Origin of the sequence: Nostoc sp. FACHB-888 (assembly GCF_014696655.1) — a bacterium.
GTDB lineage: Bacteria > Cyanobacteriota > Cyanobacteriia > Cyanobacteriales > Nostocaceae > Nostoc.
Map to the genome: position 1 here is coordinate 1 of NZ_JACJQM010000047.1, position 48053 is coordinate 48053.

Genomic DNA, 48053 nt, shown 5'->3' on the forward strand with positions numbered 1-48053 from the left:
TTTGAAACCTTCTATACCAAAAACATTTTGCTGAACGAGGGTATCCGCGCTTGGATGGCTCCTCAAGATCAACCCCACGAACAATTTGTATTCCCTGAGGAGGTATTACCACGTGGTAACGCTCTCTAATAGACCAAATATATTAGGCGGCACTGGACGCGACCAAGAATCTACTGGCTTTGCCTGGTGGTCTGGTAACGCGCGTTTAATCAATCTATCTGGCAAACTACTGGGTGCTCACGTTGCCCATTCTGGTTTGATTGTATTCTGGGCTGGAGCGATGACTTTGTTTGAAGTCGCTCACTTCATTCCTGAAAAGCCCATGTACGAGCAGGGCTTGATCCTGTTACCTCACCTCGCCAGTCAGGGTTGGGGTGTTGGTGCTGGTGGTGAAGTTATCGACACCTTCCCTTACTTTGTTGTCGGTGTACTCCACCTAATTTCCTCAGCCGTCCTTGGCTTTGGCGGTATCTATCATGCCGTCCGTGGCCCAGAAACCTTAGAAGAATACTCTTCTTTCTTTGGTTACGACTGGAAAGATAAGAACAAGATGACCAACATCATCGGGTTCCACCTGATTATTTTGGGATGCGGTGCGCTGCTGTTGGTACTAAAGGCAATGTTCTTTGGTGGTTTGTATGACACCTGGGCACCAGGCGGTGGTGACGTTCGGATTATTACCAATCCGACACTGAACCCAGCAGTCATCTTCGGCTATGTACTCAAGTCTCCCTTCGGTGGCGAAGGTTGGATTGTCAGCGTCGATAACTTGGAAGATGTGGTCGGTGGTCACATCTGGGTTGCCTTTATCTGTATTGCTGGCGGTATTTTTCACATTCTTACCAAGCCTTTTGCTTGGTCACGTCGTGCATCCATCTGGTCTGGTGAGGCTTACCTCTCCTACAGCTTGGGCGCTCTGTCGTTGATGGGCTTCATTGCCTCAATCTTTGTTTGGTTTAACAACACCGTTTATCCCAGCGAATTCTACGGTCCTACCGGCCCAGAAGCTTCTCAAGCTCAAGCTTTGACCTTCTTGATTCGTGACCAACGCTTGGGTGCTAACGTCGGTTCTGCCCAAGGCCCCACAGGATTGGGTAAATACCTGATGCGCTCTCCAACTGGTGAAATCATCTTCGGTGGTGAAACCATGCGCTTTTGGGATTTCCGTGGCCCTTGGTTGGAGCCTCTACGTGGCCCTAATGGTCTTGACTTGGAAAAAATCAAGAACGATATTCAGCCTTGGCAAGCTCGTCGCGCTGCTGAATACATGACCCACGCTCCTCTGGGTTCTCTGAACTCCGTGGGTGGTGTGGCTACCGAGATTAACTCCTTCAACTACGTATCTCCTCGCGCTTGGTTGGCGACTTCTCACTTCGTATTAGGATTCTTCTTCTTAGTTGGTCACTTGTGGCACGCTGGTCGCGCACGGGCTGCGGCTGGTGGTTTTGAGAAAGGAATTAACCGTGAGACTGAGCCAGTGATGTTTATGGACGACCTAGATTAGGTTGTAAGATTTATTTCATCGTTGACAACTAAATAATTTAAAAGCTCTTGCGTAAAAGCAAGGGCTTTTTTTATAGGAAAATTAGTCATCTATTGATTAAAGTGAGTGACTTACCAAGGTAGTTAATACTATGAGCGACTCTAATTTTATTGATGCTTTGCGATGGACATCTGAAGCTAAAGAAAAATTACAAAATATTCCCTTTTTTGTCCGCTCTCAAGCTAAAGCCAGAATTGAACAGCTGGCTCGTGAAGCAGGACAAGAGATTGTGACAGCAGATTTGGTAGAACAGGCTAGGCTTGAGTTTGGACAATAAAACATTGTGGAGTTTGCAACAATGATAGTCGCCAAAAATCGAGCAGACCGAGTAATGCTTTACGATATTAGCTAGCAACAGTTTGAAAATCTTCTAAAAGACTTGGGACATCGGGCGGCAAAGTAGTGCGATCGCACTACTTTGGAAATTATCAGACCTTTACCTGAACGTAAAGATTACATTACAAAGAGATAATAGATTAATAGGTGAGTTGAAAAAAAGTAGTCATCGCCGTCAAAAGGCAGAGCCAAGCGACAACTCAAATGAGCGAACTGACCATACTAATCTAAATTTAGAGAATTTTAATTATGTCTAGACTTACGGTTCCACCCAATTTCACAGGCACTGCTGGTTCCGACACTTTAATTGGGGAAGATTTAAATAAATTTCCAGCAATTGGGATTGATATTTTAACTAAAGGTTTCATTGATACAGGCTTAGGAAAGGACACCATTAAAGGCAACGGCACTGGCAGTGAAGGCGGTGCTGGAATCGGCATCAGCAATAATGGCAATCTGAATGCTGGGTCGGGCGATGACGCTATTATAAGTAAGGGCATTGGGGGTAGTGGAGGCGACGGCGCAGCAAATAATTCTGACCCTTTTGGCGCCGCCAATTCTGGCTTTAATGGCGGCAGTGGCGGTGTAGGGACAGGCATCAGTAACATTGGTATCCTTAATACTTGGTTGGGCAATGACACTATCATCGGCAATGGCACTGGCGGCAACGGCGGAAACGAGGGCGGTCGATACGCCGGTGGCGACGGTGGATTTGGGAATGGCATCAGCAACACTGGACAACTGGATACTGGAAACGGAAATGGCAGTCTGAATGCAGGGGATGGCAATGACACTATAAGTGGCACTGGTCAGGGCGGTAATGGTAGTAATAGCGTTTACGTTGATAAGGGCAATGGTGGTAATGGAACAGGTATTAGTAACAGTGACAATCTGAATGCAGGGGATGGGAATGACACTATCATCGGCACTGGTCAGGGCGGTAAAGGCCGTGATGGTGCTATCAATAAGAACATCAATGGCAGCAAAGGCGGTAATGGTGGCACTGGAACAGGCATTAGTAACAGTGGCAATCTGAATGCAGGGCATGGGAATGACATTATCATCGGCACTGGCCAGGGCGGTAGAGGTGGTACTGGCAAAATATCAGGCACAAATGCCACTGCATACGGCATTTTCAACGACGGAGTAATTGATACTGGGAATGGTGTTGATATTCTTACCGGACAGGCTACAGCAACAATTGGTGGTGCTGCATACGGCATTTATGGAAAAGGAATGATTAAAACTGGCGATGGCGATGATAAAATTACATCCACCAGTACTATCAATGAAGTTCAACAAAAAGTTACTATTGGTGGCGGTATCGATATTGATCTAGGCACTAGAAATGACTACTTCAAAGGGTTTGGTGCTGGGACTGTGGATGGTGGAAAAGGTTTTGATACCTTAGACCTCAGTGCTTTCAAGCGCTCTGAACTCACTTTTTCTGGTGTAATTTCCGGCAATGCCCTAAACCCAGCTAATATCAACTTCAATAACAATGGAAATGTTATTACACTCTCCACAGCAGGCTTTGAGAATTTTATCTTTGCAGATGGCTCTTTATGTTACAGCACTTTGACCTGAAACTAAAATTACAACAATCTCACGAAAAATAATTGCGAATTACGAATTAGTATCAACTCGCTCCCACATTCATTGCTGCTAAAAAAGCCTTTTGACTTACATCTCTGTAAACTGTATTCAAATACTTCATTACCACATCACTCGAAGTTGAATTTACTGCATTTTCCTCTTCCTTTGCAAGGGGGATTGCTCCTAATACATCTAATACCATCTCGCTAGTGGACGGCGCAATCACTACCAATGATGATTCTAGTGGCTGATTATATTGCCAGAAAGAGTCAATTTTTACCGAGTATTTGTTATTAGGAATTGACTGTTGAATATCGGGCGTTTCTGTGGTATTATGTTGAATCTTGGCACTACGTAATTGACGTAAATCGCTGATAATTTGCTCTTTGGTGCGTCCGCGCAATTGAAATAGTACAAAGGGGTCTTCACTAAAGCGATCGCCTAGCTGATAGTACAGCGCACCAATATGTTTACAGGGATTTGCTTTATCAGGACAAGAGCATTTACTCTGGACATCACCAAGGGTAAAAGGAAATATCGAAAGACCATTAGCCGTAAACACTTCTTCTATATTTTGTGGCATTTCTCCTGCTAGTAGCTTGGCAGCAAAAATTGCCCTTTGGGACATGGTTTCAATTACATAACCCCACTGTTCATCGCTAAAAGGTTCAAGAGAAAGGGAAACTTTATAAGGTTGTACTTCACTACCTTGCACCCTAGCTAATACTTTTGCACCTTTAAATTCGATGCTCAAAACGTTTCCTTGACGGGCATAATTTCTTGCACGTTCTAAACGCTTTTTAAAGCGATAAGAATCTAGTAAATCTAACCATTGTTGTGACCACCATTCTCGGCTTGCTTGTAATGTGTAATTAGTCATAATATCAATTCAAAAACTTTAGTCGTATTTTGGCGAATTCGTAGTGAGAGCAAATTAATAACTTTAGTCCTTACTACGAATTTATTCTGCATCATCATCAATTACTGCACTGCGGTCGAGTATTAGTAAGTTGCGAAGTTGGTCTGTATCTAGTTCAGTCAACCATTCTTCACCAGCGCCTACAACTTGTTCAGCTAGTTGTTTCTTACTTTCAATCATGTCATGAATTTTTTCTTCTAAAGTGCCTGTACAAACAAATTTATGTACTTGCACATTCCGGGTTTGGCCAATCCGAAATACTCTATCTGTGGCTTGATTTTCCACGGCTGGGTTCCACCATCTATCAAAGTGGAATACATGATTTGCTCGTGTTAAATTCAGTCCTACTCCACCCGCTTTCAGAGAAAGAATCATAATTGGTGGCCCTTGAGGGTCGTGTTGGAAACGGTCGATCATTTCCTCACGTTGTTTTTTGCTGGTGCTTCCATATAAAAAGAATATTTCTCGCCCAAGCTGCTTTTCTAAATAGGGTTTAAGTAATTTACCCCACTCTGCAAATTGTGTGAAGATTAAAGCTCTATCACCTTCTGCTAAAACTTCTTCTAACATTTCTTCTAGCCGCAGAAGTTTAGCTGAATTATGTTGCTCTAATGTTGCCTGTTTCAAATATTGGGCTGGGTGATTGCAGATTTGTTTGAGTTTAATTAACAAAGCTAAAATCATCCCCCGGCGTTGCAATCCTTCAGCAGATTCTATCTCTACTAAAGATTGTTCTACAACTTGTTGATAAAGTGCGGCTTGTTCACCAGTCAGACCACAAAATACGGTCATTTCTTGCTTATCTGGTAAGTCTTGAATGATGTCGCGATCGCTTTTCAATCGCCGCAGTATAAATGGCTGAACTAATGAACGTAATTGAGTCAAAGAAGCGGTATCGCCATACTTTTCAATTGGCATGGCAAACCGACGCTGGAAAAATTGCTTGTTACCTAAATACCCTGGATTCAGAAAATCTAAAATAGACCATAGTTCTTGCAGCCTATTTTCTACTGGTGTTCCCGTCAATGCAATCCGAAATGTCGCTTCTAATTCTCGCACTGCTTTTGACTGCTTCGCCTCTGGATTTTTCACATTCTGGGCTTCGTCTAAAACAATTATCTGCCAAGAGACACTTTGCAATGACTTGATATCTCGATGAAGCAGTGAGTAGCTGGTAACAATTAAATCGTGCTTTTTCACTGCTTCTAAAAACGCTTTTCCTTTTGGGCGTTTATCACCATGATATTGCAAAATTTTCAGGCTTGGTGCAAATTTATTGACTTCCCTTTCCCAGTTACCTAAAACAGAAGTTGGACAAACTAATAGTGTTGGATTTTCTAGTGCATCTTGTTCTTTGAGATGTAGAATAAAAGCGATGAACTGCACGGTTTTACCGAGTCCCATATCGTCGGCGAGACACGCGCCTAAGCCCCAACGTTCCAAGAATGACAGCCAAGCAGCACCACGCTCTTGATAAGGTCGCAACTGTCCTTTAAAGCCTGCTGGTGTCGGTAAAGGTGCGATCGCTTGATTATTACTTAACGCCCCAATCAACTCTTGCAATGCCCCAGATGCCTCAAAGCTGACCACTGGTAACTTTTCAATTACTTGGGTATCCCCTGTACTGAAACGCAAAGCATCTTCCAAGGAAAGCGCCATTTGGTCTTTGCGAGTGGTAAAAAAAGTTTGGGCTGTCTTAATATCTTGAGGGCGCAATTCCACCCACTCGCCATTAATTTCTACTAGCGGACTATTTAAAGCCACAAGTTTATCAAACTCAGCTTTAGAAATAGTTTGTCCACCAATTGCCAATTGCCATTGGAAATTCAGTAAACTTTGTAAGCCTAAACGTCCCTGCTTTTTCTTTGGGGTTTCGGCAGTAATTTTCAAACCCAAACGATTCGCCCATCCTTCGCGGTTCGCTAAACTAGGAGGCAAAATTACTCCCAAACCACTGTCTTCTAACCTCCAAGCTACAGCCTTGATAAACTCATAAGCTTGCATGGGGGTGATACGAGAAAATTGGGGATATTCGGTTTCAAAACTGGGTGCGATCGCTGGATATAATCGGGAAGCTACCCCTAAACCTCGCAAAAATGTTTCTTGTGGTTGCTCAATTATCCGATTTTCATAAACCAATCGTTCAACTGGATTGTTCCAAATAGTTGCTGCATCCACCAAAAACTCAGGCTCATCAGCCGCTTGCAAAAAATACGCCAATGTCCACTCTGTTTCGCTAGACTCTGGAGAACGCAGTTGAAAACAGGTGCGAAATAGAGTTTTAAGAGTTAATTGGTATTGTAGCGGCATAGTCCAAGCCTTCAGTGCCGCTTCCAGTCGTTCTACTTCAATGGCATCTGCATTCACTGTATGAGATGCACTGGTTAAAGCTTGCAACCACTGTCGCACCCCACCTGGTAAAGATGCCATCGCCTTTTCAGTTGGAGGTTGAGAACCCGCCATCCCGCGCACTTGGGCATCTATCGTACTGTTTAGAAATCCCAGCAACAATTCTTGAGGTTCAGTAGGGAAGTTTACATAGATTGGGCATTGGGCATTGGGCATTGGGAAGAGGACTTGGGGACAAGGAAAATTGGGGACAAGGGGAAAGACTTGTTTCAAGTTCTCATCTCTTGTCCCCTTGCCCCCTTGTCCCCAAGTCCCCCCTGCCTCCCCTACTCCCCCTGCTCCCTGCTCCCCTGCTTCTTCCCCACTCCCCACTCCCTCTTGATAAGTCCGACAAACCAACGGCATATTCGCAGAAAATTTTTCTAAGCGAGTTCCATCTACAGCACTATCTAAAAGTACTTGCCATTTAGCAGCAACACCATCTGATTGTCGGTTAATTGTTGGTAAAAACTTACACCGTGAGATTAAATCTAAACTCCACCGGGAAACTTGCGACCAAAAACGTAAATCTCCTCCTAAAAAGGCATCTTCCCCTTTAGCAGCATTTAAGGGAACAGCTGCCAGAAATTTTACCGCCTCGCTGGGGTTGAGACAAAAACCTTCAACTCGCCACGGTTGCAAATATTGCGGGGAGTCTGTATCTAGCCCCAAGCTGGCAGAATGTACCGGGAAAATCCCTGCTGTTCCATCGCTACTGCCTTCTGGGATATAAGTTGGCACGGCAATTATCTGCGAATGCGTTGGCAAACTTATCTCAGTAAGACTGCCGGCTTTACGTGTTCGCCCAGTAGTAGCGATGGCTTTGCCCGCCGCAGGCATCGCTACTTGAGGTTTTTGGATGAAGTTGGTAATCGCCATGTTCTGAGAAACCAACCACTCACTTAACTCAACTGATGTCATTGCCAATGGATGTATTGCTATCTCTCCAGATCCACTAGACTCTAAATTCACTCGTGGCGATCGCCAAGTTTCCCCCCAAATAAATAAACAACCATTTTGATTTTTTAGTAACCAATTACAGTGTAAAATCGCCATTTGCTAATTACTCAGATTCTCGTAAAATTCAATAGTGAAAATTGCAATTATTCTACTTTTTACATCTTCACGAAAAGATTTTTTAGCTCAAACTTGCATATAATTAATATTTAAACAAATATTTTATTTAAAGATTCTTCATAATGATTTTCCCCCTAATTAAAGTTTTAAAAAGTGGGATATTAGTGGAACTAGATTATATGCATCCTCAAGAACAGGAGGTTGTAAGAGCATTACTCAATGTTTTATTGATTGAAGGTAAAACTTATCCCCAAAAGGAACCTCTATCTCAGGCAGAATTTTTAGCTTACTGGTTGAGTAAAGATGCCTTTGTTGTCAGAACATCTGGTCAGGATGGTACACACAAGCCAAAAGAAATATTAGGGGCGTTTTATTTAAAACCAAACTTTCCCGGTCGGTGTTGCCATATTTGCAACGCTGGTTTTATTGTACAACCTGCCTTACGCGGTAAGGGGATTGGGCGGTTCATGGGGGAGGCAATGCTCTTGATAGCAGCAAACCTGGGCTACGAAGCAGTAATGTTCAATTTGGTCTTTGAAACTAATATACCTTCAATTACCCTTTGGCAGTCGTTAGGATTTGAGATTATTGGGCGCATTGAGCGTGCGGCGAAGCTAGAGGATGAAGTAGTAGACGCACTGATGATGTATCGCACCTTGGATTTATTAACTGTTGACGGTTAACCGTCAACAGCCATGAGTCAACAGTTATCTTTGTATGTACCAGAAGCCAGTCATAGTACATAAATGTTAGGATTGCCACAGAAAGAGAATAGCGAAAGAGAAGGAAAAAAAACTGAATGGCAGAAGTTGATAAGTCAATATCCTTCGATGGAAGGGATATTCGGCTGAAAGTAGGCTTACTAGCTCCCCAGGCAGGTGGGTCGGTTTTGATAGAATCAGGGGATACATCCGTTTTAGTGACAGCTACGCGATCGCAAGCCAGAGAAGGCATTGATTTTCTTCCACTCACAGTAGATTACGAAGAAAGGCTGTATGCCGCCGGTAGAATTCCCGGAGGGATTATGCGGCGCGAAGGTCGTCCACCAGAAAAAACAATTCTCACCAGTCGTCTTATAGACCGTCCCATGCGTCCCCTGTTCCCTTCATGGCTAAGGGATGACCTGCAAATTATTGCTTTAACGCTGTCGATGGACGAGTTAGTTCCACCCGATGTGCTAGCAGTTACAGGTGCTTCAATCGCTACCCTGATTGCCCAGATTCCTTTTAATGGGCCAATGGCAGCAGTGCGGGTTGGTTTAGTGGGAGATGATTTCATTATTAACCCCACTTATGCAGAAACTGAAGCTGGCGACTTGGATCTGATAGTAGCAGGTTCACCACATGGCGTGATCATGGTGGAGGCGGGAGCCAATCAGTTGCCAGAGCGAGATATTCTCGAGGCAATTGACTTTGGTTATGAAGCAGTGCGGGACTTAATTAAAGCGCAGCAAGATTTAATCGCAGAACTGGGTTTGGTAATAGTGCAAGAAGCACCACCAGAAGTAGACCAGACTCTGGAAAATTATATCCGCGATCGCGCCAACGGTCAGATTAAGAAAATCCTCGCTCAATTTAGTTTCACCAAACCCGAACGCGATGCAGCTTTAGATGTCGTCAAGGATGAAATTGCCGCGACGATTAGCGAACTCCCAGAAGAAGACCCAATTCGAGTTGCCGCAACTGCAAATAAGAAGGCACTTGGTAACACTTTTAAAGATATTACCAAACACTTCATGCGGCGACAAATCATTGAAGATAACGTCCGCGTTGATGGTCGTAAACTCGATGAAGTGCGTCGTGTTTCTTGTTTAGTTGATGTCTTACCAAAGCGAGTCCACGGTAGCGGTTTATTTAACCGGGAACTAACTCAGGTATTATCCACTTGTACTCTAGGTACACCTGGGGATGCTCAAAACCTTAACGATGATATGCAGCTAGATCAGCACAAGCGTTACCTGCATCATTACAACTTCCCGCCGTTCTCAGTCGGGGAAACCAAACCAATGCGGGCCCCAGGAAGGCGCGAAATTGGTCACGGTGCATTAGCAGAACGAGCGCTACTACCTGTGCTACCGTCAAAAGAAGAATTTCCCTACGTGATTCGCATCGTATCGGAAGTACTTTCCTCCAACGGTTCCACTTCAATGGGTTCAGTCTGCGGTTCCACCCTCGCTTTGATGGATGCTGGTGTACCAATTCTCAAACCCGTCAGTGGCGCAGCAATGGGTCTGATTAAGGATGGGGACGAAGTGCGAATCCTCACCGATATTCAGGGCATTGAAGACTTTTTGGGCGACATGGACTTTAAAGTTGCCGGGACGGATACCGGGATTACCGCCTTGCAAATGGATATGAAAATCTCCGGTTTGTCGTTGGAGGTTATTTCCCAAGCCGTTCACCAAGCTAAAGCAGCCCGGTTGCACATTCTGGAGAAAATGCTTGCCTGCATTGACACGCCACGGACTGAAACCTCACCTTATGCCCCACGTCTGCTAACAATTAAGATTGATTCAGACATGATTGGTCTGATCATTGGCCCTGGAGGCAAGACTATTAAGGGTATTACAGAGGAAACTGGTGCAAAAATTGACATCGAAGATGATGGCACCGTGACGATTTCCGCTGTGGATGAGAATAAGGCCAAGAGAGCCAAAAACATCATCCAAGGCATGACTCGCAAGCTGCATGAAGGGGATGTTTATGCAGGGCGCATCACTCGGATTATACCGATAGGTGCATTTGTGGAATTTCTGCCTGGAAAAGAAGGGATGATCCACATCTCACAACTAGCTGACTATCGCGTTGGCAAAGTTGAGGATGAAGTAGCGGTGGGCGATGAAGTGATTATCAAAGTGCGCGAAATTGATAACAAAGGTCGCATTAATCTCACCCGCTTAGGTATCCACCCAGATCAAGCAGCAGCAGCAAGAGAAGCTGCGGCGGTGAATCGGTAACTCGATTTGGGATTTTAGATATAAATCTAAAATCCGCGATGCCTACTGTGAAGGCATCGCCGTATGCTTCTCTAATTGGTTACAAAACTATTAATTTGATACCACTAAGATAGTTAATAAATATTTAAACCTCGCCTGTACTTGTTCAACGTAAATACCATTATTTATATTATTTTGACAACTCGTAATTTGAGTATTTTTAACTACACCTTTTATCTATTTACAAATTTAGCAGATTGTCTGATTATAACGACATAAGAAAAAATCTGATAAACAACACTTTTTTGTAGAAAGTGGTAGTTTATGTAATTTGTCCCATGAATGTTATATCAAAAATCTCATGGCTTTAGTTCAAACGATAAATAAACTGACGTCAACTCAGGTCCCCAGACTTAATGATTGCAGTTCACAAAGCCTGCTTAACTACTTTGAGACTTCTTGGCGACTTGAAGAAACACTCATGAAAAGTTTGGTCGGGGAAGAAACTTTTTATCTTAACCCCGATCCTTTAAGAAACCGTTTAATTTTTTATCTTGGTCATTCAGCCGTTTTTTTTATCAACAAGTTAATTGCCGTTGGTTTAATTAAAGCTCGAATTAATTCAGAATACGAAACCCTATTTGAAATCGGAGTTGATCCACAAACACCGACAGAACTCGAAGCAGCTATGCAAGGGGTTAGCTGGCCTGATGTAGAAAAAGTTTGGCAATATCGGGATAAGGCACAAGAGGCGATCGCAAAAGTAATTCAAAATACTCCCCTGAATCTGCCGATTCATCAACAGCATCCCTTCTGGGCTTTGCTGATGGGGATGGAACATAGTCGCATTCACTTTGAAACCTCTTCGATGCTGGTGCGTCAATTGCCTACCGATCGCTTAAAACGTCCCCAAGGCTGGGATTATGCACCTAGCAACGCGAACATTCCCAACAATGAAATGCGCCCGGTTCCGGGTGGTGTGGTGAAACTAGGAAAACCCAAGGATGATCTTACATTTGGTTGGGATAGCGAATATGGCGATCGCACTGTTGAAGTTAAACCGTTTTTAGCTAGTCAATATCTCATCACTAACGGAGAATATCTGAAATTTGTTCAGGCTGGTGGTTACAACAATCCCGATTACTGGAATGCTGAATCTTGGGATTGGAAGCAACTCTACAACGTCCAACATCCCAAATTCTGGATACCTTTCGAGGATGGCTACCGCTATCGAGCTACATTCGACGAAATAGACTTACCCCTAGACTGGCCTGTAGAAGTCAATTACTACGAAGCGATCGCATTTTGTCGTTCTCAAGGCTCAGAAATTCGCTTAATGACTGAAGGCGAATGGAATCAAGCCTTACTTATTTCTGAGGATAACCAGTTATCAAGTAACTATAATCTCAATTTACAATTCATTTCCCCCAGCCCGGTGGGAATGTTCAAACCAGCTAATAGTGCTTCTGGGCTTTACGATCTCAGAGGAAATCTCTGGGAATGGCTGGGAGATACATTCAACGCCCTACCAGGATTTCAACCTCATCCGCTTTACGAAGATCAAGCAGCACCCTTTTTTGATGATAAACATCAGATGATGCTCGGCGGTTCTTGGGCTACTAATGGTTCAATGGCATTACCAACCTATCGCAACTGGTTTCGTCCCTACTTTTATCAACACTCTGGTTTTAGAATTGCCCAAGACATTTGAAAGGAGATTACAGAGAATGAGACCAAATGCAATCCCACCAAAACCCGGTCAAGAATCAGTTTGGGATTATCCCCGTCCGGCTCGTTTAGAAGATAGCAACAAATCAATTCGGATAATTTGTAATGGTACTGTTTTAGCAGAAACAACTAAAGCTAAAAGAGTCTTAGAAACTAGCCATCCTCCTGTTTATTACCTTCCTTCTAAAGACATTAAACTAGAATATCTGATTGAAACACCTAAAAAAACTTGGTGTGAATGGAAAGGCAAGTGTCAATATTATGATATCAGCATCGGTGAAAAGTATATAAATAACGCTGCTTGGCGATATTTGGAACCCACACCTGATTTTGTAACGATTCAAGAATACTATGCTTTTTACCCTAGTTTAATGGATGCCTGCTATGTAAATGATGAGCTAGTTATGTCTCAACCTGGCGATTTCTATGGTGGATGGATTACTGCTGATATTGTCGGGCCATTTAAAGGTAGCCCTGGAACAATGGGGTGGTAAGGGACTTCCAACTAAAAAAATAATCAATCGTTTTGGAAGGCAGGGTGAACTGGCGCTACAGGGGAGGCAGGGGGAGAAAAAATTGGCTAGTGGTTCCCACTCAGATGCGGTACAACGTTATATCGTAAGGTTTAGGGGCACGGCATACCGTGCCCCTACGGGTTACTTGCTGTTTTGCTTAAGCTTTTTTCAACCAGCTAAACATAGCGCGTAAATCTTTGCCGACTTCCTCAATTTTGTGTTCAGCTTCTTTACGACGCATGGCGGTAAATCCTGGTTTCCCAGCTTGGTTTTCAAGAACGAATTCTCGTGCAAATTGCCCAGATTGAATTTCGCTGAGAATCTTCTGCATTTCAGCTTTGGTTTGTTCAGTAACAATCCGCGGCCCACGAGTATAATCACCATATTCAGCAGTGTTAGAAATGCTGTCGCGCATTTTAGCTAAACCACCTTCTACAACCAAGTCAACAATCAGCTTGACTTCATGCAGACATTCAAAATAAGCCAATTCTGGTTGATAACCAGCTTCTACCAAAGTTTCAAATCCGGCTTTGATTAAAGCACTCAAACCACCGCACAATACCGCTTGTTCGCCAAATAAATCTGTTTCGGTTTCTTCGCGGAAAGTCGTTTCGAGAACACCAGCGCGAGTACCACCGATACCTTTAGCATAAGACATGGCGCGATCGCGTGCCTGACCACTAGCATCTTGATAAACTGCAAACAGCGCTGGTACGCCTTCACCACCTTCATAAGTGCGCCGTACCAAATGCCCCGGCCCTTTGGGTGCTACCATGACCACATCTACGTTAGCCGGTGGTACAACTTGCCCAAAGTGAATATTGAATCCGTGGGCAAAAGCTAACACATTCCCTTCTTGTAGATTGGGTTCAATTTCGTTTTTGTAAATCGTTTTTTGCACTTCATCAGGTAACAAAATCATGATGAAATCAGCAGCATTGGCAGCATCTGCAACATTTTTCACAGTTAACCCAGCTGCTTCAGCTTTTGCTACTGACTTACTACCCGGATATAGTCCCACAATCACATTCAAACCACTATCTTTGAGATTGAGAGCGTGGGCATGACCTTGAGAACCATAGCCGATGATAGCAATAGTTTTTCCAGCCAAAAGGTCTAAATTGGCATCTTCGTCATAATACATCCGGGCCATAGAAGCATCTCCTGTCAGCAGCATCGTCATTTATTGGCAGGCTTAAGATTGTACCTCAAATTGAGTAACCACAGATGAACTATCAATCATTCAATTTATCTCTTTGGACTGAGGAGGGAGCAGGGGGCAGGGGGAGCAGGGCAGGCAAGGGAAGAAAACTAATGACAAATAACTAATGACAAACCCTGTTACATAAATCGCAACAATGCAGGCTTTGAGTTTTAGTTCAGTAATACTGGGGTTAACTTCATCCATCTAGGGGTAGATTATGTACGCTTCGACTAAATTACCGCGCACATCTGCTTTATTTGTAAGTGCGTTATTAGGAGGAGTAATTTTCACTAGTTGCGCCTCTTCCCATCAGCCAGGAAATCAGGCTTTACCTCCAATGGCAGGCGATGGCTCGGTAAATCAATTATCTGCTCGTGAAAGCAGTATTTCCCAAAAGGCGGAAGCTGCATCTATAGTCCGTTCTCGTCCCCAACTCATCAAAAAGGCAGCAATATCTTTGACTGTCAACTCTGTAGAGAAGACTATTGATGCTGTTTCACAAATTATCAATAAACAGCAGGGGGATTTGATCGGGTTGAAACAACAACAACCCAAAACCGACAACCCGCGTTACACAGCAACAATCCAATTGCGGATACCAGAAAACTTACTGGAACCTACCCTAGAAGAGCTAGCTAAATTGGGCACTGTTGAAAGTCGTAATATCACGGCAGAAGATGTGGGCGATCGCTTGGTCGATTTCCAAGCTAGATTAACCAATTTGCAAAAAACTGAAGCCAATTTACAAAAAATTATGGATCGGGCGGGTTCTATTAGAGATGTGCTTAGTGTTTCCCAAGAGCTAAGTAATGTACGAGAAACTATAGAACAAATTAATGCCCAACTCAAAAGCCTACAAAATCAAGTTGCTTATTCTATTATTACGCTGAATTTACAAGCAGCAGTTTCTAGCACCAGTTCACAACCTGCCTTCGGTTTGCAAGTTCAGGAGACTTGGAATAAATCTACTCACTCCCTTAGTTCATTTTCCGTTGGCTTACTCAAGCTGGGTATTTGGTTAGTTGTTTACAGTCCCTATTTGTTAATTTTTGCTGCTCTTATCTATGGCTTTAACCGTTGGCGGCGAACTCATTCACCACATTTAACACAAGCACCAGAATCAACTAGTTCTGAATGAGCTTGCATAAATCCTACATCTACTGTTGATAAATTTACACAAGCAAAGAGTAATTCAAATATTGCCAACTCTTATTATTTGCACCTCTATGGGGAAAACTTCTCTTTATCCTGTAGTTTTAATTACTTTAAAACTTTTTCAAATGTAAACAGGAATACAAAATATGTGATGACAATTTTGATACAAATTTGTTAAGAATAGTTACAATGGTTGGAATACCCGATAATATTTCTTATGGTAAATTCACTTGACAATAATCCACCTCATCAAGTAGTTATTGTTGGCGGTGGTTTTGGTGGACTTTATGCAGCTAAAACACTCGCAAAAGCAGCAGTAAACGTTACTCTGATTGATAAACGTAACTTTCATCTATTTCAACCCCTTTTATATCAAGTCGCCACAGGTGCGCTGTCTCCGGCTGATATTTCTTCACCGTTGCGTTCTGTCCTCAGCAAGAGCAAGAATACGAAAGTGTTGCTGGGAGAGGTAAATAATATTGATCCAGAAGCAAAACAAGTGACTGTGGGTGACGAAGCAATAGCTTACGATACGTTAATTGTTGCTACAGGAGCAAAGCATTCGTATTTTGGCAAAGACAATTGGGAAGAATTCGCCCCCGGCTTGAAAACTGTAGAAGATGCTATAGAAATGCGTCGCCGGATTTTTACGGCGTTTGAAGCCGCAGAAAAAGAAATCGATCCAGAAAAACGCCGTGCTTGGTTAACCTTTGTAATTGTTGGTGGTGGCCCAACTGGTGTAGAGTTAGCTGGTGCGATCGCAGAATTGGCAAATCAAACTCTCAAAGAAGATTTCCGCAACATAGACACATCAGAAGCCAAAATTTTGTTACTAGAAGGGCTGGATCGGATCCTGCCACCTTTTGCACCAGAGTTATCACAAGAAGCAGAAGCATCCTTGACGCGCTTAGGGGTGGTTGTCCAGACAAAAACATTGGTAACGAATATTGAAAATGATATTGTTACCCTCAAACAAGGCGATGAAGTTAAAGAAATTGCCTCAAAAACGGTATTATGGGCAGCAGGTGTGAAAGCTTCAGCAATGGGGAAAGTGCTAGCAGAGCGCACAGGTGCTGAGTGCGATCGCGCTGGACGGATTATCGTCGAACCTGACTTGAGTGTTAAGGGACATCCCAATATTTTTGTAGTTGGCGACTTAGCAAATTTTTCTCATCAAAATGGTAAACCTCTACCTGGTGTTGCACCTGTAGCGAAGCAAGAAGGTGAATATGTAGCGACATTAGTCCAAAAGCGGCTTGCAGGTAAGAGTTTACCGCCCTTTACTTATACCGATTATGGTAGTTTAGCAATGATTGGGCACAATTCTGCCGTGGTAGATTTGGGCTTTATGAAGCTGAAAGGTTTCTTTGCATGGCTGTTTTGGCTATTGATTCACATCTACTTCTTAATTGAATTTAACAACAAATTAGTAGTAATGATTCAGTGGGCATGGAACTATTTCACCCGTAATCGTGGAGCAAGATTAATTACAGGACAAGAATCGCTCACCGAAATTGTAATTAGCGATCGCAACAGTTATTCAGCCGATAACAAACAGCCAGTAAATGTCTAATTGGGCATGGGGCATTGAGTATGGTTATTCTCCTTGTCCCCTTGTCTCCCCCATCTCCCTCATCTCCACTCCCCGCCCTCATAAATTAGCAGTAAGCTATTTGAGGGCGTTTTTCATAATCTATATAATGGCAACTATTAACGACAACTACCTGAAACTGAAAGCGGGTTATCTGTTTCCAGAAATTGCTAGGCGGGTGAATGCCTTTGCAGAAGCCAATCCTGATGCTAAAATCATCCGGCTCGGCATTGGTGATGTTACCGAACCTCTGCCGGAGGCTTGCCGCGCAGCTATGATTAAAGCTGTGGAAGAAATGGGCGATCGCAATACCTTCAAAGGCTACGGGCCAGAGCAAGGCTACGCTTGGTTACGGGAGAAAATTGCTACTCAAGATTTCCAAGCACGGGGAGCCGATATAGATGCTTCCGAAATCTTTATCTCCGACGGTTCCAAGTGCGACACCGGCAATATTCTGGAAATCTTTGGACATGACAACATAATTGCCGTTACTGACCCCGTTTATCCCGTATATGTAGACACTAACGTTATGGTGGGAAATACGGGAGATGCCAACGATAAAGGCGAGTTTGAGGGTTTAGTCTATTTACCAATTACGGCTGATAACAACTTCACTGCCGAGATTCCCTCAAAGAAAGTCGATTTAATTTATCTCTGCTTTCCCAATAACCCCACTGGCGCAACTGCTACCAAGGAATATCTCAAAGCATGGGTAGACTATGCCAAAGCAAATAACTCGATTATTTTCTTTGATGCAGCCTACGAAGCTTACATTACCGATGCATCAATTCCCCACTCAATTTATGAAATTGAAGGTGCAAGAGAAGTTGCGATCGAATTCCGATCTTTCTCCAAAAATGCAGGTTTTACAGGAACACGTTGCGCGTTAACCGTTGTACCGAAGACGCTCACAGCAAAAGCCGCCGATGGTTCCGATGTGGAACTATGGAAACTCTGGAATCGCCGCCAGTCCACCAAATTCAATGGCGTTTCTTACATCGTCCAACGAGGAGCAGAAGCAGTTTATTCTGAAGAAGGACAGGCACAAATCAAAGGATTGGTTAGTTTCTATCTAGAAAACGCCAAAATTATCCGTGAGAAACTCACAGCCGCCGGATTATCAGTTTATGGAGGCGTGAATGCACCTTACGTTTGGGTAAAAACGCCTAATGGTTTATCCAGTTGGGAATTCTTTGATAAGTTGCTGCAAACCGTAAACGTTGTAGGAACACCTGGTTCTGGGTTTGGTGCTGCGGGTGAAGGTTACTTCCGCATTTCGGCATTCAACAGCCGGGAGAATGTCGAAGAGGCGATGAAGCGGATTGCTGAGAAGTTTAAGGTGTAGAGCGATCGCTTTTGTTAAAGTCATTCTATTAATCTAAAGGTTACGGTGGGCTAGATTATCCACCGCAACCTGATAGATAATTAATTTAACTCAGCTTACTCATATTCTGGTTATGACTGCTGCTATCCCCGTTTTCAAACCTGTTAGCCAGATGCAATTAGCACCTGGTAGCACAGTGACAATTCCAGATGTTAGCTGGGAAGAATTTGAATCTATTTTACAAGAATTGGGAGAAAAAAGAACTACACGAATTGCCTACAGCCAGGGTGCTTTAGAAATTATGGCTCCTTTACCAGAACATGAAATTCCCAAAGATTTAATTTCTGATATTGTCAAAATATTGTTGAAGGCTAAAAATATCAGATACCAACCTTTTGGTTCCACTACTTTTAAACGGCAAGGTGTAGCAGGAGTTGAACCTGATGCTTGCTTTTATATTCAGAATTACCAACAGATGATTGGTCATTGTCGCTTACAACCTGATGATCCACCACCAGATTTAGCGATTGAGACTGATGTCACATCAAAAACTACTCTCGATGCTTATGAAGCCATTGGAGTCCCAGAATTATGGGTTTACGATAGCGGAAGTCTTTCTATTTATTTGCTTAAAGAGGGAAAATACATAAAATCTAACACCAGTCCTAATTTTGCAGATATAGCTATTACTCAAATTATCCCTGCTGCTGTAGAACGTAGTTGGCAAGTAGGAAGTTTCCAAGCTTTAGAAGAATTGGAAGCGATGGTTTAGTAAATGATCAAACAAGCATTGCTCATTTTGCTTAATTATGAGCAAGCTAGTGGTAATTACGTGTTAAAAGCTGTTAAGTCAATGTGCATTTAAGTTGCAACATATTTCTAAAACCTAATATATCTCTCATTTTATTATGGAAACTCAAAACTTTAATGAAGAGTATGCAAAAGCTGTACAGTTTCTAATAGATGGACGAGAAAATGATGAAGCTATATTTTTACTATCTTGTACTTTTTCATCTTGTGATTCTGCTTCCTCTTGGTTCGATATAAAACTTAAAACTCGACGACCTAATTATGATATTCTTCTTGATAAAGAACATTCTATTACTAAAGCTATTCATCGAGCTTTTGAAGCTATACTACCTCTTGAGGAATGGGAAGTTAATAAGCTGTATATAACTCCTGTAATAGAGTTATCGAATATTCCAGATATCCCAGCTGATTGGCATGATGATTTGCTGCAACTTAGCATTTTGAGTAAGTTTGGCAGAATTATTTTCTGGCTCTGAATACATAGCAAATAACTCACTAAAAGCCTCTTCCCCATTAATCTCTCCACTACTAACAAATCGTTTTACTTCAATCGAACCATCCTCAAAAAATTTCACTTCCCATCGTTCTCCAGCCACTGCCACATTCACCATAATAGTTTCATCCCGATGATGAGCTAAGGTGTAATTAATTCTCTCTTGTTTTAATTTATTTAAAAAGGTAACTAGTTTGCCAAATCCATGATTCTTCATTTGTCCGGGTTACAATTATCTATTAATTGCATCAATAAATTATTCTTGAGAATTACTTCCTCTTTCTTCACTCTCATCAGGTAAATCAATTTTTGGTTGCCCATAATTAGCCAAATTCACGCCTTCTTCTAAAAATACAGCAGAGTATTTACTCAACCCAATACGCTGTGCAGAATAAATTCCAGAATGACCTGAAAATAAATAGCTCACTACACAGCCAATAGCAATAAATACCCCCGATTCCAGACCAAATAATTCAATTCCCATTAAGGTGGATGCTAAAGGTGTATTTGCTGCACCCGCAAACACACCCACAAATCCCATTCCTGCTAAGAGTGGTGCAGGTAATGCTAAAAGTAACGACAAAGCATTACCTAAAGTAGCACCAATAAAAAACAAAGGCGTGACTTCTCCTCCTTTAAAACCTGCACCTAAAGTTAAAGTAGTCAAACCCAATTTGGCAGCAAAATCCCAAGGAGGTAGCTGAGTGTAGAAAGAATCAACGATTGTTGAGATACCAAGCCCAATGTACTTGGTTGTTCCACTCAATCCAACAATTGCTGCTATTATCGCACCACCTATTAAAGGACGCATTGGAGGATAAGATATCTTGGTTTTAAACAAATGGCTGATTTTGTGAGTTACTTTAGCAAAGAATCTTGCGACTATTCCAAAGATTACACCTGCAATAATTGCAGAAATTAGTCCCCAAATTGTGAGCGTCGGTATTAACGGAGCGTGTCGGTATGCGGTATGATGCAAACCCAATAGTAAGGTGACTTGATTCCCTACGATCGCAGCAATCAAAGAAGGAAAAAGAGCGTCGTAATGAATTTTACCAATCGCTAAAACTTCCAGACCAAATACGGTTCCAGCTAAGGGAGTACCGAAAACTGAAGCAAATCCCCCACTTATACCCGCCGTTAACAAAATTCGCCGATTAGCCCCTTTAAAATGCAGTATTTTAGTCACCTGATCTGCCAAAGAAGCACCCATTTGTAATGCTGTCCCTTCACGACCGGCTGAACCACCAAAAAAATGGGTGAGGTCTGTTCCTAGTAACACAAGAGGAGCCATACGGAAGGGAATAACCTTTTTGGGATTATGTATTTCTTCTAGTAAAAGGTTATTTCCGGCTTCTACAGTTTGACCAAATTGATGATAAATCCAACCGCTCAAGAAGCCGCCAAGGGGAAGAAAGGCGATAATCCAGCGATGCGATTCCCGCCAATTGGTTGCCCATTCCAATGATGCTAAAAGAGCCGCAGAAGCCATTCCAGCAAGAATGCCAGCTACAACGGAAATAGGCAGCCATTTCATTAGGTGGGGTAAGGCAATAAAAGGTTCAAATTGACGTAATTGTTTCATATTAATTCGTAATTCATAATGACGCTCCTGCGTCGCTCTAAGAGGATGTTTGAAAAGTCCTCATCTTGGTAGCAAAACGTTTTAGATCCCCCTAAATCCCCCTTAAAAAGGGGGACTCTGATTCCGGTTCCCCCCTTTTTAAGGCTACAGTGTACACACATCTTTTTGCTGGGTGCAAAATGTGTATTGATCCTCCTAAATCCCCCTTAAAAAGGGGGACTTTGAAAGCTTTTTGCCCCCCTTTTTAAGGGGGGTTGGGGGGATCAAAAGCCTGTGGCGAACTCTAGAAGACTTGTGTGTACACCGTAGCCTTTTTAAGGGGGGTTAGGGGGGATCAATAAGTGCCTAAAATCACAGCCAACCACTTTTCAAACAACCTCTAAGCGTTGGCGCAGCCTCTCGTAGAGAAGGCTTTACGCTGCGCTAACGTAATTCGTAATTAAATTGAGTTGGGTTCACGGTTTTCTAGCAAGATTACAGGTATTGGGCTGGCTTCTAAGACTGCTTGTGATACTGAGCCAATCAGCACTTGTTCCCAAGGTTGATGACCGCGTTTGCCCATAACGATCGCAGTGACACTAAACTCCTCGGCAATGCGAATAATCTCTTCTGGTACAGCACCTGTAACAATCAAAAACTTATATCTGATATCCGATAAAAACTGTTTGGCTTGTTCTTTTATTTGTTGGATATCTTGCTGGCTTGAGGTATTAACTACATGCAAGACGATCGCTTCCCCATTACTGCGGCGTGCTAAATCTGCGACTTTTGTTAAAACTTCTGTGGCTAAACTCGATGTATCCACTGCTGCCAGGAACAAGGTACGAGTAGCAACTGTGACTTTGGTGGGGTCAACTTCGCCTTTTGTGAGCAATTTCGGGGCAAAAGTCATAGTTGCCCAAGCTCCTAACGGTGCAGTGATTAAAATTGAGAGAGCTGCGATCGCTAAAATTATCTCACCCCCCGCAATTCCTTGGGAGAGGGGTATTGCTCCAATGGCAGCTTGGACTGTAGCTTTTGCTGAGTTTCCTGGGAGCAAAAATAATCTTTCTCGCCAATTCCAATTACTACCCAAAGTTGAGAGATACCAGCCCAGCATCCGACCTATAAGTAAACCAATTACTAGAATTAAAATGCCAGGTAACAGAATCTTCTCTAATACTTGCAGTTGAATAGTTGCCCCTAATAAGACAAACAAAAAAATCTCAGCTACTATCCATAAACTGTCAAATCCGCCCCGTAATCTTCGAGCTAGGGGAGCATCTAATTCAATTAAGAAAAACCCCATAGCCATTGCTGCTAAATAACCAGAAAAGTAAGGTAAGGCATGAGCGCTAATTACCAGGAATAAAGCTAAACTGGCAGCAATCACAGTATCTTGAACGATATTCTGAGTCCAGTTTTGTTTAATTAATAGTAGAACTAATAAACGAGCTGCTAAATAGCCAAATAATAATCCCAGCAATATTTGCATGATAATTTGGAACGGCAGCAGTTGGAGAGCAGTCAAAGTGAATCCCCCAGGTAGGGCAATCTGCTCAACACCTCCGTCACCTAAGAAACTTAGCAGTAGGCTGAAGACTAGCAATAGCAGGACATCAGATAAAGCACTACCAGTTAAAATTGCATCGGGAATTCCTTTAGTGACACCCCAGCCTAAACTTTTCAGCCTAAGCATTCCTGGGACAATTACAGCCGGAGATTCCGCGCCAATCACACAGCCCAAGAGTAACCCAGTAGGAAAGTCAAATTTAAAAATTATCATAGCGGCAAGAGCGATCGCGATCGCTTCTGTTGCTGCTGGCAAAAATCCCAAACGTAGCGCCACAGTTCCCTGTTGAGCTAGCTTTTCTCTATCTAAACCCAGTCCGGCTTTCATTAAAATAATCATTACTGCCAAAGTTCTTAACTCATCAGCAGCACCCAGCACATCTGAACTGATAACATTCTGAACTTGGGGGCCAAGAATAATCCCCACTAAAATCATGCCAATTAAAGGCGGAGCTACTAAACGACGGGCAAGTTGACCGGCAAAAAAGCCCATCATTAAAATCCACAATACACTGGCTAGCATCCCATAACTCCTTGAAGTGCGATTTGTAGACAGATACTTTCTACAGGAGAGTCAGGTAATGCATTTAGCCAAGCCCTACTCTCCCGCAGTCAGCGGAGAAAGTAGGAGCCATCAGCCTCCAGTCATGAATTTAACCTGTACTGGAAAGGCGGTTTTGGCGAGCTCCATCGCCATAAATACTATTTAATTACAACAATACCATTTTGACTTTTGTATTGCTTTTTCATACTTGTAATTTCTACCTGGATAAATAATTTATTTCTATAGATAGATGCGTTTATGATATTTATAAATAAAAAGCTTTTTGCTAAGAGAACAAGTATTAAAAACAACTATAATTAGTATTTATAAAGGTTAAGTAGGAAAACCGTACTTATCTGATAGGTTTTCTGTACCATATATCTAAGTTTAGCTGGATAAAATCAAAATGTAGCTTCATGAATGCTGTTTAAGAGAAAAATAATACAGCATTAGCAGGAGAGCGAAAATATGACAAATCAATTGAAAACGGCTGTTTTGCTAGCTGCTTTAAGTGGTCTTTTGATTGCAATTAGTTACTGGGTAATTGGCGGTTCTGGTGGCTTAATTATTGGAATTGCCTTGGCAGCAGTAACAAACCTGTTTTCTTGGTATCAATCAGATAAGATTGCCCTGGCAGCATACCGCGCCCAGCCTGTAAGTGAAGGGGAAGCACCGGGACTTTATCGGATGGTGCAAAGATTAAGCGAACGCGCTAACATTCCTATGCCTAGAGTTTACATTGTCCCAAGTCTTGGTGCTAATGCCTTCGCTACAGGACGCGATCCAGAACACGCCGCTGTTGCTGTCACCGAAGGCATTTTGAAGATATTGCCAGAGGACGAACTCGAAGGCGTTATCGCCCACGAACTCACCCACATTATTAATCGTGACACCCTCACGCAAGCTGTTGCTGCTACTGTCGCTGGTGCAATCTCATTCCTAGCGCAAATGGTGAGTTACAGCTTATGGTTTGGCGGTGGTTCACGAGATGACAACAGAGGTGCAAATCCTTTGGGAGTCTTATTAACAGTAATGCTTGCGCCATTGGCTGCGACGATTATTCAGTTAGGAATTTCGCGCACACGAGAATTTTCTGCTGATGCAGGTTCAGCTAGATTAACTGGTAATCCCCGCGCCTTAGCCAGGGCACTGCAACGGTTAGAAGCCTCAGCAAGGCAGATGCCTTTAAATGCCAATCCAGCTTATGAGCCGTTATTAATTATCAATCCTATCTCTGGGCAGTTTATGGGTAACTTGTTCTCCAGTCACCCTGCTACTGAGGAGCGAGTTGCAGCATTACTGAAACTAGAGCAACAATTGCCAATCACAACTTATTAATTATTCATTAGCCATTAGTCATTTGTGAAATTTATAATGACTACCATTATAGGGTGCAGTTTTCATCCGATACTAAGCTTTGTAATTTAAGGATGTTTTAATTATGAATGCTAACAATATCGACTCCTTTGGAACCGGAATAATTGAATCTAGCGAATCCATAGTAATTGTAGAAATTAGTCCTCAAAGCGACAAATTGGTAGAAACCGAAATGGCTGGCGGAAGTGATGAAGTGAAGCGCGAAACCAAAGCGCTGATTGAGGCATTAGAAAGACGCAGCCAAGCAGAGTCAGCAGGTACTCTCACGCGTGAAACTTATTTGAAAGCTGTGCGACAAGCACGGGAATTGATTGAAGGAAGGAAACTGATAGAACGCGATCGCTTAGAAGACTCTTGGGCGATAATTCAGGATGAAGCTGAGAGAAACTGGCATTTAATGATGAAAGACTTCGTAGACTTCAGCTTTCGCCTGCAAAAAGCAGCTAAAGCTGCTTGGGAAACCTTCAATCACCCTTATTCTCGTTAGTTAGACGAACCTCTTGCTATCTTGAACTAAACTTCAAGTCTGTCCCTCTCCGATTCGGAGAGGGACAGGTTTTGCGTAGTAAAACCAGGGAGAGGTCTTTTTATATAGATTTTCCGTCACGGATAAGATAAAGGAGTAATTACAGCTCCTCACACAAATAGCAATGACTTCAACCCTGCGGAAACTTCCTCGTCTTAATAGCCCAACCCTGCATCAGTTACCCAATGGTTTGACAATCATAGCGGAGCAGATGCCAGTTGAAGCTGTAAACCTCAACTTATGGATTAAAGTTGGTTCAGCCGTAGAATCTGATGCCATTAATGGCATGGCTCACTTTTTAGAGCACATGATTTTTAAGGGAACAGAACGACTGGCTAGCGGCGAATTTGAACGGCGAATTGAAGAACGAGGTGCTGTTACCAATGCCGCAACTAGTCAAGACTATACTCACTACTATATAACCACTGCTCCCAAAGATTTTGCCGAGCTTGCTCCACTACAAATAGATGTAGTAACAAATGCTAGTATTCCTGATGATGCTTTTGAACGTGAGCGATTAGTCGTTTTAGAAGAAATTAGGCGTTCAGAGGATAATCCTCAACGGCGGACATTTCGACGGGCGATGGAAACAGCATATACTGAGTTACCTTATCGTCGTGCGGTATTGGGGCCAGAATCGGTGATTGCTGAACTTAAACCCCAGCAGATGCGGGATTTTCATACTAGTTGGTATCAACTCCAGTCAATTACTGCTGTAGCTGTAGGTAATTTGCCTGTGGAAGAATTAATTGCAACCGTAGCTGAAGGATTTACAAAAGCCACTAGAACTCAGTACTCCCCACTCCCCACTCCCCACTCACCACTACATCCTGAGCCACCATTTACAGAAATTGTCCGTCGAGAATTCATAGATGAAAGCCTCCAGCAAGCAAGACTAGTGATGCTTTGGCGGGTTCCAGGAATGGTTCAGTTAGATTGCACCTATGGACTGGATGTTTTAGCCGGAATTTTGGGACACGGACGAACATCAAGGCTGGTGAGGGATTTACGAGAAGAACGGGGATTAGTTTCTTCAATTTCTGTGAGCAATATGAGCAATCAGCTGCAAGGGACATTTTATATTTCAGCTAAATGTGCAGTGGAAAATTTAGGAGAAGTAGAGGATGCGATCGCTCAACATATTCGCACAGTCCAAACCGAGTTAGTCACAGAATCAGAAATTGCCCGTGTGCGGCGGCGAGTAGCGAACAGATTTATTTTTGGCAACGAAACACCAAGCGATCGCTCTGGGTTGTATGGTTATTATCAGTCTTTGGTGGGAGATTTAGAACCCGCCTTTAACTACCCAGATCATATTCAGAGCCAAGATGCAATTGACTTGATGCAAGCAGCCAAAGAGTATCTTTCTCCAGATGCTTATGGTGTAGTTGTCGTCAAGCCGTAAAGTGAAGAAGGCAGGAGGCAGAAGGCAGGAGGCAGAAGGGTGGAAGTAAAGAAGAGGAATTTTCCCCCTGCTCCCTGCTCCCTGCCCCCTGCTCCCCCTACTCTCCCCAATTTAATCATGTGGACTCAAATCGATGCTCAAATTAGCCAGGTGACTGGCGAAAAATTTCAGAGTCAGCAACGGCGATCGGTTGGTGGCGGGTGCATCAACCAAGGTTATGCTATTTCCAATGGTGAGATAAGCTACTTCCTTAAGATTAACCAAGCATCACAAGTTGCGATGTTTGAGGCTGAGGCAATGGGTTTAAAGGAAATGCTAGCCACAGCTAGTATTCGCGTCCCAAATCCTATCTGCTGGGGTGTAGCTGATAATTCTAGCTACATCGTGCTGGAATGGTTAGAACTTGGAAGCGGTAACAGCAATTCGTGGGAAGAGATGGGGCGCAAGTTGGCGGCGATGCATCAAGCTAGCAGTAGCCAAGATTTTGGTTGGAAAATTAACAATACTATTGGTTCCACGCCCCAAATCAATACTTGGACAGCAGACTGGACAGAATTTTATATTAAACATCGCCTGGGTTATCAATTTCAGTTGGCAAGGCGAAAGGGAGGAAATTTCCCCTCTTCAGAAAAATTACTAGCAGCAATCCCTGAACTATTGGCGCATCAGGTGCAACCATCTCTAGTACATGGTGATTTATGGGGCGGAAATGCCGGGTGTACTAACTCAGGAGAACCCGTGATTTTTGATCCAGCAACTTATTTTGGCGATCGCGAAGTTGATATTGCCATGACAGAATTGTTTGGTGGGTTCCCCGCAGCCTTTTACAAAGGTTACAACGAAGTCTTTCCTTTAGATGCAGGCTATGAGCAGAGAAAAACGCTCTATAACCTGTATCACATTTTGAATCACTTCAATTTATTTGGCGGCGGTTATGCTTCCCAGGCAAACCGAATGATTAACCAAATTTTGCACTAACTACAACTTTGCGTACCTCTGCGCTTCCCTCCGCGCTCCTCTGCGTTTAAATTTCCCCCCTCAATTCCCCACCATTTGACTCACCATCACCCCCAAAGCCAACATACCCAAAATCGTCATTAATCCCGCCGGCATAAACTTACGTGTTTTTACCAATCGAAATGCAAAGACAACTACTAAAACAGCAGTAACTATCACTGCTAAAATTGCACCCGAGCTTTGCCCTTGGAGTTGAAAGTAACCGGCAAGCACTAGTAATAAACCGCTAATGCTACCACTGATGAGTGAAACCTTACTTTTAGCCTGAATGTAGCCAATAATGCCCCCTGCGATCGCTAATATGCCGTAGGCAAAAGCAGCAATTATACTTAAATTCATTGTTAAAACCTATGTAGACTTTGACTTTACTGCCAGTATCAGCAGACAATTTACCATAGCTATTTAGCTATATCACACAGTTAATTGATGGGTAATCAAGCGATGCCAATGGCAAGTACTTCCTCATATACAAAGGTTCAATATCTCCAGCGCCAAGCAGCCTCACTTTTACTGTACCAGTCTGTTCTCCAAGGCGAAGTGGGGATGGCGTTTTTGGAACTGTTGCAAGCCATACGTTACACTGATGCCGATGCACGGGGTTGTCTCCAAGCCTACGGCAGTTACTTCCACGCCTTGGCTGCTAAAAATGAAAACTGGGAAGACTATTTAATTACTCAACTTCTCTTGTCTAGGAATCCTTTTACAAGGCTGGCTGAAGTGCGAGAATTTAAAGATTTGCCCCCAGCTTTAGTAACAGCAGTTAAGCATGATTTACAAATATTGCAAAGTCTCTATGAATGTAGCAGCGCTTCTTTAAGTGAGTGGATACAAGGCGCAGCTCATATGCCGATTTCACCAGTAGTGTGGTATAAAGAGCAAGAATTGGTAGGAGGAGAGACATTCGCTACGCATCTACAACAGTTAGACAATTGGGGTGATGCTGTAGAAGAATTAGCAGCTTATTATCGGCAATGTGGCTCTGGTTTATTTGCAGAATATCGCGCTTTACGCTGGCAATCTGGGCAGTTTATCGGTATTCGGTATTCTGATCCAATTAAGCTGAGTGCGCTTGTAGGTTATGAGTCTCAAAAAGATGCTTTGCTAAAAAATACAGAGTTTTTATTATCAGGAGAGATGGCACTACATGTATTACTTTACGGGAGCCGGGGTTCTGGCAAATCTTCCTTAGTAAAATCTTTGTTAAATGAATATAGTAATCGCAGCCTCCGCTTGTTGGAAGTGGCAAAATCTGATTTAAAAGACTTACCAGAAATTGTGGAACATTTACGGGGAGTGTCACAAAAATTCATCATCTTTGTCGATGATCTTTCCTTTGAAGAAGATGATGATGCCTTTAAAGCGCTTAAGGTAGTTTTAGAAGGTAATTTAACCGCGCGGCCGCAAAATGTAGTTGTGTATGCTACCTCTAATCGCCGCCACCTGATTCGGGAGTTTTTTGTGGATAGACCTACCCCCAAGGATAACGAGGAAATTCATGCCTGGGATACGATGCAGGAGAAGCTTTCATTTAGCGATCGCTTTGGTTTAACCTTGACTTTTGAACCAGCCGATCAAAAAACTTATTTGAAGATTGTACAGCATCTAGCGACACAAGCTGAAATTAATATTACCCAAGAAGATTTAGAATTTCAAGCATTACAATGGGCAACTCGCCACAATGGTCGTTCTGGACGCACAGCACGGCAATTTGTTGATTTTTTAAAAGCAGACTTAAGACTTTTTCATGCCAATACCGATACATCTAACATTTGAGATTAAAATTAATTTATTGATAATTACAGTTTTTATTAGTTACATAACAATATTATGCACCAGTAACTAAAACTAGATATTTCAGGACTACTATGATACAAATTTTGGAAAAATGCCTTATTTAGCCAAACGGAACAACCTGTGTATTCTAATTACAAATTACCAATTACGTAGCTTGCTTCTCGTCGGTGGCGAGTATTACGGATTAGAATGATTACTTATTCTGATAACTTAACTACGCTAAAAACCAGCAATATGCAATCAGTAACGATCAGCAATCGATTTATCTTAGGCATAGTTGCCTTTAGTGTGAGTTTTGGCCTTAGCCTTGTTCCAAACTGGGATTTTAATAAAGCCTTTCTCACAGGTTTAATTACTGCCGTTACTATCTATGCAGCAGCATTATTCGTAGATAAGCGACGCAGAAATTATGAAGTGTTTGTTTTAGGTTCTCTCCGCAAACGAATTAAAGAAATGGAGGGTTTGAAGGCTCGTGTCGTCAGAGAAATTAATCAAATCGAAGAACATCATAATTTATTATATGCAGAGTCACAACAACTGCAAAACCAAGTAACAGAAAGCCGTAACCAAAGGGATAGTATACATCGAGAGTTAAGAACATTTGCGGGGCAAAAAAAGCAGTTAGAAACCGAAATTAATACCCTGCAAACTGAAATTAATAATTTGCAAAAAACTCAAACAGAATTGAACAATGCTTTTTCTGTTCTGACAGCAGAGAAACGTCGTTTAGAGTCTAATTGTAATGTATCTCGTAGTGAAATTACCAATTTGCAAAATAAAATTTCCGAACTCCAGCAGGAGAAACAAGAAATTGAAAGCAATTTAACTCTTTTAGGCAGGCTAAAACCCCAATTAGAAGAAAAACTATACGAACTGCGGATTGCAATTCAAGAACTAGAAGTTGAGACAACCCAAAAAAATCAATTGCTGGTAGCGACAAAAACCGAAAGAGAAAATATCCAAGCTATCCTGAATTCTTCACAAACTCAACTTGCAGAACAAAAAGCCGAATTACAGCAGTTGCAAAGCCAAGTTTCATTATTGCAAGAAGAACGTGATTCATTGCAAAATCAAGTATGGGAACTACTCCAACAAATAGAAACATTCAATCCCGAACCTTTGGCTGATAATTCCAATGAAGATGATACTGAATTGTTTCCCTTTTCTGAAATAATAGAAACTACAACAGTCATAGACAGTTCGGAAATTAATATATCAGAGAATCTACCTAAAGAATGGGCTAATTTTTTAGAAAATCTCCCAGAATACGAACTACAAGTATTAAAAACTATAGTCGAACAAGAGAATCCCAAGGCTGCTATTAAAAAAATTGCCGAAGCAAACATTACTATGCCAAATCTTTTAATCGATTCTATAAATGAACGAGCAAATGATACTATTGGTGAATTAATAATTAATACAGATTCGGAAAGCCTAGAAGTTTACCCTGAGCATATTACCCATGTCCAAAAAATGATTGCAATGCATGAAAGGCTCATAGCTAGACATACTTCTTCAAATTAAATTATTATTGCCGTCGTAAGATTAGTAGTAAGGTGAATATATCCTTACCTATTTACTGCGTGCTTCTGCGTTTAGAATAAAGTGAAGTTTAATACATGGCAAAGCTCAAAATCTCGAAAAAAATCTCTACTGCTTTAATCAATTCCCTTGGTGCAGGGGTAGTCCCAAGAGTGGGAGTTGAATATATAGCAGTAGGTCGAGAAAAAGAACTCAAAAGCCTATTACAAAATCTCGATGATATTGCAGAAGGTGTAGCAGCATTTCGCTTCATAATTGGTAACTACGGTTCTGGCAAAAGTTTTTTATTGCAACTAATTCGTAACCGTGCTATGGAGCAAGGTTTTGTAGTAGCTGATGCTGATTTATCCCCTGAACGCCGATTAGCTGGAAGCAGCAATGAAGGTGTAGCTACCTATCGAGAATTAATGAGTCACCTAGCTACAAAAACTCGTCCTGATGGTGGTGCTTTAGTCTCGATTTTAGAAGGATGGATTAATAAAATTCAACAAGAAGTTGTTAAAGAAACTGAAATGCGTCCGAATGATGATGGTTTTGATGATAAAGTTGAATCGAAAATTAGGGAAGTAGTTCAGTATATTGAAGGCTTAGTTCACGGTTTTGATTTTGGTAGCGTGATTATCGCTTATTGGCGTGGCTACCGAATGGATGATGATAATTTAAAAAATGCGGCGATGCGCTGGTTGCGGGGAGAATTTACGACTAAAGTTGAGGCGAAAGCAGCTTTAGGGGTGCGCGTGATTATTGATGATGATACTTGGTACGACTATATAAAACTGTTTGCGAAGTTTGTTGCTGAGATTGGCTATAAAGGACTGTTAATTTTAGTTGATGAAGCCGTACATTTATATCAAATATCTACTACAGTTACGCGGGAAAAAAATTATAATCGGCTCCTCGCCATGTTTAACGATACCATGCAGTGCAAAGCAGAACATCTTGGTATTGTTGTTGGTGGAACAACTAAATTTTTAGAAGACCCCAAACGAGGACTTTTTGCAGACCAAGCTTGGCAAAGACGCACAAAAGAAAGCCGTTTTGCTGCCCAAGCTAATGTTCAGGAACATTTAGGCCCAGTAATTAGGCTCAATCCGTTGAGTGAAGCAGAAATATTGACGCTTCTGCAACGTTTAGCTGAGATTCATGCACTCAATTTTGGGTATGAACAGACTTTGACAAATCGTGAGTTGAAAGAGTTTGTGCAAGAAATTATTAATCGCTTGGGTGCAGAAGCATTACTTACACCAGGGGAAATTGTGCGAGATTTTATGAGTGTGCTGAATATTCTTCACCAAAATCCAGGAATTGCGTTTGGTGAATTAATTCATGGCTCTAAATTTAAACCTACTGCGATGAGTAAGGATGCAGATGAGGATGAGGATGGCGTAGCAGAATTTAGTTTGTAGTTTACTCTCTAATAATTGGTAAGCCTAGCCAATCGCTGAGTTCATGAGCTAGCCAATCAAGTTCTGGGGTAGTAATATTAAAAGCACGCCCGAAATCTGTGAAGATTTCAGACTTATTTCTCCCACTCCAAATGATTAAGTAAGGTTGATTAAACATATTTTTAGTTTTTTCTATTCTATTAATATGTGTTTTTAATGATGATAAATCATTTTTGAAGTTAATACCAAAACAATAATAATTTGATAAAAATTTATGCGAATCAATAAAAATATTCCGTTCGCCAAATAAGCACAGAATAGAGCGCAAGAATGAAGTAATAAAACAATCGAAAATTATTCCTAATCCAACGGAAAATATTCCATTTAAAGCTTTCCCATTCATGATATCTAAAGACGTAGAACATAACATTAAATATAGAAAACTAGTAAATAAATTCATTGCAAATGTCAATGAAGATAAACCTACACCCGGAATGATAATTTGTAAAATATCATCATTTTTTTTTACGACAACTTTATTACCAAAAGGTTTGCCCACTCTTAAATTAGGCACTCTTCCCTGAGTTTGAGTTGCATTTCCAGGTTGTTTTAAAGCTTGTAAAGCGTCTTCAGCAGAAGTCAAACGTTGACTCGCAATAGGTTCTGTCATCCTCCTCAACCAACTACTGAAAGTAGGATTAATATTGGCTACTGGTTCAAATTCAAGCCGCAAGTCAGTTAGTGGTAAATCGGCTGGATGCTGACCTGTCACTAAATAAATTAAAGTTGCTCCCAAACTGTAAAGGTCAGAAGCAGGAATAGCTTTACCATTAAATTGTTCTGGTGGTACATAGCCGTAAGTTCCCATTACTATAATTGTGCTGCTTCTTCTGGCGATGGTTTGCACTGAACCAAAATCTACTAAGTAGACTTCACCCACACTATTACCAGAGCGATTTGTTAATAGAATATTACTTGGTTTGATATCACGATGAATTACGGGCGGTTGACGGCCATGCAAATATTTGAGAATTTCTAGAATAGCTTTTGCTAGTTCCTTAACTTCTTCTTCACTGAAACTACGCCCAGCTTTTAGTTGTGCTTCTAGAGATTGGGCTGGAATATAACTTTGTACGAGTGCAAATCCTTTGCTGTTGGGTGAATCTAGCTCGAAGTAGTCAAGGTAGCGGGGAATGGCTGGGTGAGAGAGTGCTTTGAGAGTTTCAGCTTCTCGCTCAAACAGTTTGAGGTCGTTCCATTCAAACTCATTACCAAAGGATAGTATTTTGACCACTACTAATTCTTGAGTTTGTAAATCACAAGCTAGCAGCGATCGCCGTCCGGCTTTTTTGCCTAGTTCCTGTTGCACTTGATACCGTTCCAACAGTATTTCTTGGTTAGAATCTGGCAATTCTTGACTTGTCATTTGCTCGTGACTCCAAAGCTTTGTCGCTTTTATAGCTTTCCTGGATCTGTTCTGTTACTTATTCGGTTGGGCAATACGCGCTTCAATATCTTCCAATGTTTGTAACAATAGACTCCTTGCCTGCAATTGCCAACCCCATTTCTGAATTCTAAAAGCTAATACAGTTCCAACTATAGCCGCTAATAAACAGATGGGTTGATTTAAAGAAATTCCGAATAACAAACCCAATCCAGCAATTCCCCAAAATGGTAAAGCTGCTGCTTGTCTTTGTTCTTCCACAATTTGACTAATCATATTAGAAGATTGCTTAATGGGAAGTAATACCTCTTTGACTTGTCGCTGTTCGGCTGCGGATACGGATAAACCGATTTTACGCCGTAGTTTTTCAATTTTGCGGGCATCAGTGCTGTACTCAGTTAGCTCATCTTCTGCCATTTTCAGCAGTCGTTCTAGTTGTGCCATTGTGCATTGCATCCGGTATTACAATACAGCCATTATCCCGAATAATTGTTATTTATAGACTATAGTTTGGTATTTAATTGCACAATCCAAAATCACGCGACTAGCTGTAATATCTAAAATTGAATATGGGAAAAATATACTACCGATTACGCACTGACAAACTGAGTATAAATTTAAAAGGTAATTATGGCTACAGTATCTAAAAGCACTTTATCTCCATCTTCTCAAGAGCGATCGCTCATTTTGTGGTTTGATGAAGTTGGCATTGCTGATATCCCCGTAGTTGGTGGTAAAAATGCCTCACTAGGGGAAATGATTCAACAACTAACGCCCAAAGGGATTAACGTTCCTACAGGCTTTGCTACTACTGCTTATGCTTATCGTTATTTCATCAAATCAGCAGGGTTAGAACCAAAGCTACGCAAACTCTTTGCTGACTTGGATGTTGAGGATGTCAAAAATTTACGAGAACGAGGAAAAAAGGCGCGATCGCTATTAATCCACACCCCATTTCCTGTAGAATTGCGAGAGGCGATCGCTAAAGCTTACCAAAGTCTTTGTGAACGATACAACGCAGAGACAGATGTTGCAGTCCGTTCTAGCGCCACCGCCGAAGACCTTCCAGATGCTAGTTTTGCTGGACAACAGGAAACTTACCTCAATGTTGTCGGCGCTGAAGGAGTTTTAGCAGCTTGTCATAAATGCTTTGCTTCCATATTTACCGATCGCGCCATTTCTTATCGCCACACCAAAGGATTTGACCACTTTAGCATTGCTCTAGCTGTGGGTGTGCAAAAAATGGTGCGTTCTGACTTAGCAACCTCTGGGGTGATGTTCTCCATTGATACAGAAACCGGATTTAAGGATGCGGCATTAATTACAGCCGCCTACGGTTTAGGTGAAAACGTTGTTCAGGGGTCTGTAAATCCTGATGAATATTATGTTTTTAAACCAACTTTAAAAGCTGGTTTCCGCCCAATTATCGATAAAAAATTGGGTAGTAAAGAATTGAAAATGATTTATGATGACGGTTCAAAATTTACGAAAAATGTGTCTGTTTCACCTAGCGAAAGAGGCAAATTTGCCCTGAGTGATGAAGAAATTTTACAACTAGGAACTTGGGCGTGTTTAATTGAAGATCATTATTCTCAAGTTCACGGTATTTTCACTCCAATGGATATCGAGTGGGCAAAAGATGGAATTACTAACCAACTTTTTATTGTCCAAGCGCGTCCCGAAACTGTTCAGTCGCAAAAGACGGGAAATGTATTGCGGAGTTATCGGTTGATATTAGGGAATAAAGAATGGAGAGGGAATGGGGAAAAATCTTCCCAATCCCCAATTCCCCTTGTCATAGGACGCGCAATTGGGGAAGCTATTAGTCAAGGAAAAGCACGCCTGATTTTAGATGTTCAGAAACTCGAACAGTTTCAACCTGGGGAAGTTTTAGTAACAGAGAGAACTGACCCCGATTGGGAACCAATTATGAAACGCGCCAGTGCAATTGTTACCAATTCTGGCGGCCGCACGTGTCATGCAGCAATCATTGCGCGAGAATTGGGTGTACCTGCGATCGTGGGATGCGGCAATGCTACAGAAATTTTAAAACCTGGTCAAGAGGTAACAATTTCTTGCGCTGAAGGAGAAGAAGGAAAAGTTTATGCAGGCTTATTACCTTTTGAAGTTAAAGAAGTTCCTTTAGAAAACTTACCCCGCACCCGCACTCAAATTTTAATGAATGTGGGTAATCCTCAAGAAGCATTGAGTTTATCGGCAATTCCCAACGATGGCGTAGGTTTAGCGCGGACAGAATTTATCATCGCTAACCAAATTCAAATTCATCCAATGGCGTTGATTCACTATGACTTGTTAAAAGATGAATTTGCCAAAGCTAAAATTGCTGAAATTACCGCACTGTACGACGATAAATCCCAGTATTTTGTAGATAGATTAGCCCAAGGCATCGGTAGAATTGCGGCGGCATTTTATCCTAAACCAGTAATTGTCCGAATGTCAGATTTCAAAAGTAATGAATATGCCAATTTGTTAGGTGGACGACAGTTTGAACCCCATGAAGAAAACCCAATGCTGGGTTGGCGGGGGGCGGCGCGTTACTACGATGAAGGCTACAGAGAAGCTTTTGCCCTAGAGTGTCATGCCATCAACCGAGTACGGGAAGAAATGGGTTTGACGAATGTTATCCCGATGATTCCCTTTTGTCGTACTCCCGATGAAGGGCGGTTGGTTTTGGCAGAGATGGCAAAAAATGGTTTAAAGCAGAGTGTTAACGGCTTGCAGGTTTATGTGATGTGCGAGTTGCCCAGTAACGTTATTCTGGCTGAGGAATTTGCTGAGGTATTTGATGGTTTCTCGATTGGTTCTAATGATTTAACTCAACTGACATTGGGGATAGACAGGGATTCGGCGTTGGTAGCCAGATTGTTTGATGAACGCAGTCCAGCTGTGAAACGAATGGTAAAAATGGTCATAGAAACAGCGAAAAAATGCGATCGCAAAATCGGCATTTGTGGACAAGCACCCAGCGACTATCCAGAATTTGCCCAGTTTTTGGTTGAACAGGGAATTGACTCAATTAGTCTAAATCCAGATTCAGTTTTGAAGACGATGCTGGAAGTGGCAAAAGTCGAGAGTAGTAATTCGTAATTCGTAATTCGTAATTCGTAATTCGTAATTCGAGTAATTTATGCCAGCTAAAGACCGTTACCACGAAAACTTGAAGAATGCCCAGAGCCATTGCCAGAACTCTCTCCAACTGCAACGCGTCGCGTTCACGGCTGTCTAATTCACATTGATATTATTGATGGCAAAATTTGGATTCAACGTGATGGCACTGAAGAGGGGATAGCAACGGAATTAGTTAGGGCTGGTGTGCCGAAGGATCGAATTGTATTGGGATTTCGGTCTGAAGAACTACGGAAAAATTCAGAATTTGCGTAGTTTACCGCCGCAGGCATCGCATAACCAAGGGTAATTAAACTTCTGGATAACTGCCCATAGCATAGCGATCGCCATTTTTTGTTTGTCTAATTGTTTACAAAACTTTTGACTGCTCAACCATAAGTATCTTAGTATTTTGCAGAATGGCAATTTAGTTTAGCCAAAAGCAAGATGACAAATCTTTGGGAAACCGAACGCTTGATTATTCGCAGTTGGATACCCGAACGCGATGCCGAGCAAGCCTTTGTAATTTATAATGACCCTGAAGTTACGCACTTTCTTGGTAAAGCTTCTCTGGTAACAAGTGTTGAGTCACAGCGTCAGCGTTTGATTGACAATATCGAGCGTTCGCACCGACGCAACAATTGTACTGGATATTGGGCAATTGTCGAAAAGCAAACTACGACAATTGTAGGAACTATCATTCTCAAACAATTACCCGACAAAGATGGTTTACCCACTCAAGATTATGAGGTAGGCTGGCACTTGAGGCGAGCTTCTTGGGGTAAAGGGTATGCAACAGAAGCAGGACGAGTTATGCTCAACTACGGATTTAGTGTGCTGAACTTGCCAGTAATTTATGCCGTAGTGAAGCCAGAAAATCATGCTTCAATCCGTGTAACAGAACGATTGGGTATGAAGCCAATAGGGCGGACAAACAAGTATTACGGTATTGAACTACTCTTGTTCCAACTAGATGCACCTGAAGAGTGGAGGGAGAACAGGGGAGCAGTTCTTGAGCAGAGGGTAGGGGGGCAAAAGAGTGGAGTTCAAAGACTCATCGGCGAGTATTAAAGACTCATTCACGAGTATCAAAGACTCATCCGCGAGTATCAAAGATTCATTCACGAGTATCAAAGACTCATCCGCGAGTATCAAAGACTCATCCGCGAGTATCAAAGACTCATTCACGAGTATCAAAGACTCATCCGCGAGTATCAAAGACTCATCCGCGAGTATCAATGCCCAATGCCCAATGCCCAATGACTAATGACTAATGACTAATGACTAAAAAATGGTTCAGAATTGGGATGGTAAGTGTGTTTCTTCTCTCACTTGCCTTACGGTTTTGGGGACTGGAGCGATTCAACACTCTGGTATTTGATGAAGTTTACTTTGCCAAATTTGGTAATAATTATCTCACGCATACGCCATTTTTTAATGCTCATCCGCCGCTAAGTCAATATATGATAGGCATCGGCATTTGGATTGGCAGTCATATTCCTTTTTGGCACGATACGGTAAATGGACTGACAGGATCATTGCGATCGCCTTGGACTTATCGGTGGTTTAATGCTCTCACTGGCTCATTTATTCCTTTAGTTGTGGCTGCGATCGCTTATCAATTGAGTTATCGCCGTAGCTTTGCAATACTTGCAGGTTTGTTTACAGCTTGTGATGGCATTTTTCTAGTTGAGTCTCGCTATGCTTTAAGTAATATTTATATCGTCATCTTTGGTTTATTAGGACACTGGTTTTTATTATTGGCATTAGATAACCAAAATCGGCGACGTTCTTTTTGGTTAGTCTTTGCTGGCATTGCTTTTGGTGCGTCAGTCGGTACTAAGTGGAACGGTTTATGGTTCCTCTCAGGTGCTTATCTCATTTGGATAGCAGCTTGGGTAATCCATTTGATACACTCTTTTTCTAACTCCAAACTCTTTTTTACATCTTCTTCATTGAAAGAGGCAGGAGTTAGTACTTATTCTCCCCTATCCCCCTCATCCCCCACCCTGCGGGAAGCTAAAGCTACATCTTTCTCATCTGAGACACCACTACAAAACCTAACTCAGCTAAATATTTTTCAGATGCTGTTTTATCTAGGAATTATCCCAGCCTTGATTTACAGCATTATCTGGATTCCTCACCTTCAACTAGATAAAACTTATGGATTTATTACAGTACATCAACAAATTTTGAAGTTTCACTTACAGCTAGGTGGCAATAATCCTAACGTGCATCCTTACTGCGCTGCCTGGTACAAATGGCCGTTGATGACTCGGCCAATGGCATATTATTATCAAACGGCTAAAAGTATTACTGAACCGTTACCTGTGATGGGCCCGCCTTTGCCTGCTGGTGCTGGACAAGTTATTTATGATGTCCATGCAATGGGCAATCCATTTTTGTGGTGGTTTGGTGTTGCTGCCATGTTGTTTTTATTAGGGATGCTGGTGTCACAAGCCGTAATTCATTGGGTGAAAGAAAAGCGTTTTTCTGTGCCTGCAACTTTGAGTGTTGATACTTGGATTGCCTTGTATTTAGTTATAAATTACGCTGCTAATTTATTACCTTGGGTGAAAGTGACGAGGTGCGTTTTTATCTACCACTATATGTGTGCAGTGGTGTTTGTATTTTTAGCGATCGCTTGGTTTGTTGATCAGTGTCTTCGCAGTTATTATCAACAACTCCGGGCGCTAGGTGTCACCATTACTTTTATCATTCTGGCTGCTTTTATTTTCTGGATGCCCGTATATTTGGGTTTGCCCCTTTCCCCTAACGGTTACAAGCTGCGAATGTGGTTCAACTCTTGGATTTGATTCAAGAAGAATTCAGGAGTCTGAATTCAGTTTTTGTTTTCTGGCTGACAGGCAATATTTAACGACAACCAAATCTCGATAACTAACAAAGTTTAGTAACAAAAAGAGATAAAAAGCTAATGTGTTTGCATTTGTTTCTTCTGCCTCTATCATGCGATCTCTACAAAACCAAATCAAACTTGGCGTTTGTGGCGCTACATGATTGCCCTATTACTACTCCTCATTTGCAACTTCTTGTTTGACAAATAAAGCTCGATAAACAGGCTCACCCTTTTTTTGCGTACCTATTTCCCGTTCTGTGGCGACTGGTAGCGGGTTTTCAGCCAACCATTCTTCTGTACCAACTTTCTGATAAGCTGGGTGAGCAGCAAAGCGATCGCGCATTTCCACCGCGACAAATTCCATATCTGATTGCAGAAATACAACTCCCCCAACCGCAAGATAATTGGCTAATTCTGCCACTAGTTCTGGTTGCACTACACGGCGTTTAGCATGGCGGGTTTTAAACCAAGGATCGGGGAATTGAATTGTAACGCGTTGTAAACTTCCTGGCGGGAGGGAAGATAAAAGCGATCGCAGTGAGTTATTCACATTGCAAAACAAGTAGTGCAGGTTTGTGAAACCTAACTCAGAACGTAACTTATTCGCCTCCACCACTAGCGGTTCCCGAATTTCTAAGCCGAGAAAATTCCAGTTTGGTTCTATTTTGGTCATATTCAGCAAAAACTGTCCTTTAGCGCAGCCAATATCTAAATGTAGCGGTTGATTTGGCTTTGCATAAATTTTTTCCCAATCAAGTGGACTTGCTGGTGTTTGATACTTTTTACCAAGTGGATTAACATGCTGGCGGACTCGGACTGCTGCCAAAATTTTCTCTCCTTTACGTGAAAATGCCCTGTTAATTCTGATACCAATTTATGCGAATGTTGCTTTAATTACATATTGGAAGGCTTTATCCACTTCTGCTCTTTGTCTAAGTAGAAATGATCAACTATAGTTTAATTTTTCAGACCTTATTTAGTGACAAGTCTAATAAATAACGGTTATAAAAGTAAGAGCTTATAAAGCCAATTTAGATTGTTGCCTTAAATTTACCCCGTCATCTTTCAATTTAAGTAATTTTGCACTAGTCAACCTTTTAGTTCACTGCTCTTATTAATTAGGTATATCTGATAAATTGTAAATTATTATACTGTTTTTTTACTAGATATTTGGGTTAGCTTTCCAGGCAAAGAATAGGCAATATATGCTAGAATTGTATCAAATTATGGCAGTTATTCAAGAGAAATTTAGAATAATTTTGCGCTTTGTTGAGTAAACAAGCTAAAATCTACGATTTTTGGAGATTTTTAGGTTATGACAACCTCACAGGAGAGGATTATCCCGATAGACTTGCGAACCGAAATGTCGCAGTCTTATCTGGAATACGCCATGAGCGTGATAGTGGGTCGGGCGTTGCCAGATGCCAGGGATGGTCTAAAACCTGTGCATCGTCGCATTCTCTACGCAATGCACGAGCTAGGTCTGCTCCACGATCGCCCTTTTAAGAAATGCGCCCGTGTAGTGGGGGAAGTCTTGGGTAAATATCACCCCCACGGCGATACGGCAGTATATGATGCCTTGGTGCGGATGGCGCAGGATTTTTCCATGCGATCGCCCCTAGTTAACGGACATGGTAACTTCGGTTCGGTAGACAACGATCCGCCAGCCGCCATGCGGTACACAGAATGCCGCTTACAAGCTTTAACTAGCGCTGGTTTACTGCACGACATCGAGTATGAAACCGTAGATTTCGCCGATAACTTCGACGGTTCCCAGCAAGAACCGACAGTGCTACCGGCGCGGATTCCCCAATTGTTGCTCAACGGTTCCTCTGGGATTGCCGTGGGTATGGCAACCAACATTCCGCCGCACAATTTGGGCGAATTGATTGATGCTTTAGTGGCTGTAATCCACAATCCAGAAATCACCGATCTCGAATTAATGCAGTATGTCCACGGCCCAGACTTTCCGACTGGGGCGCAAATTTTGGGAACATCTGCCATTCGTGAAGCTTACACTACCGGGCGTGGTTCTATTACCATGCGTGGTGTAGCTAACATTGAAACCGTTGAACAACGGGGACGCCCAGATAGAGAAGCAATTATCATCACCGAATTGCCCTATCAAACCAACAAAGCGGCGCTGATTGAAAAAATCGCCGAAATGGTGAACGAAAAGCGTTTAGAGGGCATCGCAGATATCCGGGATGAAAGCGATCGCGACGGGATGCGAGTTGTCATCGAACTCAAGCGTGATGCTTATCCCCGCGTCGTTCTAAATAACCTCTACAAGCAAACGCCACTGCAAGCCAACTTCGGCGCAAATATGCTGGCGTTGGTAAATAGTGAACCCCAAGTACTCACCCTCAAGCAGTTCCTAACCGTCTTCCTGGATTTCCGCATCGAATCCATTGCCAGACGTACCCGTTACGAACTGCGGAAAGCCGAGGAACGCGACCATCTCCTGCAAGGACTATTAATTGCCCTATCCCAGTTAGATCCAATTATTGTCTTGATTCGCCATGCTCCCGATGCACCCACAGCTAAAGGCGAATTAATCACAACTTACGGACTCTCTGAAGTGCAAGCAGATGCAATTTTGCAAATGCAATTGCGGCGGTTGACTGCCTTAGAAGCAGACAAAATTCGTTTGGAACACGAGGAATTACAAGCGAAAATCACCGATTTGCAAGATATTTTGGCACGCCGGGAGAGAGTGCTAGAAATTATTGAAACCGAAGTCGCGCAACTAAAAACTAACTTTGCCACACCTCGCCGCACGGTGATTTTACCAGGGGAAGGCGAATTAGATGACCGTGACCTAATTGCCAATGAAAAAGCAATAATTCTGGTTACAGAGCAAGGCTACATCAAACGGATGCCAGTTAACACCTTTGAAGCGCAAAGCCGTGCGACCAGAGGTAAAGCCGCAGCCAAGGTGAAAGATGATGATACCATTGAGCATTTCTTAACTTGCTGTGATCACGACAGTATTTTATTCTTTAGTGAGCGTGGTGTTGTTTATTGCCTGAGAGCTTATCAAATTCCAGCGAGTTCGCGTACCAGCCGAGGGACACCGATTGTCCAGATGCTACCGATTCCCAAAGAGGAAAAAATCACCTCGATTGTACCAGTTGACGAGTTTAGCAGTGAAGAATATCTGGTTATGCTCACCAAGGGCGGCAATATCAAAAAAACCGAATTGGCAGCGTTTAGTCACATTCGCGCCAATGGTTTGATTGCCATTTCCTTAGAAGAAGGCGACCAACTGCGCTGGGTGCGACGCGCCAGAGTAGAGGACAGTGTAATCATTGGTTCTCGGAACGGGATGGCGATTAACTTCCGGTGCAATCACGAACAACTGCGTCCTTTAAGTAGGGCGACTCGTGGGGTGAAAGCCATGAAACTCAAAAATAAAGATGAACTGGTGGGTATGGATATCCTCCCCGCAGCAATTCTTGAAACTTTGGATATAGTTACAGAAGCCGAAACAGAAGATATCGAAACAATTGAAGCAATTGAAACAGAAGATATCGAAATTACCGAAACTAATGAAGAGTCCGCAGAAGTGCCTAGCAGTGGCATTGTTGGCCCTTGGGTGTTGGTAATTACAATGGGAGGATATGGTAAGCGCGTACCAGTTGCCCAGTTCCGCCTGCAAAACCGTGCTGGTCAGGGTTTAATGGCAACCAAGTTCAAAAACCGCAAAACCAAAGACAAGTTGGCAACCCTACGCATTGTCAACAATGATGATGATGAAATCATGATGGTAACAAATCGCGGTATTATCATCCGTCAAGCGGTCAATGCGATTTCTATCCAATCGCGATCGGCAACTGGAGTCAGAGTGCAGCGTTTAGACGAAGATGATGCTATTACCGGAGTGGCAATAGTTCCACCTGATGCTGCCGATGCAGAAGAAGCAGAGTAAAAAGCAGGAGGAGCAGGGGAAGCAAGGGGAGAGGTTTATCTCTTTACTCCCTTGCTTAATTGCCTTAGCTAGCGGCATTTTAATGGGGCTGACCGTCGCCCCTGTCGGTGCATGGTTTCTGGCTTGGATTGCCCTAGTCCCCTTATGGGTGCTAGTTGTAACTTCAGCTAAAGGCAAAAACCAATCCCCCCCTGCTCTCTTCTGGGGTATCGGTTATCACGGTGTCGCCCTATCTTGGATTACCGGAATTCATCCGATGACATGGTTGGGCGTTCCTTGGTTGCCAAGTTTGTTAATCACCCTTTTTTGTTGGGGATTTATCAGTGTCTTTGGAGGGGTATTTGTTGCTATTTGGGCGGCTGTGATGGTTCGCCTGAACGGACAAAAACCGTGGCTACGTATATTGATTGGTACAGCCGTCTGGTGCGGATTAGAGAGTCTGTGGAGTGCGGGGCCTTTGTGGTGGAGTTCCCTTGCTTACACTCAAAGTCCACACAATCTCGTAATTCTACATCTGGGGCAACTCTCTGGGCCTAATACTGTGACAGCAGCGATCGCTGCTGTTAATGGTTTAATTGCGGAAGGATGGATGAACCGCCAAGATGCCAAGTACGCCAAGATTTCCTCTGCGTTCTCTGCGCCTTGGCGGTTCGTTAATAAATACTGGGTTATCGCCACAGGATTATTAATTACCTTACACCTCATCGGTTTTATCTTATATAGCCGTCCCATCGCCCAATTACCAGAAGCAGCCTTGAAAGTGGGGATTGTTCAGGGTAATATCCCAAACCGACTTTTACGAAGTTCCGAAGGGTTTCGTCGCGCCCAAGAAAACTATACCAATGGATATCTAACTTTAGCCGACCAAGGTGTAGATGCAGTCCTCACTCCAGAAGGAGCCTTACCTATTTTCCAGCGTAACTTGATGCAAACTACCCTAGTCTCAGCAGTGAAGGAAAAAGGTATAGTTGCTTGGATTGGGGCTTTTGGCGAACGGGGAGACAGTTATACAATTAGCTTGTTTACTTTCAACAGTAAGGGTGAAATCGTCAGCCGTTACGATAAGTCCAAACTAGTACCCTTGGGAGAATATATTCCCTTTGAAGAAATTTTAGGTGGGATAGTTCAACGCTTGTCGCCACTGGAGGCACACCAAGTTGCCGGTTTAGCAAATCAGATATTTGACACTCCTTTTGGTCGGGCGATCGCTAGTATATGTTATGAATCTGCTTTTCCTGAGCAATTTCGCCGTCAAGCTGCTGCGGGTGGCCAATTTATTGTCAGTTCTTCTAACGATGCCCATTACACTGCATCGATGCCATTCCAGCACCATGCACAGGATATCATGCGGGCAATTGAAACTGATAGATGGTCAGCACGAGCAACTAATACAGGATATTCAGGCTTTATAGATCCTCACGGCAGAACCTTGTGGATATCTGGATATAATACTTACGAAACTCATGCTGAAACAATTTATCGGCGACAAACGCAGACTTTATATGTGCGGTGGGGTGATTGGTTAACACCGTTGTTATTGATATCCTCTGGAGGAGCTTGGCTGTTAATTCAACTTGGGCATACAAAGAAAATAAGTGATTAATGATTAACTGCTAAATTACCCATAATAAAAGAACCTTACTTCTAAATATTTAGTATGGATGCTTCTCGTGATAAGCAAATCATTTTAGATGCACGCGATCGCTACTGATAAATTGATATCAATTTTATTTTAAACTCTTACCAATCATGGTAAGAGTTATTTTATAACAGTAAGCCGTCGCAATGCTTCTCTAACCCCAATTAAGCAAATCTCTCCAACAGGCTAATTGTTGGCTGTAATGACTGAGCTTGAGAAAATAGCATACTTTGCTCACCAAAAGCAGTCCAATTTTGGTCAGATAAACGCTCAGAGGCAACAATAATTTGGTCTGGCTCCTTGAGTGCATCACAAGACCAATAAAGAGTAGGAGCTTGTGTGCGGTAAGCGTAGCGAATTGCTGCAATTGCTTGACCATCGGTGACAATTATATTGGCACTAAAGCTGGTGTCGTATTTTGATGCCAACTCAGTCAATTTTTGAACTGTGGCACGTAAGGCTGAGAACACAGTGCTGTCTGGAGATGACTGCCACATTTCCACTAGCAAAGCGAAGATATGTTCAGAGTCAGTCATGCCTTTAATCAGGCGGTATGTGGAATCAGAGAGGCTGTCACGGATTGGTCTGTACAGAGTCTGTTGAAAGTTTGAGATTTCGCCATTATGCACAAACAACAGTTTCCCACTGCGAAATGGCTGACAGTTGCTAATGTCGAGCGATTCACCTATCCCAGCTAATCGCGCATAGCCGACAGTACAAGTAGATTGTACATAGTTGCTCAACTCTTCCAGATTCGGATCGTTCCACATCGGGATCGTATTTCGGTAAATAAAGGGTTTACCCACTTCGTCATACCAGCCTACACCCACCCCGTCTGCACAAACTACTCCTGATTTTAATTCCAAAGAACTGTAACTTTGTTTGTAGAGCGAATGCTCCTGTTTATACAGCAACTCATCTAATAGGATGGAATTACCAAGGTAGCCAATTAATCTACACATAAAAAAACGACGTTGCTGAAAGAGTAACGAACAAAATTCAGTCACAAGCCCCGATATAAATCGAACCTTTTAACTGTGCAATGACTGCGAATCTTTACTAAATTTAACAACTATTTTTTATCTTGTGTATGCTTGAACTATGACTAAAGTCATGGTTTTGTTTGCAAATTCTAGAAAAATATTTTCTAAAAAAATAGATTATTCAGGCAATGAGCAAGCGGTGAGTGGTTACAAATGATTTAGGACTGCGATATTATATCTCAACAAGCGATCGCTCATTTAGTCCGCAGTTATAAAAATGCTCAAGTGCACAGGTAATTTTTGCCAGAAGCAATATCACGGGATGCTGATAAGCGAAAACTGATGAATTATGATATATGCATAAATTACGAGAGCAAAAAATTTGTGGTCAATTCATCTCAAATCCTGAAATTACCACTACCGTCATCACTTGTAGGTTCAGAAGTTGGTTCTTTTACTGAATTCACAGTCACTCAACGAATGCCTGCAATTGCCCGTCGAGTCATCGTTGAAAATCATTTTTCAATAGACAGTAGGTTTAAAATCTGAAGTTGTTAAGGAAGTGGCAAAATCTGACCATTCGTGGTTGACAAATGGACAATGGGGTGTAATTCAGTTTGTGGCTTAGTAATATGTAGTTGTCGGAGATAATGCGATCGCTGGTTTTAGATTTACTTCCAACACTCAGATTTTGGCAAGTTGGCAATTAATATTTTACCGTGAGTTAATATCCGCCAATCTTTTATTCCAACAATCCTCTGCTTGATGGGTATCTGGCCTATGATATATGCTTGCCTTATGTTTGCTGATGGTAGAATGCAAAACTTTGGTGCTTGGCCTTATTTTATATGCTCAAACTTCACAGGCGTAATTCGTCTTTTACCTTACTTAATTTTTCGTAAATCTAATCAAGCATTTTATATCTTCCTCAACCTAATACCAATTCAAATAATGTTTGCGACACATCAATTATTTGTAAGGGCACAACATTGTTGTGCCCCTACCCATCTGTCGCATTCTTTTTTCAAATTGGTATAACTTGACTATTTTTAAATATCCGAAAATCATGCTCTCTACCCTTGCCATGAGCGGTGCAGATGATTTTACCATTTGCTTGGTCTACCACTACTTGTGACTTAAGTGTATGCTGTTTCTTTTTTCCACTGTAAAACTTTTTTTGTTTTTTTTAGGACGTTCAATGGGGCTTTCTGTAACATCAACCACTACTACTAACTGATAATTAGAAGTAGCCAATTTTTTCTTCCCTGGAAGTGTGAACGCCCTAGATTTAGTCAGTGTATCTTCTATTTTTCGGATAATTCGGTAAGCTGTAGACTCGTTTACTCCCTAAGATTGCCCTATATGGAAGTAGGTACGGTATTCTCTCTTTTTTCCAATGTCATCAACAATTGGTTTTCCAAAGTGAGTTTACTTGGCCGTCCTGTCTTCTGTTTGGATTGACTGGGCGAAAGCCCGTCCTCTAGCATCTGGTTAAAAGTCTCTGGTCGTACACCACACAAGCGTTTAAAGTCCTCTGGAGTCTCAACCTCTTTAATTTACATTAGGCGTAACTTATATCTTTCAAAAACAAAAGCCTCCTCATAAATGAGAAGGCTTTTGTTTTTAAAATAGAACCTGGCATCGAGCTATTTTTGCGTAGGGCTACCCCTAAACTATCGTGGCCGCAGCAGCGTTTCACCTCTGAGTTCGGGAAGGGTTCAGTGTGGTTCCAC

At 42.3% G+C, this 48053-nt stretch carries 37 protein-coding genes, 1 pseudogene and 1 riboswitch; of the genes and pseudogenes, 26 read left to right on the forward strand and 12 right to left on the reverse strand.

What is annotated here, in order from left to right:
* The 4 genes and pseudogenes from H6G26_RS24045 to H6G26_RS24060 all read left to right on the forward strand — a co-directional run.
* A pseudogene (locus tag H6G26_RS24045) lies at positions 1-129 on the forward strand (photosystem II D2 protein (photosystem q(a) protein)); the annotation flags it as partial.
* Positions 113-1504 carry a photosystem II reaction center protein CP43 gene (gene psbC / locus H6G26_RS24050; RefSeq protein WP_190731866.1) on the forward strand — a complete coding sequence of 464 codons (1392 nt, stop codon included), beginning with the start codon at positions 113-115 and terminating at the stop codon, positions 1502-1504. The pseudogene H6G26_RS24045 and the gene psbC, both read left to right, overlap by 17 nt.
* A gap of 130 nt (positions 1505-1634) precedes the next feature.
* Positions 1635-1820: a PCP reductase family protein gene (locus H6G26_RS24055; protein ID WP_190731868.1), complete on the forward strand. Its 186-nt coding sequence runs from the start codon at positions 1635-1637 to the stop codon at positions 1818-1820.
* A 308-nt stretch (positions 1821-2128) separates the two neighbouring features.
* A complete protein-coding gene (locus H6G26_RS24060; protein ID WP_190731870.1) occupies positions 2129-3466 on the forward strand; it encodes a hypothetical protein in 1338 nt (445 codons plus the stop codon).
* A 52-nt stretch (positions 3467-3518) separates the two neighbouring features.
* Here H6G26_RS24060 and H6G26_RS24065 read toward each other — a convergent pair whose 3' ends face one another.
* Together H6G26_RS24065 and H6G26_RS24070 are read right to left on the reverse strand one after the other, a co-directional pair.
* Positions 3519-4355 (reverse strand): SWIM zinc finger family protein, encoded by an 837-nt coding sequence (locus tag H6G26_RS24065; RefSeq protein ID WP_190731872.1) that lies wholly within the window; start codon positions 4353-4355, stop codon positions 3519-3521.
* A gap of 81 nt (positions 4356-4436) precedes the next feature.
* Positions 4437-7838 carry a DEAD/DEAH box helicase gene (locus tag H6G26_RS24070; protein WP_242053846.1) on the reverse strand — a complete coding sequence of 1134 codons (3402 nt, stop codon included), beginning with the start codon at positions 7836-7838 and terminating at the stop codon, positions 4437-4439.
* Between the two features lie 143 nt (positions 7839-7981).
* Between H6G26_RS24070 and H6G26_RS24075 the strand changes: the two genes are divergently transcribed.
* The 4 genes from H6G26_RS24075 (at position 7982) to H6G26_RS24090 (ending at position 13016) form a co-directional block, all read left to right on the forward strand.
* The gene (locus H6G26_RS24075) at positions 7982-8542 is read left to right on the forward strand and encodes an N-acetyltransferase (protein ID WP_190731874.1); all 561 of its coding nucleotides are present in this window, start codon (positions 7982-7984) and stop codon (positions 8540-8542) included.
* Positions 8543-8658: 116 nt separating this feature from the next.
* Positions 8659-10815: a polyribonucleotide nucleotidyltransferase gene (locus H6G26_RS24080; RefSeq protein WP_190731876.1), complete on the forward strand. Its 2157-nt coding sequence runs from the start codon at positions 8659-8661 to the stop codon at positions 10813-10815.
* Between the two features lie 340 nt (positions 10816-11155).
* Positions 11156-12505, forward strand: coding sequence for a 5-histidylcysteine sulfoxide synthase (gene ovoA / locus H6G26_RS24085; protein WP_190731878.1), 1350 nt, complete (start codon positions 11156-11158; stop codon positions 12503-12505).
* 16 nt (positions 12506-12521) lie between these two features.
* Positions 12522-13016 carry a DUF427 domain-containing protein gene (locus H6G26_RS24090; RefSeq protein WP_190731880.1) on the forward strand — a complete coding sequence of 165 codons (495 nt, stop codon included), beginning with the start codon at positions 12522-12524 and terminating at the stop codon, positions 13014-13016.
* A 178-nt stretch (positions 13017-13194) separates the two neighbouring features.
* Here H6G26_RS24090 and ilvC read toward each other — a convergent pair whose 3' ends face one another.
* Complete coding sequence (gene ilvC, locus H6G26_RS24095) at positions 13195-14190, reverse strand: ketol-acid reductoisomerase (RefSeq protein ID WP_190731933.1); 996 nt, start codon at positions 14188-14190, stop codon at positions 13195-13197.
* Between the two features lie 268 nt (positions 14191-14458).
* Between ilvC and H6G26_RS24100 the strand changes: the two genes are divergently transcribed.
* The 4 genes from H6G26_RS24100 to H6G26_RS24115 all read left to right on the forward strand — a co-directional run bounded on the left by H6G26_RS24100 (position 14459) and on the right by H6G26_RS24115 (position 19083).
* Positions 14459-15379 (forward strand): DUF4349 domain-containing protein, encoded by a 921-nt coding sequence (locus H6G26_RS24100; protein WP_190731882.1) that lies wholly within the window; start codon positions 14459-14461, stop codon positions 15377-15379.
* 234 nt (positions 15380-15613) lie between these two features.
* The gene (locus tag H6G26_RS24105) at positions 15614-16969 is read left to right on the forward strand and encodes an NAD(P)/FAD-dependent oxidoreductase (protein WP_190731884.1); all 1356 of its coding nucleotides are present in this window, start codon (positions 15614-15616) and stop codon (positions 16967-16969) included.
* 127 nt (positions 16970-17096) lie between these two features.
* Positions 17097-18332: an LL-diaminopimelate aminotransferase gene (locus tag H6G26_RS24110; protein ID WP_190731936.1), complete on the forward strand. Its 1236-nt coding sequence runs from the start codon at positions 17097-17099 to the stop codon at positions 18330-18332.
* 112 nt (positions 18333-18444) lie between these two features.
* The gene (locus H6G26_RS24115; protein WP_190731886.1) at positions 18445-19083 is read left to right on the forward strand and encodes a Uma2 family endonuclease; all 639 of its coding nucleotides are present in this window, start codon (positions 18445-18447) and stop codon (positions 19081-19083) included.
* A gap of 418 nt (positions 19084-19501) precedes the next feature.
* Here the strand turns inward: H6G26_RS24115 and H6G26_RS24120 are convergent, their stop codons facing one another.
* The 3 genes from H6G26_RS24120 to H6G26_RS24130 form a co-directional block, all read right to left on the reverse strand.
* Positions 19502-19831: a hypothetical protein gene (locus tag H6G26_RS24120; RefSeq protein WP_190731888.1), complete on the reverse strand. Its 330-nt coding sequence runs from the start codon at positions 19829-19831 to the stop codon at positions 19502-19504.
* A 39-nt stretch (positions 19832-19870) separates the two neighbouring features.
* The gene (locus tag H6G26_RS24125) at positions 19871-21199 is read right to left on the reverse strand and encodes a voltage-gated chloride channel family protein (RefSeq protein WP_190731890.1); all 1329 of its coding nucleotides are present in this window, start codon (positions 21197-21199) and stop codon (positions 19871-19873) included.
* A 439-nt stretch (positions 21200-21638) separates the two neighbouring features.
* The gene (locus H6G26_RS24130; RefSeq protein ID WP_190731892.1) at positions 21639-23273 is read right to left on the reverse strand and encodes a cation:proton antiporter; all 1635 of its coding nucleotides are present in this window, start codon (positions 23271-23273) and stop codon (positions 21639-21641) included.
* Between the two features lie 95 nt (positions 23274-23368).
* Positions 23369-23454, reverse strand: a riboswitch (Fluoride riboswitch).
* Positions 23455-23762: 308 nt separating this feature from the next.
* On the opposite strand from H6G26_RS24130, the gene H6G26_RS24135 reads away from it, so the two are divergent.
* The 4 genes from H6G26_RS24135 (at position 23763) to H6G26_RS24150 (ending at position 27580) form a co-directional block, all read left to right on the forward strand.
* A complete protein-coding gene (locus H6G26_RS24135; RefSeq protein ID WP_190731894.1) occupies positions 23763-24632 on the forward strand; it encodes a zinc metalloprotease HtpX in 870 nt (289 codons plus the stop codon).
* 103 nt (positions 24633-24735) lie between these two features.
* Positions 24736-25158: a hypothetical protein gene (locus H6G26_RS24140; RefSeq protein ID WP_190731896.1), complete on the forward strand. Its 423-nt coding sequence runs from the start codon at positions 24736-24738 to the stop codon at positions 25156-25158.
* 163 nt (positions 25159-25321) lie between these two features.
* Complete coding sequence (locus tag H6G26_RS24145) at positions 25322-26602, forward strand: pitrilysin family protein (protein WP_190731898.1); 1281 nt, start codon at positions 25322-25324, stop codon at positions 26600-26602.
* 117 nt (positions 26603-26719) lie between these two features.
* Entirely contained in the window at positions 26720-27580 is an 861-nt protein-coding gene (locus tag H6G26_RS24150; protein WP_190731900.1) for a fructosamine kinase family protein, read from the forward strand.
* Between the two features lie 60 nt (positions 27581-27640).
* Here the strand turns inward: H6G26_RS24150 and H6G26_RS24155 are convergent, their stop codons facing one another.
* Positions 27641-27958 (reverse strand): TMEM14 family protein, encoded by a 318-nt coding sequence (locus H6G26_RS24155; protein ID WP_190731902.1) that lies wholly within the window; start codon positions 27956-27958, stop codon positions 27641-27643.
* Positions 27959-28045: 87 nt separating this feature from the next.
* Between H6G26_RS24155 and H6G26_RS24160 the strand changes: the two genes are divergently transcribed.
* The 3 genes from H6G26_RS24160 to H6G26_RS24170 all read left to right on the forward strand — a co-directional run bounded on the left by H6G26_RS24160 (position 28046) and on the right by H6G26_RS24170 (position 32361).
* Positions 28046-29392 carry an ATP-binding protein gene (locus H6G26_RS24160; protein WP_190731905.1) on the forward strand — a complete coding sequence of 449 codons (1347 nt, stop codon included), beginning with the start codon at positions 28046-28048 and terminating at the stop codon, positions 29390-29392.
* 255 nt (positions 29393-29647) lie between these two features.
* Entirely contained in the window at positions 29648-30937 is a 1290-nt protein-coding gene (locus tag H6G26_RS24165) for a tellurite resistance TerB C-terminal domain-containing protein (protein ID WP_190731907.1), read from the forward strand.
* A 95-nt stretch (positions 30938-31032) separates the two neighbouring features.
* The gene (locus H6G26_RS24170) at positions 31033-32361 is read left to right on the forward strand and encodes an ATP-binding protein (RefSeq protein ID WP_190731909.1); all 1329 of its coding nucleotides are present in this window, start codon (positions 31033-31035) and stop codon (positions 32359-32361) included.
* A gap of 1 nt (position 32362) precedes the next feature.
* On the opposite strand, the gene H6G26_RS24175 is transcribed toward H6G26_RS24170, so the two are convergent.
* Entirely contained in the window at positions 32363-33766 is a 1404-nt protein-coding gene (locus tag H6G26_RS24175; protein ID WP_190731912.1) for a serine/threonine-protein kinase, read from the reverse strand.
* Between the two features lie 54 nt (positions 33767-33820).
* The gene (locus tag H6G26_RS24180; RefSeq protein ID WP_190731914.1) at positions 33821-34228 is read right to left on the reverse strand and encodes a hypothetical protein; all 408 of its coding nucleotides are present in this window, start codon (positions 34226-34228) and stop codon (positions 33821-33823) included.
* A gap of 186 nt (positions 34229-34414) precedes the next feature.
* On the opposite strand from H6G26_RS24180, the gene ppsA reads away from it, so the two are divergent.
* The 4 genes from ppsA (at position 34415) to H6G26_RS24200 (ending at position 39726) form a co-directional block, all read left to right on the forward strand.
* Positions 34415-36892 (forward strand): phosphoenolpyruvate synthase, encoded by a 2478-nt coding sequence (ppsA, locus tag H6G26_RS24185; RefSeq protein WP_190731915.1) that lies wholly within the window; start codon positions 34415-34417, stop codon positions 36890-36892.
* Between the two features lie 90 nt (positions 36893-36982).
* The gene (locus H6G26_RS24190) at positions 36983-37186 is read left to right on the forward strand and encodes a XisI protein (RefSeq protein ID WP_347242498.1); all 204 of its coding nucleotides are present in this window, start codon (positions 36983-36985) and stop codon (positions 37184-37186) included.
* Between the two features lie 171 nt (positions 37187-37357).
* On the forward strand, positions 37358-37981 hold the full coding sequence (locus H6G26_RS24195; protein WP_242053847.1) for a GNAT family N-acetyltransferase: 624 nt from the start codon (positions 37358-37360) through the stop codon (positions 37979-37981).
* Between the two features lie 209 nt (positions 37982-38190).
* Positions 38191-39726, forward strand: a complete 1536-nt coding sequence (locus H6G26_RS24200) for a phospholipid carrier-dependent glycosyltransferase (protein ID WP_190731923.1) — start codon at positions 38191-38193, stop codon at positions 39724-39726.
* Positions 39727-39939: 213 nt separating this feature from the next.
* On the opposite strand, the gene trmB is transcribed toward H6G26_RS24200, so the two are convergent.
* Positions 39940-40593, reverse strand: a complete 654-nt coding sequence (gene trmB, locus H6G26_RS24205) for a tRNA (guanosine(46)-N7)-methyltransferase TrmB (RefSeq protein ID WP_190731925.1) — start codon at positions 40591-40593, stop codon at positions 39940-39942.
* A gap of 489 nt (positions 40594-41082) precedes the next feature.
* Between trmB and gyrA the strand changes: the two genes are divergently transcribed.
* Complete coding sequence (gene gyrA / locus H6G26_RS24210; RefSeq protein ID WP_190731927.1) at positions 41083-43698, forward strand: DNA topoisomerase (ATP-hydrolyzing) subunit A; 2616 nt, start codon at positions 41083-41085, stop codon at positions 43696-43698.
* Positions 43679-45301: an apolipoprotein N-acyltransferase gene (gene lnt / locus H6G26_RS24215; RefSeq protein WP_190731929.1), complete on the forward strand. Its 1623-nt coding sequence runs from the start codon at positions 43679-43681 to the stop codon at positions 45299-45301. The genes gyrA and lnt overlap by 20 nt, the downstream gene beginning before the upstream one ends.
* Before the next feature lie 200 nt (positions 45302-45501).
* Here lnt and egtC read toward each other — a convergent pair whose 3' ends face one another.
* Positions 45502-46299, reverse strand: a complete 798-nt coding sequence (gene egtC / locus H6G26_RS24220) for an ergothioneine biosynthesis protein EgtC (protein ID WP_190731931.1) — start codon at positions 46297-46299, stop codon at positions 45502-45504.
* A 405-nt stretch (positions 46300-46704) separates the two neighbouring features.
* On the opposite strand from egtC, the gene H6G26_RS24225 reads away from it, so the two are divergent.
* Complete coding sequence (locus tag H6G26_RS24225) at positions 46705-46869, forward strand: hypothetical protein (protein ID WP_190731938.1); 165 nt, start codon at positions 46705-46707, stop codon at positions 46867-46869.
* A 475-nt stretch (positions 46870-47344) separates the two neighbouring features.
* Here the strand turns inward: H6G26_RS24225 and H6G26_RS42765 are convergent, their stop codons facing one another.
* Entirely contained in the window at positions 47345-47446 is a 102-nt protein-coding gene (locus tag H6G26_RS42765; protein WP_347242499.1) for a hypothetical protein, read from the reverse strand.
* Positions 47447-48053: the final 607 nt, after the last annotated feature.

What these genes read in the sequence shown, in the direction of transcription:
- H6G26_RS24055 (WP_190731868.1), top strand. Translation starts at nt 1,635, where the DNA reads ATGAGCGACTCTAATTTTATTGATGCTTTGCGATGGACATCTGAAGCT.
- H6G26_RS24060 (WP_190731870.1), top strand. Translation starts at nt 2,129, where the DNA reads ATGTCTAGACTTACGGTTCCACCCAATTTCACAGGCACTGCTGGTTCC.
- H6G26_RS24065 (WP_190731872.1), bottom strand. Translation starts at nt 4,355, where the DNA reads ATGACTAATTACACATTACAAGCAAGCCGAGAATGGTGGTCACAACAA.
- H6G26_RS24070 (WP_242053846.1), bottom strand. Translation starts at nt 7,838, where the DNA reads ATGGCGATTTTACACTGTAATTGGTTACTAAAAAATCAAAATGGTTGT.
- H6G26_RS24075 (WP_190731874.1), top strand. Translation starts at nt 7,982, where the DNA reads ATGATTTTCCCCCTAATTAAAGTTTTAAAAAGTGGGATATTAGTGGAA.
- H6G26_RS24080 (WP_190731876.1), top strand. Translation starts at nt 8,659, where the DNA reads ATGGCAGAAGTTGATAAGTCAATATCCTTCGATGGAAGGGATATTCGG.
- ovoA (WP_190731878.1), top strand. Translation starts at nt 11,156, where the DNA reads ATGGCTTTAGTTCAAACGATAAATAAACTGACGTCAACTCAGGTCCCC.
- H6G26_RS24090 (WP_190731880.1), top strand. Translation starts at nt 12,522, where the DNA reads ATGAGACCAAATGCAATCCCACCAAAACCCGGTCAAGAATCAGTTTGG.
- ilvC (WP_190731933.1), bottom strand. Translation starts at nt 14,190, where the DNA reads ATGGCCCGGATGTATTATGACGAAGATGCCAATTTAGACCTTTTGGCT.
- H6G26_RS24100 (WP_190731882.1), top strand. Translation starts at nt 14,459, where the DNA reads ATGTACGCTTCGACTAAATTACCGCGCACATCTGCTTTATTTGTAAGT.
- H6G26_RS24105 (WP_190731884.1), top strand. Translation starts at nt 15,614, where the DNA reads ATGGTAAATTCACTTGACAATAATCCACCTCATCAAGTAGTTATTGTT.
- H6G26_RS24110 (WP_190731936.1), top strand. Translation starts at nt 17,097, where the DNA reads ATGGCAACTATTAACGACAACTACCTGAAACTGAAAGCGGGTTATCTG.
- H6G26_RS24115 (WP_190731886.1), top strand. Translation starts at nt 18,445, where the DNA reads ATGACTGCTGCTATCCCCGTTTTCAAACCTGTTAGCCAGATGCAATTA.
- H6G26_RS24120 (WP_190731888.1), bottom strand. Translation starts at nt 19,831, where the DNA reads ATGAAGAATCATGGATTTGGCAAACTAGTTACCTTTTTAAATAAATTA.
- H6G26_RS24125 (WP_190731890.1), bottom strand. Translation starts at nt 21,199, where the DNA reads ATGAAACAATTACGTCAATTTGAACCTTTTATTGCCTTACCCCACCTA.
- H6G26_RS24130 (WP_190731892.1), bottom strand. Translation starts at nt 23,273, where the DNA reads ATGCTAGCCAGTGTATTGTGGATTTTAATGATGGGCTTTTTTGCCGGT.
- H6G26_RS24135 (WP_190731894.1), top strand. Translation starts at nt 23,763, where the DNA reads ATGACAAATCAATTGAAAACGGCTGTTTTGCTAGCTGCTTTAAGTGGT.
- H6G26_RS24140 (WP_190731896.1), top strand. Translation starts at nt 24,736, where the DNA reads ATGAATGCTAACAATATCGACTCCTTTGGAACCGGAATAATTGAATCT.
- H6G26_RS24145 (WP_190731898.1), top strand. Translation starts at nt 25,322, where the DNA reads ATGACTTCAACCCTGCGGAAACTTCCTCGTCTTAATAGCCCAACCCTG.
- H6G26_RS24150 (WP_190731900.1), top strand. Translation starts at nt 26,720, where the DNA reads ATGTGGACTCAAATCGATGCTCAAATTAGCCAGGTGACTGGCGAAAAA.
- H6G26_RS24155 (WP_190731902.1), bottom strand. Translation starts at nt 27,958, where the DNA reads ATGAATTTAAGTATAATTGCTGCTTTTGCCTACGGCATATTAGCGATC.
- H6G26_RS24160 (WP_190731905.1), top strand. Translation starts at nt 28,046, where the DNA reads ATGGGTAATCAAGCGATGCCAATGGCAAGTACTTCCTCATATACAAAG.
- H6G26_RS24165 (WP_190731907.1), top strand. Translation starts at nt 29,648, where the DNA reads ATGCAATCAGTAACGATCAGCAATCGATTTATCTTAGGCATAGTTGCC.
- H6G26_RS24170 (WP_190731909.1), top strand. Translation starts at nt 31,033, where the DNA reads ATGGCAAAGCTCAAAATCTCGAAAAAAATCTCTACTGCTTTAATCAAT.
- H6G26_RS24175 (WP_190731912.1), bottom strand. Translation starts at nt 33,766, where the DNA reads ATGACAAGTCAAGAATTGCCAGATTCTAACCAAGAAATACTGTTGGAA.
- H6G26_RS24180 (WP_190731914.1), bottom strand. Translation starts at nt 34,228, where the DNA reads ATGGCACAACTAGAACGACTGCTGAAAATGGCAGAAGATGAGCTAACT.
- ppsA (WP_190731915.1), top strand. Translation starts at nt 34,415, where the DNA reads ATGGCTACAGTATCTAAAAGCACTTTATCTCCATCTTCTCAAGAGCGA.
- H6G26_RS24195 (WP_242053847.1), top strand. Translation starts at nt 37,358, where the DNA reads ATGACAAATCTTTGGGAAACCGAACGCTTGATTATTCGCAGTTGGATA.
- H6G26_RS24200 (WP_190731923.1), top strand. Translation starts at nt 38,191, where the DNA reads ATGACTAAAAAATGGTTCAGAATTGGGATGGTAAGTGTGTTTCTTCTC.
- gyrA (WP_190731927.1), top strand. Translation starts at nt 41,083, where the DNA reads ATGACAACCTCACAGGAGAGGATTATCCCGATAGACTTGCGAACCGAA.
- lnt (WP_190731929.1), top strand. Translation starts at nt 43,679, where the DNA reads ATGCAGAAGAAGCAGAGTAAAAAGCAGGAGGAGCAGGGGAAGCAAGGG.
- egtC (WP_190731931.1), bottom strand. Translation starts at nt 46,299, where the DNA reads ATGTGTAGATTAATTGGCTACCTTGGTAATTCCATCCTATTAGATGAG.